Genomic DNA, 55,561 nt, shown 5'->3' with positions numbered 1-55,561 from the left:
CCAGCGGCTCCGTCTCCATCACCGGCGGGACCGTCACCGCGAACGGCGGCAACTACGGCCCCGGCATCGGTGCGGCCTGGCACGGCACGCTCGTCTCGGTGTCGATCATGGGCGGCATCGTGTCGGCGACCGGCGGCGACCGCGCCAACGGCATCGGCGGCGCCACCGGCACGGCGGGAGTCCCCGTCACGATCGGCGCGGGAGCGGCGGTGACGGCAGCCGGCGCGAGCTTCGAGGTCGTGAACGGCGTGCGCGTGCCGTACAGCGCCGTCGGCGGCGACCCGACGCTGGCCTTCGGCTCCCTCTCGGTCGCGGGCACCCTCACCATCCCGGCCGGAGCGTCGCTCGTCGTGCCGGCCGTCGCCACCGTCTCCGTCGACGCGGCGGGCGCGATCGTCAACAACGGCACCATCGACCTCACGGGTGCGATCAGCGGGGCCGTGGCGAACCACGGCGTGATCTTCGTCCGCACGGGCGGGGTCGTCGACCCGGCCGCGGTCTCCGACCACAACTACGCCGTCGTGTTCGATCCGGCGGACGGGTCGGAGACGACCGCGATGCGGCTGTACGCCTCCACCTTCACGGCGGGCGGTCTCTCCGCACCCGGCACGCCCAGCCGCGACGGCTACACCTTCGCCGGGTGGTACCCGGTCGCGACCGGCGGCACCGCGTGGACCGTGAACACCAGCCTCAGCGCCGACACCACGCTCACCGCGCGCTGGAACCGCATCATCCAGCCCTTCACGACGCCGGTCTCCGCCGTGATCACCGGCCCCGCCGTCGTCGGATCGACTCTGACCGCCACGGTGACGGCCGACTCCGCTCCCGCCGCGGAATCGTACGAGTACCAGTGGCTGGCCGGCGGAGACCCGATCGACGGCGCGACCGCAGCGACCTACGTGCCGACCGCCGCCGACCTCGAGCGGCAGATCAGCGTCGTCGTCTCCCCGGTGACCGACGGCTACGACAGCGCCACCGGGGCCACGGAGACCGATCCCACCGCCCCCGTCGGGGCGGGCTCGTTCACCTCGAACCCGACGGTCGAGATCGTGGGGACCGCGGTCGCGGGCGGGGAGCTGGTCGCGCAGATCGTCGACGAGGCCGTGCCGACCCCGACCGGGTACACCTTCCGCTGGTACGCCGACGACCTGGAGATCGAGGACGGGACGGGCCAGGCCTTCACCCCGACCCGCTTCCTCATCGGCACCCGGATCTCCGTCAAGGCCTACCCGCTGCTGGACGGCTACACCCCCTCCACCGGCGTCGCGTCCTCCGCGGCCACCGTGCCCGTCGCCGGACAGTCGTTCGGCGGCTTCATCGGCGTGAAGGTCGTCGGCACGCCGCAGGTCGGGCGCACCGTGACAGCGCAGGTGCAGGACGGCCTCGAGCCGTTCGCCGAGTCGTTCAGCTATGCCTGGAAGGCGAACGGCGTGCTCCTGCAGGTCGGGCCCAGCAGCGAGCTGGCGCTCGACCGCGTGCAGGCGGGTGCGGCCCTGACCGTGACGGTCACCGCCTCCACGCCCGGCTACGAGCCGGTCGAGGTCGCCTCCCAGCCGGTCACGGTCGTCTCGGCGCCGTCGCTGGCGGTCTCCCTCGCGTCCGTTCCCGCCGGGGCATCGGTCACCGTGTCGGGCGAGCACTTCGTCGCCGACCCGGAGGTGACGCTGGAGCTGCACTCCGACGTCGTCGTAGTCGGCGTCGTGGAGCCGTCGGCCGACGGCACGTTCACGTCGTCGTTCACGGTGGGCGCGGGCGTCGCTCCCGGTGTGCACCACGTCGTCGCCGTCGATGCGGACGGGCGCGAGCTCGCGTCGGTCGAGCTCACGGTGACGCCGGCCACGGCATCGGGCGCTGAGGCATCCGGCGCAGCGCTCGCGAGCACCGGTTCGGAGTCGCCGCTGCCCGCGGCCCTCACCGCAGCGCTGCTCGCCCTCGCCGGGCTGGTGCTCGCCCTGCGCGCGCGTCGTCGAGGCGCCCGCGCCTGATCCCCGACGCTCGAACGAGGCCCCGCGACCAGCCGGTCGCGGGGCCTTCGCGCTATCGTCGCGTCATGAGCGACGTGACGACGAACCCGGCGGGCCCGGAGGACGTGCCGGCGATCGAAGCGCTGGTGCGCGAGGCGTACGAGCCCTACATCGCCCGCATCGGCCGGCCGCCCGGCCCGCTCGGCGATGACTACGCCGCCATCGTCGCGGACGGCCGCGCGCTCGTCGCGCGACGAGACGACCGGGTCGTCGGGCTGCTCGTGACCTCCCTTCACTCCGACCACCTCCTGATCGAGAACGTCGCCGTCGGCGCGAGCGAGCGCGGGAGCGGCCTGGGCGCCGCCCTGCTGGGCATCGCCGAGGAGCGGGCGCGGGAGGCCGGGGTGGGTCAGGTGCGCCTGTACACGCACGAGAAGATGACGGAGAACCTGGCGTACTACCGGCGCCGCGGTTTCGAGGAGACGGGTCGGCGCACCGAGGACGGCTTCAGCCGGGTGTTCTTCGCGAAGAGCGTCTGAGCGGGCTGTTGACGTGACCGGGGACGCGGCGTAGTCTTTAGTCAACCGAGAGGTTGATAAACAAAGTGATTGATAAAACCGCTGGTGAGAGCATCGACGCCGTCCTCGACGCCGCCTTCGCCGCGCTCGCCGATCCGGTCCGCCGGGCGATCGTCGCCCGCCTGAGCCGGGGGCCCGCCACGGTCGGCGACCTCGCCGAGCCGTTCGACATCACCCTGCAGGCGGTGTCGAAGCACATCGGCGTGCTCGAGTCGGCCGGCCTGGTCTGGCGCACACGCGAGGCGCAGCGCCGCCCGGTCCATCTCGACGCCGCAGCGCTGGAGCGCCTCACGTCGTGGATCGACCGCTACCGGTTGGAGGCGGAGGCCCGCTACCGGCGCCTCGACGCCCTGCTCTCACCGGAGACACCACCGCTTTCACCAGATGCACAGAAGGAGAAGGAGTCATGAGCAATCCCGTCGTCATCGACGTCGTCCCGGGCGCGTCGTACGCCGATCTCACCCGCGAGTTCGACGCGCCCGTCGAGGCGGTCTTCCAGGCCCACGCCGACCCCGAGCAGTACGCGCGCTGGATCGGCCCCCGCGCTCTCGAGACCGTCATCACCCACTGGGACTTCCGCACCGGCGGAGGGTACGGATTCGAGCAGACGGACACCGACGGCACCTACGGGTTCCGCGGTGTCATCCACACCGTGGTCGAGAACGAGCTGATCATCCAGACCTTCGAGTTCCTGGGGGCGCCGGGCGAGGTGAGCCTCGACCGCCTGCGGTTCGAGGCGCTCCCCGGCGGCCGGAGCCGTCTCGTCGGCCGCTCCGTGATGACCTCGAAGGAGGCGCTGGACGCGATGATCGCCTCCGGGATGGAGTACGGCGTGCGCGAGGGCTACGAGAAGCTCGACGAGCTGCTCGCGGGGCGGGCGTCATGACCCGCGTCGTCGCCGACATCACGATCTCGCTCGACGGCTTCGTGACGGGCCCGGACGCCGGACCGGAGAACGGGCTGGGCACGGGCGGGCGACCCCTCCACACCTGGGCGTTCTCCGACGATCCCGGGGACCAGCGGTTCCTTCAGCAGGGAATGGAGCGCTCCGGCGCGGTCGTGATGGGGAGGCACCTGTTCGATGTCGTCGACGGCCCAGGAGGCTGGAACGACGAGGTCGGCTACGGGGCGGGGGAGGTCGGCCGGCCGCCGTTCGTCGTCGTCACATCCGAGCCTCCCGCCTCGGTGCGGCTGAGCGAGCTCGACTGGACGTTCGTCACCACGGGCCTCGCCGACGCGATCGCCGTCGCCCGCGATCGGGTCGAGGCGGCCCCCGCGACCGGCCGGGAGCGCGACGTCGTCCTCATGGGCGGCGGCGCGCTCATCGGCTCGGCGCTCGCCGCGGGCCTCGTCGACGAGCTCAGCCTCCACATCGCGCCACTGCTCCTCGGAGCAGGCACTCCGATCTTCGTGGCGGGCCCGCCACGCGCACTCGTCCAGCGCGCGGCCGTCGTGACCTCCACAGCGACCCACCTGACCTACGACGTGCTCTGACCGATCCCGGCGTCGGCGCTCGACCGTCTTCTCTGTCATTAATATTCACGATCTGCAACGATGGATCTCAATCGCCGGATGCGCGTCATCGGCGAACGGGACAGGACGACAGGGAGGCATGACGATGGGGCCGATCTTCTGGTGGAACGTCTGGAACGGTGTCGGAGTCGCCGTGATCGTCGGGGGCGTCGTGACGCTCACCGTGTGGGTTCGACGCCGGAACCGTCGGAGCGACGACTCCGCATCCCGCAAGTGACCGGCCTGCACCGTTTCACGGGGGCTGTCAACCCGGTGCGGTGCCCGGGCGCACGACGTATCGTCGGCCACGGTGTGAAAACGCCACCTAGCAGCGGAAGCCCGGCCTCGCGCCGGGCTTCCGTGTGTCGACGTGGGGACGGGTTCCACCGCTCATCGCTTCCGAGCGCCGCTCGTCGGCAGGTGGACCGTCACTTCCGCGCCCCCGTCCGGCCGATTCGACGCGGTGACCCGGCCGCCGTGCCGATCCACCACCTCGGCGACGAGGGCGAGGCCCAGTCCATAGTGCCGCTGGTGACCGGCGTCGGCACTCGTCCGCGACGACGCGAAGCGGTCGAAGGCGCGCTGTTGGAGGTCGCCGGTGAATCCCTGCCCGTCATCGGCGACGATGAGGACGACCTCGGAGGCCGAGTCCGACACATCGATCCGGATCCGCGCGGACGCATGGTCGAGTGCGTTGTCGACGAGGGCGACGACCATTCGTCGAAGGGACACCGGGTTCCCGTCGACGACGGCGTCTGACGCAGCGGACGTCTCGATCGTGATCCCTCGGTCATGCGCACGTCCATCGGCGGACCGCGCGACCGAGGCGGCCAGCACGCCGATGTCGACCCCCTCCGTGGGCGTGCTCTGCCGAGGGTCCGCGGCGATGAGCAGGTCTTCGACGATTTCGGTGAGCGCCCTGCTGTCGTCCACCACCTCGTCGAGTCCAGCCCGCAATTCGCCGTCGTCCGTCATCCCGCCGGCGGCGGAGAGCCGCCGGCGCAGGAGCTGAGCCCGCGTGCTGAGCAGAGTGAGCGGAGTGCGGAGCTCGTGGCCGGCGTCCGCGACGAACTGCCGTTGGAGGGTCAGCGCCTCCGCCATCGGCCGCATCGACCTCCGGGCGAGCAGGAATCCGAGGCCGGTGGCGGCCACTGCGGCGATCGCGCCGGACACGACGAGCGCGACGAGCAGCCGATCCAGTTCCTCTTCCTGCTCTCCGAGACCGTAGGAGACCTGCACGACCTTTCCCCGTCGCACGTTCGTGACGGTGAGGTAGTTCTGACCGCCCGCCGCGAGGGTCTCCGTCCGCGAGCCGCCGTTCTGCGCGATCGCGTCGAGCGCGGCCTGGTCGGGCAGGCCTTTCGGCAGGTCCGGCGAGCTGTCGTGCCCATCCGGCGTCACCACCGTCACGAGGAGGTCGCGCGGGGCGTCGTGCACCGAATCGACCATCGACGCGTCGGAGAGTGCCCGGTGGGCCGCCTCGTTCTGTCCCGCCGCCACCACCGCATAGACGACGACACCGAGAAGCGCGAACAGCGCGACGATGACGAGCGCGAACTGGATCGCGAGACGCCGGGAGGCCGAGCGGAGTTCGCGCTGATCGGCGTCCCTCACCGGAGCCCGCCCATCCGGTATCCGACCCCGCGCACGGTCTCGATCAGCGCGCGTCCGAACTTGCGTCGCAGGTGGTGGACGTAGGTGTCGACGACGCCGGGATCGTCCGCGGCAGCGAACACCTGGTCGAGGAGCACCGGCCGCGAGAAGACCTGGTCGGGGCGGCGCGCGAGGAGCTCCAGGAGGCTCGCCTCGCGGTCCGAGAGCACCGTCCGCGTCCCATCCACGAGGATGACCGTGCGGCCGTTCACGTCGAGGTGCCCGCCGGCGAACCGCACGATCGGGACACTCGAGGACGCCCTCCGGATCAGAGCACGTACACGTGCCAGCAGCTCATCGATGTCGAACGGTTTGGAGAGATAGTCCTCCGCTCCGGCGTTCAGGCCGTCCACTCGGTCGGGCGCGGTACCGAGTGCGGACAGGATGAGGATCGGCGTCGTCACACCGCCCTGGCGGAGTGCGCGGAGGACTCCGAGCCCGTCGACCGCTGGGAGGCCGCGGTCGAGGATGATCGCGTCGTACGTCTCGGTGAGGCCACGATGGAGCGCTCGCTGTCCGTCGTGCGCGATCTGCACGTCATAGCCTTCGGTGAGGAGCAACGTGCCGAGCATGTCCGCAAGCCGGCCGTCGTCCTCGGCCACGAGCACGCGCAGTCCCTCGCTCATGTCCGCAGTATAGGAGCCGTGTCCGGAGGCCTCCGGAATCATCGGAGGCGGCCCGCGGACGCGGACGCGGACGAGGACGCGAACACGAGTTCTCCTGCGCCGAGGAGGCTGCCGTCCGTTCCCGCCACGAGGACGCCCCGTGCGCCGTGGGAGACCGCCCAGGCGGCACCTGACGGCCCGAGGGCGAAGACGGCGGTCGCGAGCAGATCGGCGGTCGTGAGGTCATCGGCGACGACGGTCGCGCTGGTGAGGGAGTCGGCCGCGACGCCCGTGCGGCCGTCGACGATGTGGGCTCCGCGTTCGTAGGCGCCGGAGGTCGCTACGGCTCCCCCCGTCACGGACAGCACAGCCAGTACCTCGGCCGCGGAGTCGGGCGATCGCACGGCGACGTTCCAGGGCCGCCCCTCGCCAGGGCTTCCCGAGACCGCGACATCGCCACCGGCGTTCAGGCAGTAGTCCGCCAAGCCGCATGCGGTCAGCTCCCGTGCGGCCCGGTCGGCCGCCCACCCCTTGACGACACCGTCCAGATCCCAGGTGCCGTCGGGCAGGCGGATGCGGAAGGCGCCGCCCGACGCCTCGGCGGTCGCCGACCCGAGGGCCACGACCTCTCGGAACTCCTCGCTCGCCGCGGTCAGGTCGCCGCCGGAAGCGTTGATCCGGCTGAGCTCGCTGTCGCTCCGGTAAGCGCTGAATCGGCGGTCGGCTTCGCCCAGGATCCGGAACGCGCGCCGGGCCGCGATCGACGATTCGGCCCGGTCGCGCACGTCGATGGACATCGGGATCCCCATCACGGTCTCGAGGTATCTCATCGCTGATCGATCGCCGACTGCACCGACTGGATGTAGCCCTCCGAGGTGTACGTCGCCCCCGAGACCGTATCGATCTTCGCCGACTGCGACGCGAGCACCTCGGACTGCAGCAGAGGGAGCGCTTGCTGGTTGATCTCGATGTCGCGGCCGTCGCGGTTCGGCGATTGGAGGGTGTCCACAGCCGTGATGCGTGAGCCCGCGAACGTGACCTTCACTTGCACGACGCCGTAGCGGGTCTGAACGGCCGAACCCGTGACGACCGATGCCGTGGCGTCCGTCGTCGTCGTCGGCGACGTCGGGGTCGGGGTCGGGGTCGCGGTGGGCTGGGAGCCGGCCGCCGTCGCGGGCGTCGTCGACTCCTCGCCGACCCCGTACAGCTTCACACCGACGGTCGCCCCCATGACGACGAGGATCACGGTGAAGAGGATCGTTCCACGCCAGCTTCTGCTGTTCATGACATGCTCAGTTCTTCTCGGTGGATGAATCGACGCGGCATCCGGAGCTCCCGCAGCGAGGATTCGACCTGCTCGGCCATCGCCTCGGGACCGCAGATGAACGCCTCCCACTCGGCGAGATCGGGGACGATGCGTGCGAGGGAGCCCGCGCCGAGCGGGTCGTAGCCCAATTCGGTGCGTCGCCCGACGAGGGGGAAGACCGTGACGCCCGGCAACGCCGTGAGCTCGTCCATCAGGGCCAGCTGCTCGACGGAGCTCACCCGGTAGAGGACGACCGGCCGTGCCCCTCGCAGGGCGAGCTCTTCGGCCAGGGCGCGAATCGGCCCAATGCCGGCTCCGCCCGCGACGAGCAGGATCCTGGAACGGCTCGCGCGGTCGGCGGTGAAGTGCCCGAACGGGCCCTCGGCGAACACGAGCGTGCCCGTCCTGAGAGCGGGCAGCTTCCGAGAATGGTCGCCCAGCGTTCCGACCGTGATCCGCAGGTGCCCGTTCGCGGGGACGGCCGACACCGAGTAGGGGTGCGCGGTGCCCAGGTGGCCCCACGAGATGAAGCGGACGAGCAAGAAGTTCCCGGCCCGCACCCCGAGCCGATCCAGGTTCGGCCCGCGCAGCCAGACGCTGTTCATCCCGGGGCTCTCCGCCACTACGGCGACGACGCGCATCCGGCCACGCCAGGCGTCCGTGGCCGGCAGGATGAAGCGCCACGTCAGGACCGCTGCCGCCGTCCCCAGATAGAGGAGGATCCACGCGATGCGATTGATCGGGTAGGCGACGAAATGTGCGCCGCCGCTCAGCTGGTGGAAGAACGTCAGGAAGATCGCGGCGTACGTGGTGACGTGCAGCCAGTACCAGACCTCGTACGACAGCCGCGTGCGGATGAGTCGTGCGCTGCTGAGACCGACCGCGAGGAAGGCGATCGTGCCGATGAGCGCTGTCAGCATGTCGGGATACGACTGCAGCACCGAGACGAGCTCATCCCACGGCGGGTTCCGGCTCGTCAGCTCGCCGCCCAGCACGATGAAGACGACGTGGGCGACGACCAGGAGGATCACCGACGTGCCGAGCGAGCGGTGCCACGAGACGAGCTTGTCCAGCCCCACGGCGTTCTCGAACCACGGGACCCGCGCGATCAGCAGCACCTGTGCGCAGACCAGCACCGCGCCGAGCATGCCGCTCAGCTCGCCGATGGAGGTGAGGGCGTTCGCGGGCGTCGCGACGAACGCTGCCGGGACGCTGGCCCACCACATGGCGAGCACGGCGACCAGGCTCGCCGCCAGCGCGAATCGCACCACTCGCGATCCGCGACGCTGACGCCCGGCCTCCGTGCGCCGGGCTCGCGGCCGCCGCGCCGGCGCCGCGGCGGTCGCTGCCCATGTCTCAACCATGACTCTCACAGTGACGCCCGATTCTTTCCGCATTCTTACGCAGGCCGTGAGGAGCCTCCACGACTCCTATCGATCGCGCCTGAGCAGCCTTCCCGCACGACATAGTCTGAGTGCATGGCGACGACGGCATACTTCCTCCCGACCGGTGAGCGCACCTTCACCCCGACCGCCGAAGCCGGGGGAGCCTGGGCCGACGATGAGATCCACTTCAGCCCGCTGGGCGGCCTAATCGCCCACGTGATCCTGCGGCACGCGGCCGAACGGCCCGGACCGCCGTTGCAGCTCGGGAGGATCAGCTTCGACATCCTGGGCTTCCTGGCCCTCGAGCCCGTCGAGATCCAGGTCGAGACCATCCGCCCTGGCCGGACCATCGAACTCGTCGAGGCGACCGCAGTCATCCGGGGCCGTGCCGCGGTCAAGGCGCGGGCCTGGCTGCTGTCCGCGTTCGACACGTCCGAAGTGGCGGGCGGCGCACCGGAGGCTCTTCCCGCTCCCGAGACTGCCCCGCGCTGGCCCATGAGCGACGTGTGGCGCGGCGGCTACGTCGCCTCCCTCGACGTCCGCGCGATCCGCCCGCCCGAGCCCGGTCGCGCGACCGTCTGGCTCTCGACCGACCGTGCGCTGATCGCCGGGGAGGAGGTCGACCCGGTGGCGTCCTGGCTGATGCTCGTCGACACCGCCAACGGGGTCGCCGTGCGGCGGCACCCCACCGAGTGGATGTTCCCCAACGTCGACCTGACCGTGCACCTGCACCGCCCGCCGCGCGGCCGGTGGCTCGGGCTGGACACCGAGGTGGTGTTCGGGGCGACCGGTCTCGGCGTCACCCGCTCCGTGCTCCACGATGAGGGAGGCGCGGTCGGTTTCGCCGAGCAGTCGCTGACGATCCGCCGCCTCTGACCGGGCGTGACGGGACCGCGGGCGGTCCGCTCAGGCCATCCGTGTATGCTGGGCCACGTCCGCACAGCGATGTGCCCCACCTGGCAGTACCTCGAGCCGAGCGGCTCGACCGTTCGACCAGCGGTGCCGGCGAATCGCGCCGAATCCCGCCTTCCTCTCGCTGACTCTCCCGAAGCAGCCCCTCATTCCTCTCCCCGACGTGACGCAGCCCCTCTTCTGATCCCGGCCGTCACCCCACGAACACACCGCGCCCCTCGGGCGCCGAAGGACGATCATCACAAGCATTCTCGAACACGCGACACCGTTCGCGACCACCTGGCGACAGGCAGACGACGACGTCTGGGCCGCCACCCGTGCCGGGGAATACGCCGGCATGGCCTACCGGATCCCGACAGGATTCGCCGTCCTCGACGACCAGTCGCGGCCGATCGGCACCGCCCCCTCCGTCGAGGAGGCGCAACTGCTGCTGTCGGCGTCCACCATCCCGTGCTCGCTCCAGAGCACCCACACACGCCCACGTCACATTCGGCGCGGGGGACGGAACCGTTCGCACGGTTCCCCATCACGAAAGAGAGAGACGATGGCTACAGGCACCGTCAAATGGTTCAACTCGGAAAAGGGCTTCGGCTTCATCGCCCCGGATGACGGCAGTGCCGACGTCTTCGCCCACTACAGTGCGATCGCCTCCAGCGGTTACCGCAACCTCGACGAGAACCAGAAGGTCGAGTACGACGTCGAGCAGGGCGCCAAGGGCCCGCAGGCGTCGAACATCCGACCCGCGTAACCGGTCGAAGGCGCCTCGTGGAACACGGGGCGCCTTCGCCGCCAACGCACAGCAACACCGCGTAGCCTCAACACATCTAGGGCGTTCCGTCCACACCTCGGCTGGGAAGTCGCATCGACAGCAGCGGAGGCACACGATGACCGTACCTACCCTCGGGCCCGTGCAGCGCACGCGCAAGCGCACCGAAGGCCGCCCGGCCGTGACGAGCACGTACAACGAACTGCTCGGACAGGTCCGCTCCCAGGGGCTGCTCGAACGCCGGCGGGGCTTCTACATCACCGTCTTCGCCCTGCTGACCGTCGGGCTCGGCGGCGCCGTCGCCGGCTTCGTCCTGCTGGGCGACTCCTGGTTCCAGCTGCTGATCGCGGGAGCGCTCGGCATCATCTTCACGCAGTTCGCGTTCCTCGCGCACGAGGCCTCGCACCGCCAGATCTTCGCGTCCGGCCCGGTCAACGACCGCGTCGGCCGGTTCCTCGCCACGTGGATGGTCGGCATGAGCTACCAGTGGTGGATGACGAAGCACACCCGCCACCACGCCAACCCGAACACCGTCGGCAAAGACCCCGACATCGAGTTCGACACCATCTCGTTCACCGAGGAGGACGCCGCCAAGCAGAAGGGCCTCATGGCCGCGATGACGCGGCGCCAGGGCTACTTCTTCTTCCCGCTGCTGATGCTCGAGGGCGTGAACCTCCACGTGCTGTCGGTCCGCTCGCTCCTGGAGCGCCGCCCCACCGTCGGCCGCTCGACGGAGCTGACCGCCATCGCCATCCGCCTGAGCGTCTACATCGCCCTGGTCTTCCTCTTCCTCCCGCTCGGCATGGCGTTCGCGTTCCTCGGCGTGCAGCTCGCCGTCTTCGGCGTCTACATGGGGGCGTCGTTCGCCCCCAACCACAAGGGCATGCCGCTGCTGCCGACCGGCTCCCGCGTCGACTTCCTCAGCAAGCAGGTCCTCACCTCCCGCAACATCAAGGGCGGCTGGTGGATGAACGCTCTGATGGGCGGCCTCAACCACCAGGTGGAGCACCACCTGTTCCCGTCGATGCCGCGGCCGTCGCTGGCTCGGGCACGGGAGCTGACCCGGGCGCACTGCGCGACCCACGGCATCCCCTACACGGAGACCACGCTGGTCCGGTCGTACGCCATCGTCATCGAGTACCTGAACCGGGTGGGCCTCGCCGCCCGCGACCCCTTCGACTGCCCGGCGGCAGCCGACATGCGACGACGCTGATCCGCTGACCGCGACCCGCTGACTGCGATTCGCTGACCCCTCTTCCCCGAGAACCTCGGGGAGGCCTATCCTGCGGCCATCGAGGGAGTGGGTCACGATATGAGCGGGTACCCCCTGATCGCCGATCACGGTCTGATCGGTGATCTCCAGACCTCGGCGCTCGTCTCGACGGACGGGACCATCGATTGGTTCTGCAGCCCGAGATTCGACTCGCCGAGCATCTTCGGCTCTCTGCTCGACCGGGAGCGCGGAGGTCATTTCAGTGCCCGGCCGAGAGTCGACGCCTTCGACGTGAGGCAGCTCTACTTCCCCGACACAGCCATCCTCGTCACGCGGTTCCTCACCGAGGCGGGGGTCGGGGAGCTGGTCGACTTCATGCCGACGACCAGTGGCGGGCCGCACGAGTCGCATCGCCTGGTGCGACTGGTCCGGTGCGTGCGCGGCGCGATCGAGTTCGACATCGAGATCAGCCCGCGCTTCGACTACGGGCGCGCGCCCCATCGCCTCACCCTGACCGACGACGGCGCGATCTTCGACGCGGGGACCACGGCCCTCACCATGAGCCTGATCCGCGATCCGGGCGACGAACGCCTGGCACGCGCCGAGCAGACGGAGCACGGCGACGTCCGCGCCACGATCCCCCTCGTGCAGGGGCAGGTGCGCGGTGTCGTCCTCGAGACGGGGACGGGCGCGACCCCGCACGCCGTAGGCACCGCGGATGCACGCCGGATGTTCGACGACACCGCCCGGTTCTGGCAGGACTGGATCTCCCAGTCCGGCTACACCGGCCGGTGGCGGGAGGAGCTGCACCGGTCCGCGATCACACTGAAGCTCATGACGTACGCACCGACCGGGGGACTGGTCGCGGCGCCGACGGCCGGGCTGCCGGAGCAGATCGGCGGCGAACGCAACTGGGACTACCGGTACACCTGGGTCCGGGACGCCTCCTTCTCGGTGAGCACCCTGATCCGGCTGGGCTTCCGCGACGAGGCCGTCGCCTTCGGGGTGTGGCTGCGCGACCGCGTCGACGAGCAGCAGGACAGCCCGACCGGGCCGCTCAACATCATGTACCGCATCGACGGGGATCCCCACCTGTCCGAAGAGGTCGTCGAGGGGTGGGAGGGCTACCGCGGATCCGCCCCGGTGCGGGTCGGCAACGGCGCGGCGGGCCAGCTGCAGCTCGACATCTACGGCGAGGCCCTGGACGCGATCTATCACGCGGACCTCGCTGGCATCGAGATCGGTCAGCAGGGCTGGCTCGCGATCTGCCGGATGCTCGACTGGCTCGTCGACAACTGGGACCAGCCCGAGGAGGGGATCTGGGAGACGCGGGGAGGCCGTAAGGACTTCACCTACGGGCGACTGATGTGCTGGGTGGCCTTCGACCGCGCCATCCGGCTCGCGGCCAGACTCGGCCGTCCCGCCGCGGTCGAGCGCTGGACGGCGGAGCGCGATGCGATCTATGAGCAGATCATGGAGCGGGGCTGGAACAGCGAGCGCCGGGCGTTCGTGCAGCAGTACGGCGAGCCCATCCTCGACGCCTCGCTGCTGAAGATGGTGCAGGTCGGCTTCATCGCACCGCACGACCCGCTGTGGCAGGACACGATGGCGGCGATCCGGTCCGACCTCGTCTCCGACAGCCTCGTCTACCGGTACGACCCGGCGGCCTCCCCGGACGGCCTCCGGGGATCCGAGGGGACGTTCTCGCTCTGCACCTTCCTCTACGTCGACGCGCTCGCCCGCGCGGGACGCCTGGACGAAGCCCGGCTCACGTTCGAGCAGATGCTCACCTACGCCAACCACCTGGGGCTGTTCGCGGAGGAGATCGCGCCCACCGGCGAGCAGCTCGGCAACTTCCCGCAGGCGTTCACACATCTCGCGCTCATCGACGCGGCCATGGCCCTCGATGAACGCCTCGACGACGCGGCGCGACGCCCGCGGCCATCGTCGGCCCCATCGCGATGACCTCCGACGGCGCTCGCGCGACGTCCCCTCGTGCGACATCCCCTCGTGTGACATCCCCTCGTGCGGAGGCGGAGTCCCCTCGCGCGGAGAGCGCGGGCATCGTGGCCGGGGCGAGCGCCGCGGTCCTCGCCGGTCTGATCGCCCTCGCCGTGTTCTGGGGCGGTTCCCTGCCGATCGCCGGCCCGGGTTCGGTCTCGCAATCCGGCGCGATCGCCGCCGGGGTCGTCGCGATCGTCGCCTACCTCGCCGGGCGGCTCTGGGCGCGCGGCGGGATGACGCCCTTCGGCGGGCGACGGGCGCCCGCGACGCGCACTCCTCGAGCCGATGTGTTCGACACCGTCGTCATCGCCCTCGCGCACGGGGTGATCGCACTGCTCGGCTGGCTCGCCCTCGGGGCCGTCCTCGCCGACGGATTCCAGGGGGCGGCGGTGTACTTCCTCTCGGCGGCGGCGCTGGTCGGGGCGCTCTGCGGGATCACGGCGTACGTCGCCCTCCTGTCGGCGGTGGGGATGGACCTCCTGCGGCTGTCGACGGTGCTCGGCGTCTTCGCGGCCGTCGGCGTGCTCACCTCGATGCTGTGCGCCCCGGATCCGGACTGGTGGGAGCTCCACCTGAGCGCGTTGGGGATGACGCGGAGCATCTCGTCGCTGACTTTCAACCTGACACTGATCGTCGCGGGTGTCATCATCACCGCGATCGCGCGGTTCGCGACCGACGCCGGGGCGGCCACCGACCCGGGTGTGCGGCACCGGCTGGTGCGTCTGCGCGTGTGCCTGCTCTGCCTGGGCGTGCTGCTCGCCGGCGTCGGCGTCTTCCCGCTGAACGTCTCCGCGGTCCTCCACAACGTCTCGGCGGTGGGGATGGTCGTGGTCTTCGCGCTGCTGGTCTTCTGGGTGCGGGCGGCCATCCCCCAGGCTCCTGCCGCATTCTTCGTGCTCGGCTACTGCCTGTTCGGCGTCGTCGTGGTCGCCCTGGTCTTCTTCATCGTCGGGTACTACGTGCTCACGGCGGCCGAACTGGTCGCCGGCGGCATCGTCTTCGCCTGGCTGATCGTGTTCCTGCGGGTGAACGGGGCTGTGCGCGCACAGCACTGACGGACGACCGTGCCGGATGCTATCGTCCGTATCACGGATCGTATACAGTGCCGTCGCGAGCCGAGTGAGGTGCCCCCATGCTCAGCAGATCTGTCCCGCGTACCGGCGAGAGCCGTGTCTCGACCTCGGTCGCCCATACCTTCGGCGAGTTCCGGACCGCCGTGTCGGAGTCGTTCGTGCCGCTGCAGGTGACCAGCGCGCGCCCCGAGCCCTTCTGGGGCAGGATCCGCTCCGCCGAGGCGGACGAGGTGCACGTGGCCGAGGTGAGCGCGGCCGAGCACGTCGTCGAGCGCACGCCCGAGCTGATCGCGCGGGGCGACCGCCACTACTTCAAGCTGAGCCTGCAGCTGGCGGGCACGGGGCTGCTCATCCAGGACGACCGCGAGGCCGTGCTCCAGCCCGGCGACCTGGCCGTGTACGACACCCACCGCCCGTACACGCTCGTGTTCGACGACGACTTCCGCACGATGGTGGTGATGTTCCCGAAGCGTCTGATCGACCTCCCCACCGACGTCGTCGGGCAACTGACCGCGGTGCCGATGAGCGGGAAGGCCGGGGTCGGGAGCATCATCGTCCCGTTCCTCGCCCAGCTGGTGGGCAACCTCGAGCAGCTCTCCGGCCCGACCGGGGCCCGGCTCGCCCACAGCGCACTCGACCTGGTGACGACCCTGTTCGCGAACGAGCTCGACGTGAGCCGGGGAGCCGTGAACCCGCACCACGCGCTGATGCAGCGCGTCCGCGGGTACATCGACAGCAACCTCGCCTCGCCCGACCTCGATCCCGGCCGGATCGCCGCCGCGCACTTCATCTCGACCCGGCACCTGCACGGCATTTTCCGCGAGGAGGGCACGACGGTGTCGTCGTGGATCCGGACGCGGCGCCTGGAGCGGTGCCGACGCGACCTGCTCGACCCGCTGTACGCGGATCGGCCCGTCGCGGCCGTCGCGGCCCGCTGGGGGTTCGTCGACGCGGCCCACTTCAGCCGCGTCTTCAAGGCGGCCTATGCCGAGTCGCCGAGCGAGGTCCGGGCGTCCGTCCGCCGCTGACGTCGCGTTGTCGGCCAGCGAACGGCGGTTGACGGGCGGCGTACGAAGCGGCCGTGGAGATTGAGGGCGCCCACGGCCGACGCGACGATGGGGCTGTCCCGTGCGACGCGGCACGGACGCGAGCAGGAAGCCTTCGATGTCCGTCATTGCACCAGATCTTCCGCGCACCTCCCGCCAGGTCGTCTTCACGTCGCGAGGGGTGATCGAGACCGCCGAGCAGCCCCTCCCCGTGCTGGGGGAGGACGACCTCCTCCTGCGCGTCGCGCTCGTCGGCGTCTGCGCGACCGACCTGCACCTGCTGGCCGGACACATCGGCGACCCGTTCCCGCTCGTCCCCGGCCACGAGTTCGTGGGGGTCGTCGCCGCGCTCGGTGAGCAGGCCGCCCGCCGGCGCGGCCTCGCCGTCGGCGACCGCATCGCGGTCGAGATGCTGCTGCCGTGCCGCAGCTGCGCCCGGTGCCGGGAGGGGCGCTACAACCTGTGCGAAGCGGACGACCCGGCGAATGGGGCACCGCACGGGCGCCAGCTCGGTGTGAACATCCCGCGCACGGTCGCGCCCGGGCTCTGGGGAGGCTACGCGGAGCACCTCTTCGTGCCGCGCGAGGCCATCGTCCACCGGCTTCCCGCGGAGCTGCCGTGGGAGCGGGCCGTGCTCGTCGAGCCGCTCGCGGTCGCGCACCGTGCGATCGGCCGCGCCCGGATCGCCTCCGGCGAGGCCGTCGTGGTGATCGGCCCCGGCCCCGTCGGCCTCCTGACCGCCGCCGCCGCACGTGCCGCGGGCGCGGGGCGTGTCGTCGTCATCGGTACGCGGGCGTCCCGGCTCGAGCTCGCCCGCCGGTTCGGCGCGGACATCACGATCGACGCGCGAGCGACCGACGCGGTGGACGCGGTGCGGGACGCCTTGGGCGGCCTCGCCGACGCCGTCATCGAGGTCGCGGGCGTCACCGCGGCCCAGCAGCAAGCGGTCCGGCTCGTCCGACGCGGGGGCCGCGTGGTGCTCGCCGGCGCCTGCGGTGCGAACGCCCCGGTCTCCTTCCTGGCGGACGAGGAGCTGCTCACGCGCGAGATCGACCTGCTGCCGTCGTTCCTGTCAGCCGGTGGATTCGAGCCCGCCATCCGCCTCCTCGAACGCGGCGGGTTCCCGTTCGAGGAGCTCGTCACCCACCGCTTCGGGCTCGACGAGGTCGAGTCCGCCTTCCGCGTGATCGGCGACCGCGAGGACGACATCGTCAAGGCCGTCATCGACCCGAATGTCGCCCGCGCGACCCACTCCCGCATCCGCACCACCAGCCGCTGAGACGACCTCCACGATCGAAAGGATCACCATGACCGACACCGCCGGCCACGCCTCCGCCCCGGCAGCCGACCCCGCGACCGACGAATGGCGCACGTACGACGAGTTCGCCGCCGGGATCGACACGTACCGCCTTCCGAACGTCGATCTCGACGGCCGGTCGCTGGTGCTCACCCTCGACGACGGGTCGACCCTCGCGCTCGCATTCGGGACCGGCACGGTCCGCTGGAGTGCCACGGGGTCGCTGACCGCTCCCGCCGGCGCCGAGGACCCGTACGACGCGGTCGCCGTGCGCGACGACGTCGTCTTCGTCAACCTCCCGCTCGTGTCGGTCGAGAGGGAGGCGATCACGGTCGTCTACTCGACGACGACGCACCGCGCACTCGTCGCCCACTCCGTGATCGGCGCGGAGGAGGTCGAGGGCACGCCCCGGGTCACGCAGCGCTTCTGGTCCGCGGTCACCGACGGCGGCGAGCCGACCGGCGAGGCCCCCGGCCCGTCGCGCGACCTGATCGGCAAGCGCAACGTCTACCGCTACAGCCCGCATCACCTCTACGAGCACGTGTACGTCTCGTCGCAGCGCTACGCCTGGCAGTGCCTGGAGGGAGTGCAGCGCGGTCACGGCGACATGGACCTGTCGACGGTGTGGAAGTTCGCCGACGGGCTGTACCTGTTCTGCTTCCGCGAGTTCCGCATCGCCGTCGCCAGCGTCTGGCTGCACGACCTCGGCTACGCCCTGATGACCACGGGCATCTTCCTCGGCCTGAACGGCGAGGGCGAGTCCGAGCACTCCCGGGCCGGCGGCCACATCTACCCGCTGGGGGCCGTCAGCTACCCCGACGCCCAACCCGTCTGACGCGTCACGCACCTGAGAGGATCCCCATGTCCAGCAATCGCGACATCATCGCCGAGCACTACCGCGCCTCCGACCGCGGCGACCTGGCGGGGATGCTTGCCCCGCTCGCCGACGACGTGGAATGGACCGAGATGGCGGGCATCCCCTACGCGGGGACGTACCGGGGACCGGCGGCCGTCCGCACGAACGTGTTCGAGCGGATCGCCGCCGAATGGGACGGCTACGTCGCCGCCATCACCGAGCTGATCGACGGGGGCGACACCATCGTCGGGATCGGGACGTACAGCGGCACCTACCGCGCGACCGGACGCTACTTCGTGGCCAGGGTCGCCCACGTCTGGCGGTTGGAGGGCGGCCGGGTGGTGCGGTTCGAGCAGTTCACCGACACCGCGCTCGTCCGCGACGCGCTCGGCTGACGCCAGGCCGGCCCGAGCCTTCCCCCAGCGACAACCAGCGTGCGGCGACAGACAACAGCCGTCGACGCACCACGCATAGCGTCATCACAACGAATCACGAGAACCACCCGTTCGCCCGTCAGGACCGCGAGCGGCGTACCGCCACGACGAAGTGGTCGTGGCGCAACCCGAGAGGCAGGGAAGCGCATGAAGAGGAACGTTCTCTACGCAGCCGCGGCGGTCGCGGCATCCACAGCACTGGTGCTGAGCGGCTGCAGCGGCGGCGGGGGAGGCGGCGACGGCGCGAGCTCGATCGTCGTCGGTTCGGTCAACACCAAGAGCGGTGCGGCCACCTTTCCGGAGGCGTCGCAGGCAGCGGCGGCCGTCTTCGCCGACCAGAACGCGAAGGGCGGCATCAACGGGCACACGATCGACTACAAGAGCCTCGACGACAAGGGCGACCCGGCCACGGCGTCGGCCAACGCGCGCGAGATCGTCGGCAGCGACGAGGCCGTGGCGATGGTCGGATCCGCCAGCCTCATCGAGTGCGAGATCAACGCAAAGTACTACGAGCAGCAGAAGATCCTGTCGGTGCCCGGCGTGGGCGTCGACACCGGCTGCTTCGACAGCGCCAACATCTCGCCGGCCAACGTCGGCCCGTTCAACGACCTGACCCTGACCCTCTACTACGGCTCCGAGGTCGCCAAGCTCGACAACATCTGCGTGCTGCTGGAGATCGCGGGCAGCACCCGCCCGGCCTACCAGAAGGCCATCGACAAGTGGACGGCGATCACGGGCAAGAAGCCGCTCTACATCGACGACACCGTGCCGTACGGGGCCAGCGACTACACGCCCTACATCGTGAAGGCCAAGGACGCCGGCTGCAAGGCGCTCGCGATCAACCCGGTCGAGCCGGACGCGATCGCCCAGGTCAAGGCGGCCAACGCGCAGGGCTGGAACGACGTGAAGTGGCTCTACCTGACCAGCGTCTACAGCGACAACTTCGCCAAGGCGGTCAGCGACGCCGGAGGCGGCATCTACGTGCCGGCCGAGTTCTACCCGTTCACCGACGCCTCCAGCGACATCAACAAGGACTGGCGCGACCTGATGGAGAAGAACAAGATCCCGCTCACCTCCTTCTCGCAGGGCGGCTACCTGGCGGCCAAGTACTTCATCGAGGTCGCCCAGACGATCAAGGGCGACATCACCCGGGAGTCCGTGACGAAGGCCTTCCACGACATGAAGGCGATCGACAATCCGATGGTCGGAACGCCGTACACGTTCGGCACGGCGAAGGTCCACGACCAGAACACCGCCGGCTGGCCGATCAAGCTCACCTCGGGCACCAACGCCTGGGAGCTGAACGGGGACGACTGGATCCGCATCCCGAAGAGCTAGCACCGTCATCCGGGCGGGCCCGCACCCGTGGGCCCGCCCGGCCACCTCCCGAAAGGCATTCCACTGTGACGAAGCGAAACGGAGCACCCCGATGCTGCAGGGTGCGCTAGCAGGACTGGCCGCGGGCGGCCTCTACGCGGTGCTCGCCGTGTGCCTGACCCTCATGTCGCGCCTGGTGCGCGTGGTCAACTTCTCCCAGGCCGCCACCGGCATGTTCGGCGGGTTCGTCGCGGTCTGGCTGGTGAGCCAGGCGGGCTGGCCCATCTGGGTGGCGTCGATCGTGGGCATCCTCATCGGCGCGGGGCTGAGCGCCCTCATCGGCCTGATCATCGCGACCTGGCTGTCGGAGGCCGACATCACCACGCGTTCCGCGGTGACGGTCGGACCGCTCCTGCTGCTGATCTCGCTCTCGTTCATCCTCTTCGGCAACAAGCCGCAGCCGTTCAGCCCGATCATCGCGGGCCCGGCGTTCAGCATCGGCGGTGTGGTGATCAGCCAGGTCACCGTCGCGACCGTCACGCTCGCGATCGTCGTGGCGATCGCCTGCCGGATCGTGCTCACCCGCACCTCCATCGGGACGAAGCTGCGTGCACTGTCGGAGCGCCCGACCACGGCTGAGCTGATCGGCATCCCGTCGAAGCCCCTGAGCGTCGCGGTCTGGGCCGTGACCGGCGTGATCAGCGCGCTCGTCATCATCATCGTCGCGCCGTCGCAGTCCAACGACGCGACCAGCCTGTCGATGCTCATCGTGCCGGCCTCCGCGGCGGCCCTGCTCGGCGCGTTCCGCCGGCTCGACCTCGCGGTCGTCGGCGGCCTGGCGCTCGGCCTGCTCAGCGGACTGGTCGCGCAGATCGACCAGGTGTCGCTCATCCGCAACTTCCTGCCCTTCCTGTTCATCGTCGGATTCCTGCTGTGGATGCAGCGCAAGGAGGTGTGGGATGCGGCGCGTTAGCAGCAACCCGGCGGCACGGATCGCCTTCCCGCTGGTCGTCGGAGCCGTCGGGATCCTCGCCGGCTACCTCCTGAGCGTCACGCTGTCGGGCTACTTCGTGTTCCTGGCCGTGAGCGCCGTCGTGGCGGCCATCTCGATCCTGGGGCTCGGAATCGTGACCGGCAGCGCCGGGATGATCGCGCTCTGCCAGTTGACCTTCGCCGCCGTCGGAGCCTGGATCGTCTCGCTCCTCAACACGCTGGACGCACCGGGAGGGTTCATCCTCTGGCTGATCCTCGGCGGCATCGCCGCCGGCGTCGTCGGGGTGCTGGTCGGGCTGCCCGCCCTGCGGCTGCGCGGGGTCAACCTGGCGGTCGTCACCCTCGGATTCGCGGCCGCGGCCGACGTGACCCTGGTGCAGATCCAGTTCCCCGGCTCGACGGACGGCATCGCGGTCCTGCGCCCCGACGCGTTCAGCGACGACCGCTCCTACTTCTTCTTCAGCGTCGTCGTGCTGGCCGTCTGCGGTGTCGTCGTCTACTTCCTGCAGAGCGGCCGCTGGGGGAGCAGCTGGAAGTCCGTCGCCTTCTCGGAGCGCGGGACCGCCTCCGTCGGCGCCAGCGTCCGCAGCTCCAAGCTGACGGCGTTCGCGGTGAGCGCGACCCTCGGCGGGATCAGCGGCGGGCTCATCGCCGGTCAGGTGGGGCTGCCGTTCGCCAGCAGTTTCACGCCCATCCAGTCGCTCGCCCTGTACGTGCTCGCCGTGATGTCGGGCGCCTACCTGATCGACATGGCGATCTTCGGCGGGATCGTCTGGGTCGCCGTCCCGGAACTGCTCAAGCGCTGGGGCATCCCGCAGGACTGGGCGTTCGTGATCTTCGGCGTGCTCGGGGTGCAGGCGCTGACCAGCGGGTCGAACCTCGGCCAGGGCATCCGGAACGCCTGGTGGAAGCGGCAGGCCGCGCGCACCCCGATGGTCGCGGCCGCGGTCGACGCCCCGGAACCGCCCGACACTCCACCTGCGTCGACGACGACACCGCTGCCGGCCGCGGATCGGCGCCCGGTGCTCGTCGTCGACGACCTCGGCGTGGCGTTCGGCCAGGTGAAGGCGCTCGACGGCGTCAGCCTGGTGGTCCCCGAGAACACCGTCCTGGGGCTGATCGGGCCGAACGGCGCCGGCAAGTCGACCTTCGTCGACGCGGTCACCGGTTTCCTCCCGCAGCACACCGGCACGGTGAGCCTCGACGGCCGCGTGCTGAACGGGCTGTCGGCCACGCGTCGCGCCCGGCTCGGGCTGCGGCGCACCTTCCAGCAGGATCGCGTCCCGCCGACGCTCACCGTCGAGGCGTACGTGCGCTTCGTTGCACGTCGGCGGCTGACGATCGCCGAGATCGACGAGACGCTCGCCTTCTTCGGCTGCCCCGCCGCCCGGACGCGGATGCAGAGCGTGGACGTCGGCACCCGCCGCATCGTCGAGGTGGCGGCCAACGTCCTCTCGCGGCCGCGCATCCTGATCCTCGACGAACCCGCCGCCGGGCTGTCGCACGAGGAGCACCTCGCGCTCGGCCGGCGACTGCTGGAGACACCGGCCCGGTTCGGGATGTCCATCGTGCTGATCGAGCACGACCTCGACCTGGTGCGGTCGGTGTGCTCCGAGCTGACCGTACTCGACTTCGGTCAGGTGCTGGCGAGCGGCCCGCAGGCCGAGGTCCTCGCCGATCGTGCCGTGATGAAGGCCTACATGGGTGAGACGGAGATGCTGTGAACGCGCTCGAACTTCAGAACGTGACCGTGAGCCGCGGTGCCGGGCCCGTCATCAGCGACGTCAGCCTCCGCGTCGAGCCCGGACGGGTCACCGCCCTGGTCGGGCCGAACGGTGCAGGCAAGACCAGTCTGCTCGAAGCCGTGTCGGGCGTCGTCGCGGCCAGCGGCGGCAGCATCCTGGTCGACGGCGAGCCGATCGGCCGGCTGTCGCGCGTGCAGCGTGCACGCCGCGGGATCGTGCACATCGAGCAAGGCCGCGCGATCTTCCCGTCGCTGACCGTGCAGGAGAACATTCGGCTCACGGCCGGATCGGCGCAGGGGGTGGACGAGGCCCTCGCCCGGTTCCCCGAGCTCGAGAAGCGCCGCAGCAGTGCGTCGGGCCTGCTCTCGGGCGGCGAGCAGCAGATGGTGGTGCTCGCCCGCGCGTTCGCCTCGCAGCCGCGGTTCCTGCTGATCGACGAGATGTCGCTCGGGCTGGCGCCGGTGGTCTTCATGCGGCTCCTGCCCATGATCACCCAGTTCGCGGAGTCGGGCGTCGGCGTGCTGCTGGTGGAGCAGTTCACCCATCTGGCGCTCGGCGTGGCGACGGATGCGCTCGTCGTCGCGGGAGGCCGCGTCACCTTCCAGGGCGACGCCGCGACGCTGCAGGCCTCACCCGACGTGCTGCACCACGCGTACCTGGGCGGTTAGAGGCCCGCGCGTGCCAGGGGGATGGTCGGCACGTCCACGATGTGCGCTCCGCCGTCCACCACGATCGTCGCCCCGGTGATGTACGAGGACTCCGCGGAGCCGAGGAAGCGGATCACCGACGCGATCTCCTCCGGCTGCGCGGGCCGACCGAGCGGGACGTCCGCGGTCACCATACCGTAGCCCTCGTCGATGCCGTCGAGACCGGCGTGGCGGGCGAACTCCTCCATCTCGGCGTCGGCCATCGGGGTCCGCACCCAGCCCGGGCAGACCGCGTTGACCCGCACGCCGTCGCGACCGTAGTCGCGGGCGAGGGAGCGCGTGAGCCCGATCAGGGCGTGCTTGCCGACGGTGTATCCCGCGACCGACGGTCCCGCGAACAGCCCGGCCAACGACGACACGATCACGACCTGGCCGTGCGACGCGATCAGCTGCGGCAGCGCGGCGCGGGCGAGCACGAACGCGGTGGTCACGTTGGTGCGGAACGACAGCTCCCAGGCCGCGTCGTCGGTGTCGCCCACGGTCGCGAGGCCGTGGCCGCCGGCGTTGGCCACCACCACGTCGATGCGGCCGTGCTCGGTCACCACCCGCTGGATCGCCGCCTCCGCCTCGGCACGCACGCTCGCATCCGCGACCACCGCGAGCGCGCCGATCTCCGCGGCGAGTGCCTCGAGCGGCCCGCGGCGGCGGCCGATCACGACCACGCGCGCTCCGTCCGAGGCGTAGCGGCGGGCGGTCGCGGCGCCGATGCCGGTGCCGCCTCCGGTGATGACGACGACCGGGCCGTCGATGGATGCTGCGGTGGGGGAGGATGCTGCGGTAGGGGACACGGGTCCTGCCTTCTCTCGGGGTGGGGTCACGCGGGGAACGAGGAGCGGGCCAGGTAGCCGAAGTCGGAGACGAGCGCGTGCCCGTTGACCGGACGCGAGGCCGGTGACACGAGGTAGACGACGTGCCTGGCCACGTCGTCCGGGGACTGAACGGGGAATCCGGCGTCGCCCCAGCCTTCGGGCCCGATGCCGAGGTCGGCGCGGGCCATCGGGGTGTCGACGACGGAGGGGCAGACGCAGTTGACGCGGAAGCCGTTCTCCGCGAGATCGACCGAGAGCGCACGCGTGAGCTGCAGCAGCGCTCCCTTCGAGGCGTTGTACGGGACCATGCCCGGTGCGGCGACGAAGCTGGAGTCCGAGGCGAGCAGGACGACGGCCGGCGCGGCCGACGACCGCAGATGGCGGACGGCGTGCTTGACCGTGAGGAAGGCGCCGGTCACGTTCACGGCCAGCACGGTGCCGAAGTCCGCGACCGAGATCTCCTCGACGCGCTGCCCGAACGGGCCGGAGATCCCGGCGCAGCAGACGACGGCATCCACTCGGCCGAATCGCTCGGCCACGGCGTCGACCGCGTCGCGCAGCGCGTCCTCGTCGGTGACGTCGGCGGCGACGAAGACCGCTGCGGGTCCCAGCTCGCGGGCGAGCCCGTCGCCGGCGGCACGGTCACGATCGATCAGCCCGACCCGCGAACCCTCGGCCACTAGCGCCCGGGCGCACGCCCGGCCGATGCCCGACGCCGCGCCGGTGACGATCGTGACGGCGGAGGCGAGCCCGAGGTCCATCGGAGGCCGCTCCCGTCACTCGCCGGCGAGGATGAAGGCGGCCGCCTTCTCGCCGATCAGCACCGAGGGGGCGTTCGTGTTCCCCGTCGTGATCGTCGGCATGATCGAGGCGTCGGCGACCCGCAGCCCCGCCACCCCGTGGACCTTCAGCCGAGGGGAGACGACGGCGCGGGCGTCCACGCCCATCGCGCAGGTGCCGACCTGGTGGTGGTAGGTCACCACCACCGATCGCACGTAGGCCTCCAGCTGGGAGTCGTCGACCTCCGGGCCCGGGTAGAGCTCCGTGGCGCCCCAGGCCGTGAGAGCCGGGCGGGCGCCGATCCTGCGGCACTGACGCACCGAGGCGACCAGGGAGGCCACATCGCTGTCGTGGCCGAGGGCGTCGAGATCGATGAGTAGGGGGTCGTGCGCACCCGGGCCCGAGAGCGTCACACTGCCGCGTGCTCGGGGTGTGACGATCCCGGCCATCAGCGAGAAGCCGTCGGCCGGCCCCTCCATCCCCTCCTGGTACATCGGGACGCTGAAGTGGATCGGCTGGGTGTCCGGACGGTCGAGAGCGTCGTCGCTGCGCCAGAACAGGTGCGACTGCGTGACGGAGACCCCTTCGCGCGGGGTGCCGATCTCCGTCTCGGTGGTGAAGATGACGGGGGCGAGCAGGTGGTCGTGGAGGTTCTTGCCCACGCCCGGAAGATCCACCACCGATTCGATGCCGAGCGCCGCCAGCTCGTCGGCCGGCCCGATGCCGGAGCGGAGCAGGATGCGCGGCGAGTCCAGCGCGCCGGCGCAGAGGATCACCTGGTCGGCGAGCAGCCGCTGGAGCTCGCCGTCCTGCTCGAACTCCACACCGACCACGCGCGGGCCGTCGTCGCCCGGCTTGATCAGCAGGCGATGCACCCAGCAGCCGACACGCACGTCGACGCGGTCGCGGACCGGTTTGAGGTACGCGAGATAGGTGTTCAGCCGGTGTCCGTCGCGCAGCGTGATCTGCTCCTGCGACACCCCGTCGAGATGGTCGCCGTTATAGTCCGGGTTGCGTTCGAGCCCCTCTTCGACGGCCGCCGCGACGATCGCCTCCTGGATCGGGTCGAGCGCGTAGTCGTCCGTCACGTCCAGCAGTCCGTCGCCGCCGTGCAGCTCGGACGCGCCGCCCGAGAACCGCTCGATCGCCCGATACACCGGGAGCACGTCGTCCCACGCCCAGCCGTCGTTGCCGAGGGCCGCCCAGTCGTCGTAGTCGGCGGGCGCGCAGCGCACCCAGATCATCGCGTTGAGCGAGTGGGAGCCACCGAGCACCTTGCCCCGCGGCAGGTGGAGGCGGCGATCGTCCGCGTGCTTCTGCGGGACGGTGAAGTAGTCCCAGTCGTCCGGGCTGTGCCACAGCTCGCCCATCCGGCTCGGGTCGTGGATCGCGGGGTTGACGTCCTCGCCGCCGGCCTCGAGGACGGTCACATCGTGACCGGCGTCCGAGAGCCTCCGTGCGACGACCGAGCCGGCCGAGCCGGCGCCGATCACGATCGTGCGGGGCGCGTTCGATCCATCCATCGTGATTCCTCTCACTGCCCACTCCATCGGGGTCCTCCGAGCGTCGCATGCGCACCCGTGGCCCGGAACGGCGGCGGCGCGACCCTTCCCGCACGGTCAAGAGACGTGCCGCAGCCGTCAAGCGTCGACCAGGTGGTCGTGGCGGAGCGTGTTTGCAACATAACCGATTATCGATTATGTTTGGGTCCGGCGACACGGTGGTCGTGCGCACGGAGAGGATCGAAGATGATCAGCAGGCGAACCATGATCGCGGTCGGCGCCCTCGCGGCTGCCGCCCTGGGGCTGAGCGGATGCGCGGCCGGCGGCACAGCGGAGAGCGGCGGCAAGCAGACCGTCAGCCTCCTCGTCAACGTCACCCCGAACCTCACGGAGGACTGGTGGAACGAGCTCGTGAAGCCGTTCGAGAAGGCCAACCCCGACATCGACGTGAAGATCCAGAACCCGGGCGCCGAGGGTGTCGCGGCCGCGGTCCCGCGCCTGCTGGCCGCAGGCGAGGCCCCTGACGTCGTCGAGTCGCTGCCGCCCTCGACGGAACTCGCTCCCGAGCTGGTGGACCTCTCGACCTACAAGTGGGCCACCGACGGCCCGTTGGCCGAGCAGTACACGATCGACGGCAAGTACTACATGGCGGGCATCGGGATGCAGCTGCAGAGCCTCTGGTTCTACAACAAGGACGCCTTCGCCGCGGCCGGCATCGCCGAGACGCCGGCGACGGTCGAGGAGCTCTCCGACGACCTGGCGAAGCTGAAGAAGGCGGGCTGGACCGGCATCCAGACCGGAGGCGACTGGATGTCGAGCTACGCGCTGCAGACGGTCGGGCTCCCGACCGTCGTGGCCGAGCATCCTGACTGGTACCAGAAGATGAGCGCGGGCAAGCTCACCTTCAGCAAGACCTACGGCGCATCGGTCGACGAGTACGCCGACTGGATCAAGAAGGGCTACGTCAACGACGACGCCCTGGGCATCAAGTACGCCGACGCCGAGCAGAACTTCCTCGCCGGCAAGTCGGCGCTCTACCCGATGGGCAGCTGGTTCGTGGCGAGCGAGGCTGCGGCCACGTCCCCGGCGAACATCGGCGTCTTCCGCGCCCCCGCCGTCGACGGAGTGAAGCAGCCCGCGATGGGCGCCAACATCGCCAGCCCCTACGTGATCATGAAGGAGTCCAAGCACGTCGACGCCGCCGCCAAGCTGGTCGAGTGGCTGGTGACGGACAAGGCGGCCATCCTCGACCAGCTGAAGGTCGACGGCAACTACCGTGCGGGCTACGAGTACGACACGACCGCACTCGGCACGGACCTCGCGAAGATCGTCGCCGACACCCCGGACGACGCGTACACACCGACCGGTCAGGGCTACGGTGAGCGCACCCTCCCGAGCGGCTACTCGACCGAGATCAACGCACAGACGCAGGCGCTTCTCGGAGGCACCGCGCCCGGCGACGTGAACAAGGCGATGGACGACTGGTTCAGCGCCAACCTCAAGTGAGCGCCGCGCCCATGACGACCGAGACCGTCGCACCCGGACCGCGCCCACGCGCGCGGTCCGGCGACGCGGGGAGCCGCCGTCGCCCCCGCGGGAACTGGGGCGACCGGCTCGCCGGCCTCGTGATGGCCGGACCCGCCGTGCTGGTGTTCCTCGCGATGTTCATCGTCCCGATGATCCTGGCGTTCGTGCTCAGCCTCACCGACTGGAACGGCTACAGCCTCCGGTTCGACTTCATCGGGCTGGAGAACTACCAGTACGCGTTCCGCAACCCGCGCACGATCGACGCCGCGGTGTTCACGGGGACGGTCGCCGTGGCGGGAACCGTCCTCTGCAACGGCTTCGGCCTCCTGCTCGCCGCCCTCATCTCGGGGCCGGGCCGGGCGAACACGGTGCTGCGGACGATCTTCTTCTACCCCTACATCATCAGCGCGCTCATCATCGGCTTCCTGTGGTCGGCACTGCTGGCCCCGCACGGCGCGGTCAACGAGCTGCTCGGGGCCGTCGGGATCGGGCCGGTGCCGTTCCTCACCGATCCGACGTTCGCGAAGACGACGGTCATCCTGACCATCGTGTGGGCGCACTTCGGGTTCAACATGATCCTCTACATCGCCGGCATCAAATCGGTGCCGACGGAGTTCTACGAGGCCGCGACCGTCGACGGGGCGACCAGATGGCAGCAGTTCCGCAGCGTGACGGTGCCGATGATCGCGCCGGTCGTGACGGTGAACCTGGTGCTCACGCTCGTCGGCCTCCTCAAGGTCTACGACGTGGTCCTGGCGCTGACCGACGGAGGCCCGGCGGCCTCCACGCAGACGATCGTCTACCAGATCCTCAAGGACTCGTTCGCCCAGTCACGGCTCGGACTCGGCGCCGCCCAGTCGGTGGTGCTGCTGATCATCACGGCGGCGATCGGCCTCGCCGTGACGTTCGCCCGCCGCGGCGCGGAGAAGAAGGTGACCGACTGATGACGACACCCCTGCAGGACACGCCCAACCTGGGAGCGGAGCTGCTGCTCGCCGAACCGGAGGAGGAGGCGCGCTCCGGCCGCCGATCGCCGCGACGGCCGGGGCCGCAGCGGCGACGCGCGCGCGGACCGGCGAGCGCCCAGCGCTCGCCCGTCGCCTTCGTCGTGCGCTGGATCGCCCTCGGCGCGACCGCGCTGGTGATGCTCGTGCCGCTCTACGTGCTGGTGATCAGCGCGTTCAAACCGCAGCAGGAGATCATCCAGCACCCCCTCGAGATCTCGCCCACCTCGTTCACCCTCGAGTTCCTGTGGAACGCGATCACCAGCACCAAGTTCAACGTGATCGCCGCGTACGGCATCACCCTGCTGTTCGTCGCGCTGGTGAACCTGTTCTGCATCCTGCTGTCGGCGCCGGTCGCCTATGTGATCGCGCGCGGCCGCAAGAAGTGGCACATGGCGCTTCTGCTGCTCTTCGTCTCCGGGCTGTTCATCCCGGGCCAGGTGACGCTGATCCCCGTGGTGTTCGTGCTGCGGGTGCTGGGGCTGATCAACACCATCCCCGGCTTCATCCTGTTCGAGACGGCCGCGACCCTGCCGGTGACGATCTTCCTGTTCAGCGCCTACCTGCGCACGGTCCCGCGCGACATCGACGAGGCGGCGGCGCTCGACGGTGCGGGGCGCATCCGCATCTTCTGGTCGTGCGTCTTCCCGATCATGCGGCCGGTCGTCGCCACCGTCGTGGTGCTCAACTCCATCGGCGTCTGGAACGACTTCGTGAGCCCGCAGATCATCCTGGGCCCGAGCTCGGGGATCTACACCGTCACGACCGGCGTGTACGCGGCGGTGGGGGAGTTCTCGACCGACTACACGGTGGTCTTCCCGACCCTGCTGCTGGCGATCGCCCCGATCGTCGTGTTCTTCATCATCATGCAGCGGCACATCATCGGCGGCCTGGTCGCCGGAGCGACGAAAGGCTGAGGTTTGCTGACCATCACCGGGATCCCCCTGGACGCGATCCCCGCCTGGGCGGTGCTCCAGCGCCGGCTCTTCCACGACATCGAGGAGGCGTGGCGGCTGTTCGAGAGTCGCTACACCGGACCGGACGGCGGCATCCTCTTCCCTGCCGAGTTCACCGACCGCGACGGGGTCGACGACGTCTACGAGCCGTTCTTCAACTGGCCCGCGTTCTACCTGCTCGGCGGCAGCGACGAGGTGCTCGCCGCGGCGAAGCGCCAGTGGGAGGGGGTGACCGCGCAGCTGACCGCGGCGGGGATGCTGACCGACGAGTACGAGAACGGCTACGACTGGTTCCACCAGGGGGAGTCGCTCCTCTTCTTCTACGGGCTGTGTGCGGCCGACCCCGGCGACGAGGCGTTCGCTGGGCGCGCCCGCCGCTTCGCCGAGCTCTACACCGACCCGGCGCACGGTAATTACGACGCCGAGCGGAACATCATCCGGGCGCCGCACAACGGCGCGCTCGGGCCGCGCCCGGGTCTCAACGACACGATCGAGCCGTACTCCGCCTCCTTCACCGAGATGGAGCGGTACGGGCTGCCGCTCGAGTCCGTGCCCGGCGTCGAGCGCTGGGGCGATCTCGCCGATCCGGCCGCGGCGCTGGCGATGGGGGAGGCGATGCAGCGCGCCGCCGCCGGCGACGTCGTCGTGAACCTCGCCGCAACGGGGCTGGTCGCCAACCGCTGGCTGCGGGACGGCGACCCCGCCGCGGCCGCGTGGATCGAGCGGTACGTCGACGGCTGGAGCGAGCGAGCACGAGCGAACGGCGGACTGGTCCCCGACAGCGTCGCGCCCGACGGCGCGGTCGGCGGCTTGCACGACGGCCGGTGGTTCGGCGGGCACTACGGCTGGACCTGGCCGCACGGCCTCCCGTCGGTCGGCATGGCCACCGTCGTCGGCGGTCTGAGCGCCGCACTCGTGACGGGCGACGACCGGCACCTGGACACCGCCCGCACCGTGCTCGACACCGTGCTGGAGCAGGCCGTGGTCGCCTCCGTCTCCGAGACCCCGTACAGTCTGCGCGGCAGCTGGCTGGCCCGGCTCGGCGACGCCGCCGACGCGCCGGCGCTCCTCGTGCCGCACCGCCACGGCCGCCGCGGCTGGTTCGACTTCGCGCCGATGCCGCTCGAGCTGCCCACCTGGCTGTGGTGGTGGACGCACGACCCCGCGGACCGCGCCCGGCTCGACCGGGTCAGGGAGGGACTCCCCGCGACGCCCGACCCGGTCATGGCGTTCCGCGACAAGGCCGAGGCGGGTCACGAGGCGCCGTGGCTCGACTACCTCGCCGGCCGGCTGCCCGACTATCCGGAGCGCGCGCTGTCGATGGCACTGGGGCAGGTGGCGCGTCGCGTCGCGCTCATCCTCGCCGACGACAGCGACCCGGCGACCGTCCATCTGCACTTCTGGCAGCGCGTGAACCCCGTCGTCACCGAGGTGCTGACGCAGCTCGCCGGCGGGGCTCCGCAGGTGCTCTACAACGGCGGCCTCCCGTTCACCGCGGTCGCCTACGAGGACGCGGACCGGGAGCGGCCCGGGTTGCCGTCCGACGTGGCGGCGCTCGTCACCGCGCTCGAGCGCGACCGTGTCGACCTCGAGCTCGTCAACGTCTCGCCGACGCGGACGCGCCGTGTGATCGTCCGCCCGGCCCATCCGGCCTCGCCGCGCCTGGTCGCGGTGGAGACGGTCGTCGAGGACGACCTCGACTTCCCCGGGCCGAGCACCGCCTATGCCGCGCGTCGCGGCACCCCGCGTCGCACGCGCATCGAGGCGGACGGCGACCGAGTGGTGGTCGTGCTGCCGCCCGCCCACCGCGCCGAGCTGACGCTCCACACCGCGCCTGCTGACCGCACCGCTCTCACCGACCGAGCCGACACCACGAAGGAACGACCATGACAGAGACCCCGGGCACGCTCCCGCATCCCGACTTCACCCTTCCCGTGCGCGGCGGCGCGTACCGACGCCCCGACGCGGACACCCTCGCCGGGTTCGACACCATCACCTCCGCCACCGCCTGCGCCAAGCTGCACGGGATGGGCATCTCGCGTTCGTACGTGGACGGCCCGGTGCCGCTGAGCCCCGGCCAGCGCGTCGTCGGCTCGGCGATCACCCTGCAGTTCATGCCGCAGCGCGAGGACCTCGCGTCCGGTCTGGGCCAGGAGTACGTGGAGCGGCACACCGCCCTCTGGCACGTGCTCGAGCAGGTGCAGCCCGGGGATGTGCTCGTGATCCAGGCGTACGGCAGCCGGTTCTCCGGGTGCATCGGCGACATCCTCGCCCGCTACTTCCTCCGCAAGGGCGGCGCCGGCATCGTGGTCGACGGCCGCATCCGCGACGCCGCACGCATCCGCGAGCTCGGGCTGCCGGTGTGGTCGACGGGCACCACCCCGCACTACGCGTCGCAGACGGAGCTGTTCCCGTGGGCGTACGACGTGCCGGTGGCCGTCGGCGGGGCCCTGTGCATGCCGGGCGACGTGGTGCTGGCCGACGACGACGGTCCGGTGATCGTGCCGCAGGCGATGTCCGGCCAGGTCGTCGAGGCCGCGCGCGACCATGAGGAGTGGGAGACGTTCAGCCGCACCCGCCTCGACGACGGCGCGCGGCTCAGTGACTACTACCCGCTCACCCCCGACACCCGAGAGGAGTACGAGGAGTGGCGTTCCGCCCAGGCGTTCGCCCTCTGACGGCGACCTCCGGCGCGTCGCAGACCTTCGGTCTCGGCTGCGCGCCGATCGGAAATCTGTACCGCGAGGTGGCGGAGGCTGACGCCGAGGCGACCGTGCACGCTGCGCTCGCCGACGGCATCCGCTTCTTCGACACCGCGCCGCACTACGGCGCGGGCGCGAGCGAGCAGCGGCTCGGGACTGCGCTCCGCGGGGTGGATCGCGACACCGTCTCGATCGCCACCAAGGTCGGGCGCCGCGTCATCGATGCGGCGGGGTCGACGGTGCCGGTGGGTGGCGTGGGCGCGGACACGGTCGGCGACCTGAGTGCGGACGGCGTGCTCCGCAGCGTCGAGGGCAGCCTCCGCCGGCTCGGCACCGACCGCATCGACCTCCTCTACCTGCACGATCCCGCCGACGTGGACGAGGCGCTGCGGGACGCGATTCCCGCCCTGCTCCGGCTGCGCGAGGAGGGCGTCGTGCGCGCGATCGGCGTCGGGATGGTGTGGCCCGACCCGCTGACCCGCTTCGTGCGCGAGGCCGACATCGACGTCGTGATGATCGCGGGACGGGTGACCCTGCTCGACCGCACCGCGGAGTCCGGGCTGCTGCCCGCCGCGGCGGACCGCGGGGTCGGCGTCATCGCGGCCGGCGTCTACAACTCGGGCATCCTGGCCGACCCGGCGGGCAGCCCGTACTTCGACTACCGGGAGGCGAGTCCGGAGCTGCGGCGCCGGGCACGGGCCCTCCGCGACCTGTGCGCCGCTCAGGGCGTGGACCTGCCGCACGCCGCAGCGCGGTATCCGCTCGACCGCCGGGGCGTGGATGCGGTGGTCGTCGGGGCACGCACGCCCGCCGAGGTGGCGGCGTTCGTCGCCGCCGCGACCGTGACCATCCCGCCCGTACTCTGGCCCGAGCTGGAGGCGGTGTGACGGGAGGCGGTGCGATGGGAGCCGCTGTGTCGGGCGACGACGCCGTCGACGCCCACGTGCACCTGTGGGATCTGGGCCGGGTGGAGCTGTCGTGGTTCCGCCCGGACCTCGGCCTCCCGCGCGTGGCGAGCGGGCGCGATCTCGCGGGAGCCGCGGACGCGGCGAGGACCCCGCTCGGACCGGTGGGCGCGGTCGTCGCCGTGCAGGCCGCCGACACTCCGGAGGAGGCGCGCTGGCTGATCGGTCTGAGCGACCCGCTGCTCGCCGGGGTGGTGCTGCAGTACGCCCCGGGCGACCCGGCCGGGGCCGCGCAGGGCGCCGTCGGTGCGCGCGTGCGCGGCGTCCGGGTCGCGGTGCCCGGCCGCCGGGCCGACCTGACGGACGTGCCCGGGCTCGACGCCCTGTGCGAGCAGGTCGCGGCGGCCGGCGGCGTCGTGGAGTTCCTGGTGCGGAGCGAGCAGCTGCCCGCCGTTGCCGCCGTGGCCGCGCGGCATCCCTCGACCAGCATCGTCGTGTGCCATCTGGGTCTGGGCGGCGCCGCACCCGACGCCGCCTGGGAGGCGGGACTGCGGGCGGTCGCAGCACATCCCGCCGTCGCCGCCAAGGCGTCCGGTCTGGTCGCGGCGGAGGACCCGGGCGACGCCCGGCTGCGGCGCGCGCTCGCCGTGGCGGTGGACGCGCTCGGCGCGCACCGGCTCCTCTTCGGAAGCGACTGGCCCCTGTCGGCCCGCATCGCGCCCTACGGCGAGGTCGTCGCCCGAACGGCCGCTGCGCTGCCGTCGCTGGGAGCGGCCGGCGATTCCGCCTTCTGGGGCGGAACCGCCCGCGCGCTCTACCGGCTCTGATCCGTTCGTGGATCCTCCAGCAGCGTGCCGGCGGCGTGCGCGCGGAACAGCGCGGACGCGGCTGCGGGGTCGTCCCCGTCGAGCAGGTCGAGCAGGCTGCGGTGCCACTCGGCGACCTCGTGCCAGTCGCCCTCGAAGTCCGGGTCGCCGAGCACGTGCATGGAGCGCAGGCCCGGCTCGATGATGTCCCACATCTTCGGCAGGTAGCTGTTGCCGCTCGCCTCGACCACGCCGCGATGGAAGGTGAAGTCGAGCTCGCGGAAGGCGTCCAGGTCGCCGGCGTCGGCGGCCGCGTGCATCTGAGCGATCAGATCGTCCAGATGCTCCCGAGCGGCGGGGGAAAGGGTGCCGCAGGCGAGCCGGCCCGCGATCGCCTCGAGCTCCGCCCGGGCGGCGCGAGCCTGCACGAACTCCTCCTCGGAGTAGCTGGCCACGAAGTTGCCGAGGTGGCGCACGTGCGAGACGAGGCCCTCGTGGGCGAGCTGCTTGAGCGCGTCGCGCACCGGCGCCTGGCTCACCTGCATGCGCTTGGCGAGCTGCGACTCGACGAGCTGCTCCCCGGGGGCGAGCGCGCCCTCCTTGATCATCGTCTTCATCAGCTCGTAGATCTGGTCGGAGAGCAGTCCGCGCTTGAGCCCGGCGAGGGAGGTGAAGGGATCGGTCATCGGGCACCCGCCTCCACGCCGGTGTACGCCGCAAGCCACGCGTCGGCGATCAACCGGGAGCCGGCCGGGGTGGGATGGACGCCGTCGGGCGCGATGGCCGCGACTCCGTGCTCCGCGGCCGCACGCGAGAAGGCCTCCTGAAGCGGTACGAGCACGGCCCCCGTCTCCTCCGCGAGGCGGGCGACCACGGCGCGCTTCTCGTCGAGGTCGGCCGGCCACTCCGTCTGGTCGGCGTGGACGGGGACGAAGTACGGCTCGACCAGGATCACGCGGTCGGCATCCGTCGCGGCGAGCAGCCTCCGATAGGTCGCCTCGAACTCCTGCGCGCTCGTCGGGTCGTCGCTGTCGAACCGACGCCACATGTCGTTGACGCCGACGTAGACGGTCAGCACGTCGGGCCGCTGTGCCCGCACATCCGCCTCCCACCGCCCCTCGAGGTCGACCGCGCGATCCCCCGAGACCCCCCGGTTCACGACGACGACATCGGCCCCCTGCGCCGGCAGCTCGTCGGCGAGCAGCGCCACGTATCCGTCGCCGTACGAGCCGTCGTCGGCGCGGTCGCGGCCTGCGTCGGTGATGGAGTCGCCCGCGAAGACCAGACGCTGCGTCATGATTCCCCTTCGATCGCATCGCACGGCGTGCGACATCCCTCCCAGCATAATCGATAATCGCTGGGATGACCGGCTCTCGGCTGAACCGCAAGCGGGGGCCGTGCGTCCGCACGACCCCCGCCTTCGAGTGGCTGCGTCAGCTCCCCGCCCCCGCCGTCCACGGCGCCGCCCCGTACTGGAACGCGCCGAGGCTGGGCGTCGCGTCCGTCGAGCCGTCGTTCACGCCCGGCAGCGGGATCGCCGCGTTGCGCGCAGGCGAGCCCGCCTGCAACCGGTAGTCGTGCGCGGCCGGGTCCACGTAGAGCGGGTCGCCGTCGACCAGGTTGTTCGACAGCACGAGGCCGCCATCGGTCGCGCCGGCAAGGCCGGTGATCGGGCCGATGTTGTTGTAGATCTTCGTGCCCGTGGACTGGCCGGCCTCCTTCACGTAGAAGAGCGTCATCCCGCCCGTGTTGTTGTAGACGAGGTTGTCGTGCGATCCGGTCCCGAGGCCGTTCAGCTCGACGGTGCCCTCATGGTTGCCCCAGCCGAGGTTGTTGTCGATCTGGAGGTCGCTCATCCCGTTGTCCGCATAGATGCCGGAGATGCCGAACGGGTACACGCCGCCGGGGCGCGGTGTCGGGTCGTGCAGCACGTTGTGGTCGATCCGCGTGCCCTCCATATACGCCGAGCAGCAGGAGTAGATCGCCGCGGTGTCGACGCTGAGGGAGGCGTGCCCGGAGATGTCGTTGTAGGCGATCCGGTCGGCGCCGGCCGTCGTGCCGGCCACGCCGTTCCACTGCAGGTTGATGCCGCTGCGGCCGACGCGCGCCATCGTGTTGTGGGTGACGGTCTGGCTGTGCCCCTGCACGGCGACGGCGGCCGCGTAGGTCCCGGCGTAGTCGACGTCGCTGATCGTGTTTCCGTCCGCGGTGTTGCCGTATCCGCCGAGGGAGACGCCGTTGCCGGCGCTGTACTGCAGGTGGCTGTCGCGGATGCTGTTGCCGGTGCCCTTCAGCACGATGCCGCTGGTCGCGACGCCGCGGGTCACGTTCGAGCCGCAGTCGGTCGCGCCCTGTGTGACGTCCCAGTAGTGGCTCAGGTACGTCCCGTCGATCCCCTCGAGCTGGACGCCGGTGCTGGTGTCGCCGGTGCGGATGGTGGAGGCGAACAAGCCGATCCCGTCCACGTGCACGTTGCTCGCGTTCGTCAGATCGAAGCCGAGGTCGCGCTTCTTCGCCTCGATGCGGTGGCCGTTCGGATCGTCGTCGCTGTAGAGGTAGAGCCGCTTCGCCGTCGCGTCGTAGAAGTACGATCCGGGATGCGACAGCTCGCCGATCTTGCCGGAGAGCCGGAACCAGGTGTCGGTCGGCACGACCTTGTGCACGCACGGGGGAGCGGTCGTCAGGGTCACGGATCCCACTGCGGAGCTCGCGACGGTGCCGGTGGCCGTCACGTACCAGTACGACGTGAGCACGCGCGCGCCGTCCCAGTACCCGGCGGGGCGGGTCAGGGTGGAGTCGACGATGGTCGCGTCCGCGGTGCCTGCGTCGGCGCGCTCGACGGCCGGGTTCAGGAGGTCGGTGCCGGGGAACGGGTACGACGCCTCGATGTCCATCGTCCCGTCGGTGAAGATCTGCGCCTCGGCGGCCGCGGTGCCCAGATCGACCCCGACGCTGTAGACCTTGCCGTCGGCGACGGCCTGGCTGAACGGCGTGTTCGCCACGAACGGGTCGGCGGCCACCACCTGCGCGAGCTCGGTCGGCCCGACCGCGGTGAAGCCGGTGACCTCGTCCGCACCGCTGATCACGGGATGCGCGCCGGGCGCTGCGGTGAATGTGATCGGGGCTGCGGCGGTGCCCGAGTGCGCCGGGGTCACCGTCTCGTCGTAGGTGCCGTCCTGGATCACGCAGGTGTCGCCCGGCTGGGCGATGTCGGCGCAGTCCTGCACCGACGCGAAGGCGGTGTGCACGGTCCGGCCGTTCGCGGCCTTCCCGGGATGCTGGCCCACGTAGTAGGTCGTGCCGCCGGGGTGGTGCCCGGGCGGTGGTGCCGCGGCCGCGGAGGTCGCGGTAGCGGTGAGGAGGACTCCCGCGGCGAGGAACCCGCCGGTCAGGAGGAGGCCGCGTCGGCGGCGTGCACGTCGGAACCCGAGCATCATTGCTCCAATCGATAGTGAGTAATCGATAATCTATGATCCGACGCCGACCCCGTCAAGAGGGGCCGTGCGCCTCAGGCCGGCAGGCAGACCCACAAGGGGAGGGTGCTCACGGCGCCGTCCGGCCACGTCACCTCGGCCGTCGCCGTCCCGTCCGCCGAGCGGAGCACGGCCAGCGCCGGATGCCCCTCCGGGACCGGTGCGCGGCCGACCGTGATCGCCACGCCGATCACGTCGTCGACGGCGATCCCGCCGAACTCCGCCCACTCCACCGTCGTGCGGCCGAGCGGAGAGGAGGCCTCCTCGGTGTGCGTGCTCAACGTCGCGTCGCCGAGCAGGGGGATGAGCCGTGCGACGGCGGGCGTCGCCTCGGAGACGGGCCACCCGCTCACCCGCAGGCGCACGCGCGCGTCCCCGCCCTCGTCGGCGACGCGTCGGACGACCCGCACCTCCCACGCGCCGCGGACGAGCGAGCCGGTGACGAGGGTCGGCCCCTCGGTGATGCGCCCGGTGCGACCGGAGCCGTGGTCGGGACCGTCGTCGGCGCCGTCCACCCAGTGGATGCGCGCGGTGGAGGTCGCGAACGCGGCGATGCCGTCGTCCCCGATGACCCCGCGTTCGAATCCCGAGCGGTTCGTCGAGCGCCCCGCGGCGTCCACGGCGCCGACCGTGTTGTCGACGGGCGCCGTCACCGTCCCGCCGACGAGCGGAGGGAGCGTGGTCGACGAGTAGCCGAGCCGGGCGTAGAGCGGGGAGTCGGCAGTCAGGTCGCCGGTACACCCGTGGTCGGCCCCGTGATTGATCACACGCACGACCCCGTCGGCTGCCGTGCCGCTGACGATCCACCCCGCTGCCCGGACGACGCGGCGCACATCAGCGCGCTCGACGGGCAGCGGCTCCTCGACCGCCGTCCACACCTCGTGGCCGGCGGGGAGCGCGAGCCCGAGGAACCCCTTGGCCGCCCAGTACGGCGATCCGGACCCGGAGTACGACTGCGCCATCGCCGGCCACTCGCCGAGCAGGCCGACCGAGAGCAGGCCGCGCTCGTCGATCGCTCCACGGTCCAGGAACGCCCGCAGCATCCCCGAGGCGCCGCGCCGCAGCGTGCCCATCGGGACCCGCGTCGCACCTGTGATCGCGCCCATCCAGAGCGGCGCCGCCACCGCGAACCGGTAGATCAGGCTCCGACCCTGCAGCACCGGCAGGCCGTCGGCGCCGATCAGTGCGGCGTAGTCGTCGAGGAACTCGGTGACCCGCGCCCGGAACACCGGCTCCAGCGCGCCGGCCCCGAAGGCGTCGGCGCCGGTGGATGCGGTCCACAGCAGCGGGTAGAGGTGCATGGCCCAGCCGCAGTAGTAGTCGAACGCCCGCGTGGGACCATCGGCGTACCAGCCGTCCGCGCGGTAGTACGACTCGATGGTCGCGAGATCGGCGGCGATCCGCGCGGGATCGTGCGGACCGCCGACCGAGGCGAGGAACGTCTCCACCGTGATGCGGAACCACAGCCAGTTGTTGTCCGGGTACCAGCCCGCGGGCGCGTCGGCCAGCCACGCGACGACGTTCTGCTGCTCCACCGCGTCGAGCGTGTCCCAGAGCCACGCGCGCGTGAGCTGCAGGCCGAGCGCGATCGAGGCCGCCTCCACCTTCGCCTGCCCGACGGCGCTCGGGAGCGGCCACCGCTCGGGGTTCGCCGGGTCGGTCCCGGCCACGAGCCCGTCGCGGTACCACGGCGTGAAGCCGAGGGGATCGCCGCCGCCCTCGCCGCGCATCCGGAAGGCGTAGAGCATGAACGAGCGGGCGAACCCCTCGAGTCCGTCGCTGTCCTTGCCGTGGGAGCTCACGAGGCCGGGCAGCTGCACCCGGCTCCGCGTCGACGAGAAGTGCGGTCGCAGCGAGAGGAGGAGGTGGTCGGCGACCGCCGCCCAGTGGTCGCGCGTCCATCCGGTGATCGGCGAGAGCGTGCGGTCCTCCGGCGGCAGCTCGATGCGTGCGGGATCGAAGGCCCGCGCCGGGTCGGCGGCTGCAGAATGGGCGGTGGTCATGGGGTCTCGTCTCCTTCGTCGAGCGGTGCGGCGGGGGTGATCGACGTGGGCAGCGTCGACTGGCGGATGTGGAGCTCCGGGCTCAGCTTCACGCGGTAGGCGGGCCGGCCCTCGCCGGCCTCGAGCCGCGCGATCAGCAGGTTCACGGCCTCGCGCCCCACGAACTCCTTGGGCGGCCGGACCGCGGTGATGGCGGGGTCGCCGAACCGGGCGACGTCGTCGTCGTACGCGACGATGGCGAGGTCGTGCGGCACCCGCACGCCGCGGTCGAGAGCGTGCTGCTCCAGCGCGATGGCCTGCGGATCGGGGAGCACGATGACGGCGGTGGTCCCGGTCGCCCGGCACAGGTCGAGCGCCGCGTCCATCGCCTCCTCCCGGCCGGGGGCGTCGAAGCGGATGCCGTGCAGCATCGCGACGTCCGTGGGGAGGCCGAGCGAGGCGAGGGCGGACTGCCAGCCGCGGCGCACGTAGCGGCCGGTCGGGCTCTCGCTCTCGATGAAGAGCCCGATGCGCGTGTGGCCGACCTCGTGCAGATGGTGCACGGCGAGGGAGGCGCCGGCCGTGTGGTCGGAGACGACGGAGTCCAGGCGGCGGGCCGCTGCGGCGGTGCGCACCCGCCGCTCGGCCAGCACGACCGGCACGGGCAGGGAGTCCAGCCAGCGCACCGTCTCGATCGCGTCGTCGCCCAGGGTGTCCGGCGCCACGATGAGCCCGTGCAGTCCGGGGACCTTGAGCAGCGCCTCCACCTGGCGGCGGTTGTCGCGCGAGTCGTAGGTCGAGGCGCGCAGCAGCAGGGACGCGCGCAGCTGTGCCGCCTGCGCGCGGGCGCCGTGCACGATCGGCGGCCAGTAGTACTCGAGCGACGGCACGACCATCCCGATCGTGTACTTGGTCGCCATCGGGGCGCCGGACGCCCGCGGGCCGGGGTCGAGAGAGCTGCGGAGGGTCGCACCGCCGTGCACACGCGTGACCAGCCCCTGCTGGGCGAGGGTGTTGATGTCGCGCCGAACGGTCAGCTCGCTGACGCCCAGCTCCACCGCCAGTACGCTGACGCTCACGGCGCCGCGCTCGCGCAGCTGGTCCATGATGCGCTCGCGCCGCTGCACGGAGTACAGCGGCTCCCTGCTCGTCACCGGACCTCCTCGATCGTCATGGTCAGGCTCCCGGTGGCGTCGCTCAGGGGATAGGAGAGCCGGGTGAGGCGCTCGCCCCACACTCCGGAGAGCTCCGGATCGTCGAGCACCCACTCCTCCAACTCCGGCGCGAGGCCCGCGGCATCGATGACGATCGCGCGCCCGTCGGCCGAGACGACGACGCGGTCGGCCACCCGGCGCACCTCGCCGGCGGCGATGAGGTGCAGGACGGCGATCGGGCCGTCGCCGTCCACCGCCGCGTCGGCCCGCAGCCGCCACTCGTCGCGGATCTCGATGCGCGAGGAGGAGACGAGGGTGGCACGTCGCAGCCAGTGCTCGCCGGCGGCCAGCGGGTACGCGGCGGTGAGATCCAGCTCCAGCGAGATCGGGAGGGTGCCGGAAGCCGCCGGGCCGGGACCGGCATCGGGCTCCCCGTCGGGCGCCGTGACGACCGTCGCCTCGAACGCCGGACCTTCCCCCTGCTCGAGTCCGTGCGGCGCGGGCGCGTTGTGCCAGCCGCTTTGCATCGCGCGGATGCCGTAGCGCTCGGCGCTGAACGTCTCGCGCCGGTACGTCGGCTTGCCGATGTCGACCAGCAGGGGGCGTCCGTCCGCCGCCACGATGACGGAGCCGAGGTCCTTGTGGTTGTGGTTCTCGTCGTTCGTGCCGCCTTTCGCGGCCAGCGCCAGGCCCGCGGTGCTCCCGGCCTCCGAGCGGCAGACCAGCACCTGCACCGACGGCAGCCACACCGACTGCGGGAGCGGCGGTGCGACGGGCACGGCGTCCCGCCACCGCGGATCGGCCGCCGCGCGCACGAACCGGGGCAGGCCGCCCTTCGCTGGGGCGATCGGCCGCCCGGGCTGCCGGGCGCCGCGGGCCCAGTCCACGACCCGGTCGTCGCCGAGGCGGAGGCCCCAGCGGAACGGGAGGTGCCACGGCTCCTCGTGCCGGCTGCGCGCCCAGCCGTCGGCCACATTGACGTACCAGTCCGCGCCGAGCTGCATCCGCATCGGGAAGCGCAGCACCTCGGCGACGACGGGGACCCGGCCCGCATCGAGTCCTCCGTCGGTGAGCTGGGCCACGAGCTCCAGCAGTTCCAGCATCCGCCCGGCGCCGTTCCACCAGTACGCGACACCTTCGTCGATCGCGCCGTCGGCGGGCAAAGTCGCCACGTAGCGGTCGAGGCTGTCCAGTGCGCGTGCGGTCATCGCGGCGACCCGCGCAGGATCGTCGAGCAGCAGGGCCGCGGACAACAGCACGTTGCCGAGGATCCACGGGTTCCAGTTGTTGACGTCCCGCCAGTAGCCGAGCCACCAGAGGTCGTCGCGGGTCTCGAACGGGGTGAAGACTCGCGCCTCCACCTCGTGCCGGATGCGCTCGCGGACGCCGGGCCAGGCGGCATCCCAGTCGGCGCCGAGCACCCGGTCGGCGACCGCGAGCTGGGCGGCGATCTCGCCGGCGACGAGGTCGAGGTAGGGGGAGGCGGCATCCGGCACCACGAAGCCGCGGCGGGCTCCGGCGTCGTCGTGGGCGGAGAGCGACCACGTGCTCTGCTCGCACAGCACGATCGCGCCGTCGGCGGCGTCGTCGATCCACTCGGCGCCGCGCGTCGCCGCAGCGAGGAGGACGGCACGGGTGAGCCGCTGCTGACGGTCGTCGACGGCGGACTCGTAGCCGCGCCGGTCGCCGTCGCGTGCATAGCGCGCGAAGAGCGACGCCGGGACGCCGGGCCACGGGCAGCCGCGCTCGGCCTCGGCCTCGGCGCGCAGCCCGTCGAGAGTGGTCGGGTCCAGGTCGTCCCACACGGTCCGGTCGGACGCGGCGGGAATCCCCGTGCGGTCCTGGATGCGTTCCGTCCCCGCCTCGAGGAGCAGCGCGCGCAGCGCTGGCTCACGCATCCCGTCGCCCCAGTGGGCGAACAACGGACCCTCGAACGGCTCCGCGGCCGCCCGCGTGCCGGCGGGCGGTGCCGTGTGGGCGCTCACGCGGGAGAACGCGTCGTCGTCGGCTGACGCCGCAGCCCCGGCGTCGTTGGTCGTCGTCGGGTTCGAGAGGTGCGGCACCGGTGCCTCCTGAGTTGCGATGATGTGTGTTCGTGTTCGATCGTGAATGATTGGTTTGTTTGTGACGGGTCTGAGTATGTACTGAGTCACGCGACGACGCAATGACCCGCGATCGCCGCTGGACGGAAAGGCTGGGCCTGGCGGCGATGACCGAGATCAACTCCCCCGAAGCGCTCGTGGTGATGGACCGCGACGTGTTCGAGCGTCAGTTCGACGCGCCCCGACTGGCGCGCCTCCACCGGTTGGCACGCGTCTCCGACCCGGTGCTCGCCGACGACCTGGACGACCCGGCGCTGGCGGAGCGGCTCGCGACCGTGGAGGTGCTGCTCACCGGATGGGGAGCGCCCCGGCTCGACGCCGCGCGGCTCGACCGCATGCCGCGGCTGCGGGCGATGCTCCACTGCGCGGGCACGGTGCGGCCGCAGGTGACGCCCGAGTTCTGGGAGCGCGGCCTCCGCGCCACCTCCGTCGCCGAAGCCAACGCGGTCCCCGTCGCCGAGTACACGCTCGCGGCGATCATCCTCGCAGGCAAGAAGGCGCCGTTCATCGCCGCCGACCCGCAGGTGCGCCGCGACCACGGCCTCCAGATCCACCGGTTCGGCGAGCTGTCGAACCTGGGGCGGACCATCGGCGTCGTCGGCTTCAGCCGCGTCGGCCGTCGCGTGGTCGACCTCGTGCAGCAGCTCCAGGACGTCGTCTGCCTGGTCGCCGACCCGTACGCCGACCCGGTCGACATCCTCGCCGCCGGGGGAGTGCCGACGAGTCTCGACGACCTCCTGCCGCGCGTCGACGTCCTGTCGCTGCACGCTCCCGCCCTGCCGTCGACCCGGCACATGATCGCGGCGCCGCAGCTGGCCGCACTGCCCGATCACGCCACGCTCATCAACACCGCGCGGGGGAGCCTGGTCGACACTGCGGCCCTGGAGCGCGAGTGCGCCTCCGGGCGGCTCAACGCCATCCTCGACGTCACCGACCCGGAGCCGCTGCCCGAGGACTCCCTGCTCTACCGCCTCCCGAACGTGATGGTCACCCCGCACCTCGCGGGCTCCCTCGGCTCGGAGATCCACCGCATGACCGACGCCGCGCTCGACGAGCTGGAGCGCTACGCCGCCGGCGCGCCGCTGCTCGACGAAGTGACGAGCGAGGCGCTCCGCCTGAGCGCCTGACCACGAAAGCATTCCCCTCCCCCCTTCACCGATGACAAAGGAGTTGTTCCGCATGAAGAGATCCCTGATCGCCGTCGGCGCCGCCGCCGCGGCGCTCGCCCTGGGCCTCGCCGGGTGCGCCGGCACGGGCTCGACCGGATCGGGCTCGGGCTCGTCCGGGTCGACGACGCTGCGCGTCGCCGTCTGGAACCTGCAGCAGACGCCGGAGTTCGGCGCGCTGTTCAGCGCGTTCGAGAAGGCGAACCCGTCGATCACCATCCAGCCCGTCGACATCCTCGCCGCCAACTACGAGGACAAGATCACCACGATGCTCGCCGGTGGGGACACCACCGACATCATCACGGTGAAGAACCTGACCGACTACGCCGGCTATGCGCAGAAGAAGCAACTGGTCGACGTCTCCGACGTCGTGAAGGGCCTCCCGACCGCCGACATCCCGGCGACCGAGAGCTACACATCGGGCGACGCCACCTATGCCGTGCCGTACCGCCAGGACTTCTCGGTGCTCTACTACAACAAGAAGATGTTCGCCGACGCGGGAGTCGCCGACCCCGAGAACCTCACCTGGGACGAGTTCGCCGCCGACGCCGCGAAGCTCACGAAGGGCGACGGCGCGGACAAGGTCTACGGCGCCTACATTCACACCTGGAACTCCATGGTGCAGGGCTATGCCGCAGCGCAGCAGGACAAGGGCTACGACAAGCCGGACTACTCCTGGATGACCGACCAGTACGAGCTGACCCTGGGCATGCAGAAGGCCGGCACCATCATGGACTGGGCGACGGCCAACAGCCAGCAGGTGCAGTACAAGGACATGTTCGAGAAGGGCAAGGCCGCCATGGTCCCGATGGGCACCTGGCTCATCGCACCGCTGCTGGCCGACACCGAATCCGGAGCCACCGACGTCGACTGGGGCATCGCGCCGGTTCCGCAGCTGAAGTCCGGCACGAAGATCACGACGATGGGCGGCCCGACGGGGTTCGGCATCAACAAGAACTCCAAGAACACCGAGGCGGCCAAGAAGTTCCTGGCCTTCGCCGCCGGCCCGGACGGCGCCAAGGCGGTCGCGGGCGTCGGCATCGTCCCCGCCTACCACAGCGACGAGATCACTCAGCAGTACTTCGGCCTTGCGGGGATGCCCTCCGACGCGCTGTCGAAGAAGGCGTTCGATCCCGACGTGATCCGCCCCGACGGGCCGACCGGCGCGAACGCCGCGGCGATCGGCACCGTCCTGAACCAGGAGCACCAGCTCATCATGACCGGGAGCTCCTCCGTCTCCGATGCGCTCGCAGAGATGGGCTCCCGCGTGAAGTCCGACGTGCTGCACCAGTAACCGCCATGACCAGCATCACGCAACGACGCGAACCCGCCGGGGAGGTGACTCCCCGGCGGGGCTCCGCCGCTCCGAACGGACCCGGTGCCCGTCGCAGCCCGCGGGGGCTCCGCCGCCGGAGCACCCTCATCGGCTGGAGCTTCATCCTCCCGAACTTCCTCGGCTTCGCCCTGTTCACCCTCGTACCCGTGATCGCCGCCTTCGTGCTGGCGTTCATGCACTGGGACTCGTACAACCCGCCCACCTGGGCCGGGATCGACAACTTCCTCCGGCTGTTCCGCGACGACGACTTCCGCATCGCGCTGCAGAACACCGTGCTCTACGCGCTCGGCCACGTGCCGCTCACGCTCGCGCTCTCCCTCGGGCTCGCGCTTCTGCTGAACCAGAAGCTGCGCGGCATCGCCTTCTTCCGTGTCGCGATCTTCTTCCCGTACATCACGTCGCTGGTCGCGATCGCGATCGTCTGGAACATGCTGTTCGACCCGACCAGCGGCCCGATCAACCAGTTCCTCCACGCCATCGGCATCGCGGACGCCCCGGGATGGACGGCGAGCACGACGTGGGCGCTGCCCGCCGTGATCATCACGAGCGTCTGGCGCGACATGGGCTACTACATGGTCCTGTTCCTCGCCGGCCTCCAGGCCATCCCGCGCGAGTACTACGAGGCGGCGCAGATGGACGGAGCCGGCCGCTGGCGTTCGTTCTGGAACGTCACGCTGCCGTCGCTGCGCCCCACGACCTTCCTCGTACTCGTGCTGCTGAGCGTGTCGAGCTTCAAGGTCTTCGACCTGGTCTTCGTGATGACCCAGGGCGGCCCGGGCCGGGCGACGCTCGTGCTCTCGCAGCTCATCTACCAGGACGGCATCCTCAACGGAGAGTTCGGCTACTCGTCGGCGATCTCGCTCGTCCTGTTCCTGATCGTCCTGCTCGTGACGGTCTTCCAATTCCGCATCCAGCAGAGACGGGAGCGCTGATGTCCACCCTCACCTCCGACCTCGCCCAGGAGCTCGAGACGGGCGGACCGTTCCGGCCGGACGCCCCGCTCCCGAGACCGCGCCGCCGCCGCGCCAGGACACGCCTGGGCCAAGCGGGCATGTATGTCCTGCTCGTCGTGCTCCTCGGCATCGTGCTGCTGCCGTTCATCTGGATGCTCTCGTCATCGCTGAAGAACGACGGCGACGTGCTCAGCGTGCCGATCCAGTGGATCCCGAAAGAGTTCGTCTGGAGCAACTACGCGGACATCTGGTCGGCGATCCCGATGGCCGGGTACCTCGCCAATTCGGCGCTGCTCGCCGTCGTCATCACGGTGCTGCAGGTCCTGACTGGCAGCTTCGCCGCCTACGGCTTCTCGAAGGTCCGCTTCCCGGGCCGCGACGCGCTCTTCCTGGCCTACATCGCCACGATCGCGGTGCCCTGGCAGGCGTACATGATCCCGCAGTACATCATGATGCAGCAGGCCGGGCTCACGAACACCTTCACCGCCCTCATCCTCCTGCAGGCCTTCAGCGCGTTCGGCGTCTTCCTGATGCGGCAGTACTACATGACCATCCCGGACGACCTGAACGAGGCGGCGCGCATCGACGGGCTGAGCGACTACGGCATCTGGGCGCGCATCATCCTGCCCCTGTCGAAGCCGGCGCTCGCCTCGCTCGCGCTGCTCACCTTCGTGAACACCTGGAACGACTACATGGGGCCGTTCATCTACCTCTCCAGCAACGAGCTCTGGACGGTGCAGATCGGGTTGCGCTCCTTCATCGGGCAGTACTCGGCGCAGTACGCGATGATCATGACGGGATCGGTCATCTCCATCGTGCCGATCCTGATCATCTTCCTGGCCGGTCAGCGCTACTTCATCGCCGGCATCGCGACCAGTGGGATGAAGGGATGAGCGGGCAGGTGGCCCGCGGCTCTCGCGCCCCGCGCGGGCTCGCCCGGGTGCGGCACGAGACGCTGGACACGGTCTTCGGCTACGTCTACGCGATCCTCATGGTGGACCTGCTGCTCGTCGTCGCGAACCTCCCGCTCGCCGTGATGCTGTTCGCGGCCCGCGACGCCCTGCAGGCGTGGCCGCTCGTCCTGCTGCTCTCGGTGACGGTGTCACCGTCCCTCGCCGGTGCGTTCGAGGTCTACCGCACACTCGGCGACGGGCACCCGCAACCGTTCGCCGCGTTCTGGCGCGGCTACCGGCGTCGCGGGCTCGCCGCAGGACTGATCGGGTCGGCTGCGACCGCCCTCGTCGGTTTCGTGCTCTACGACGCGGCAGTGGTGGCCGGAACCGTGTGGGCCGCGCTGCTCGGCCCGACGCTGCTCGTCGCCGCCGTGATCGGTGTCGCCACCACGATCACCGCCATCACCGGGCTCACCGTGTTCGCGACGGCCTCGCCGCGTGCGATCCTCAAGGCGGCCCTCTACGTCGCGGTGCGCCGCTGGTACGTCAGCGTGCTCGCGCTCGTCCTCGTCGGGCTGAGCGTGCTCGCCGTGCTGATGCAGCCCGTGCTCGGCGCCCTCGCGCCGGGCCTCCTGTTGTACGCGGTGTTCGCGAACGCCCACTACGGCTTCCGGCAGGTGCTGCGGAAGGAGGGGTGAAGCCGCGACGGCCGCCTTCATCGCGGCCTTCTCCTCCGCACTGAATGTGGTTCCGGTCCCCGATCAAGACGCGGCTCTCGCGTTCCACCGCGACGTGCTGGGTTGCGAGGTGCGCTACGACGGACGCGCACGCGTCGTTCGCCCGCGTGCGGGAGGCGGGCGTCGCCCTGCACAACCAGGAACCCATCGAGGAGGGGAGCGAGGAGGGGTGAGCGGGATCTCCTAGCGGGGCGAAGCCAGGAGTGCCTCCGTGTGCTCGACCACTTCACGGGGCCCGTCATGCCGGCGCAGCGCCTCGCCGACGCGTTCGGCTGCCGTCCGGTAGGCGGGGTCGCCGGAGACCCGCCGCCATCCGCGCAGGATCGTGCGGGGCGACGGCGTTCCCGTGCGCAGGTTCACCCCGGCGCCGGCCCAGGCGACCCGGGCTGCGACTTCCGGCTTGTCCAGGTCGCCGCCGGCGATCACCAGAGGCACGCCGTAGTGCAGCGCCGCCAGTACGCCGCCCCACCCGCCGTTGGTCACCATCACGTCGATGCGGGGCAGCAGTCGATCGTACGGAAGCAGGTCGGCGACGCGGGCGTTCGGCGGCGCAGGGAACGGCAACTCGCTGTCCCCCCGCACTCCCGTCGCGACGGCGAGCTGCACCTGTTGACGTCCGAGAGCGGCGAATGCCGGCCGGATGAGGTCGGCAGGATCCACGTTCTGGGTGCCCTGCGTCACGTGCACCACGGAACGTGCGTCGGCGAGCGATTCCGGCCACCACGCGGGCTCCGGGATGCCGGTGCCGGCGTGGTCGGTGAGTTCGCCGACCCAGACGATCCGCCCCGGCCACTGGGGGCGGGGGTACTCCAGTTGCTCGACGCCGCTGGCGCACACCAGATCGCGTGAGTACAGCGCCTCCTGGAAGGTGAGCGCGGTCGGCGGAAGGCCGGCGAGGGCGCGTTGCTCGTGGAACGCGCGCTGGATCGGGCCGGACGCGACCACGGTGGCCGCCCAGAGTGCGCGGTCCCGCAGGCGGCCGAGCACCGACGTCGCCGGTCGCAGGCCCAGACCGGGCGGCGGCGCACCCGGGGAGGGCGTCGCGAGGGGGACGAGCGAGATCGTCACCCGCGGAGTGCCGGTCCGTTCGGCGGCCAGATGCGCGCCGAGCGAGAGACTGTCGGCGACGAGGACATCCCAGGGCCGCGCGTCGAAGGACGCCGTCAGGTCGGCGCACTGCGCTGCTCCCGTTCGGACGAACAGGTCCTCGACGTTCACCATCATCTGGCGGGGACCCTTCCGGCCGCGCAGCCGCGGGAATGTCGCGGACTGATCGTTTTCATCGAAGTCCGGCGCCCTCTCCCACGGCACAAGCTCCGCCCCGTCGGCGCGGAAGGCGTCCGCGTGGGCCGACCCCGTGTACACGCGCACCCGGTGCCCCGCCGCAACGAAGGCGCGCACGACCGCCCGCATGGGCGCGACGTGGCCGGCGAACGGCATGACCGCGAGCATCACCTCTGCCATGTCAGCCATGGTGAGCCATCCCGGCCGGACGGCGCTAGAGCGGTGACGGGTTCACCTCTCGGCAGACACGGTCCATGATGGGCGTGATGGCAGATCGCATCTCTCAGCAGAGGATCCTCGAGCACGTCCAGCGGCTCGGGGACCAGCATCCGCCGATCGCTCTCGACTCGGTCGACCGTGACGTCCGCTCACCGGGCGCGGTCGCCGACCGCTACGGCCACGTCATCGACTATCTGGCGCGGGTGGAGCTCGAAGTCGACCGGAACGTGCTCGAGCTGCTCGTCCTGCTGCCTGACGTGCGCGAAGTCGACCGCATGTTCTACGCCGACGTGTGGCAGCCGCAGGAGATCCAGCACGGACTGATCCTCGACCGCCTGCAGCAGGATCTCGGCCGGCCGGCTGCACAACCCGAACTCGCCGTCTCGTTCAAGATCAAGATCATGGGCGCCCTCGCGCATTTCTCGTCGATCCAGGACATCGCCCGGCTGCTCTACTACCTGACCGGAGCGAGCACCGAACGACAGGCGGTGCTGGCGTACAACGTCCTCCACGACGGGATGCTGGACCTCGGCGAGGCTGCGATCGCCGAGACGATCATCAGCCCGATCCGCAGGCAGGAGCCCGGTCACTTCGCGTTCTACCGGATGAGCGCGACGCAGCTCGTGCAGAGCGGCGAGCTCAAGCCGTGGCAGCTCTACCTGGCGCGTGTTCTGAGAGAGAAGACGTACAGCCTCGTCGGTACGAACGGCCAGGACCGCTACCGCGCCCAGATGGGCGGTGTGGCGAGTGTGCTCGGCTTCGCCGACGATCTCGACAAGTACGCACGCGAGGTCGGCAGGATCGAAGCGCAGCTGCTCTGGGCGGAGCAGAGCGGCATGGAGTTTCCCCCATACGTGCTCAAGGCGCTCAAGGAGAGCATCGACCTCTATCGGGAACGCGGGTTCGACGCCTGAATCGGCCGGTGGAGTCCCCCCAGGACGCCCATGATCCGGGCACGGTCGTCCGGGACAGCGGTGTCCGTCACTCCTGCTCCTGTCCAGGGCGGTGCTCGAGGCCGAGCAGCGGGTTTCCGTAGACGCTCTTCACCTCGGAGATCACGACACGGTATTCGCCGAGCCATTCGCCGTGGCGCCCCTTGGCGACCCGGTGGGTGTCCATGCCGACGAGCTGGTGCAGGGCGTCCAGGTCGGTCCAGTAATAGACCTCCGAGTGCAGGCCGGTCTCGTCGTTGTGCCAGGCCTCCTCGCCGAGGAAGCCGGGGATCGCGCGGGCGCGCTCGGCGATCTCGTCGTTGATGCGGTGGAAGTCGTCGTCGAGGTCGCCGATCTCGAAGATGAACGTCGAGGTGTACTTCGGCAGGGCGGTGGCTTCGAGTCGCGAGTTCACGTTGTCTCCTTCGCTGTTGTGGAGGACGGATCGGCGATGACAGGTGCATCCCGTCTCCCGCCGCGTTGAGCGGCGGCGCCCGCGGCGACCACGATCGCGACGCCGACGATCTGGAGTACTGAGGGTGTCTGCGCGAGGACGAGCAGGCCGATGATGGTGCCGAACGCGGGCTCGATGGACAGCAAGGTGCCGAACGCGGTGTGGGTCATGCGGCGCAACGCCAGCATCTCCAGACCGAACGCGACCACGGGGGTGATCAAGGCGATCCCTGCCGCAGCCGGCAGCACCCACCACGTGAACTCGCCTCCCACGACCTGCGGGAGTCCGATCGGCATCGTGGCGACCGCGGCGACAGGGATCGTGAGCGAAAGGCCGCTGATACCGGTAAAGCGGTCTCCGACGTGTTGGGTGAGCAGGTTGTAGAGGCCCCAGCAGGTCCCGGCCGCCAGAGCGAAACCGACGCCGACGAGATCGATGTCTCCTCGCCACGGTTCCGTGAGCAGGAGGACGCCGGCGAATGCGAGCAGAGGCCACGCCAAGGCTCGCCGCCGCTTGCTCATGACGCCCGCGACAGTGAGCGGGCCCAGGAACTCGATGGCGACGGCTGTTCCGAGCGGGATGCGCTCGACGGCGGAGAGGAAGAACGTCGTCATGAAACCGGTGACCACACCGAGCGCCAGCAACGCGGGAACGTCGGTGCGTCGCAGGGTACGGATCGCAGGCCGGGCGACGAGCCAGAGGAAGACGGTACCGAAGCACATCCGCAGCCATGCCGTGCCGGCGGGGCCGACCTGATCGATGACCGGCACGGACAGGGCGTTGGCGAGCTGAACGGCGAGCATCGCCGCGATCGCCATCGTCCAGGGCGGCACCCCCAGGATGGAGCGACGGCTGTTCACGGCTCCGCCCGGTGCGTCTGTCCCACTCCCGGCTCATAGACGCACAGTGCGAAGCGGGCCGGTATGTCGTTCGGATTCGAGTACGAGTGATCGTGATCGCCGTAGAAGGTCATGGCGTCGCCGACGCACAGAGTATGGGTCTCCCCGCCGGTCTCGACGGTGATCGTCCCTTCCACGACCTGGAGCAGCTCACGCGTGCCCGAGCTGTGAGCTTCGCTCGCGTGGCGGTCCCCCGGAGCCAGCGTCCACTCCCACAGCTCCACGACATCCGGCGGCTCCGTGCCGGCCACGAGCACCCCGCGGCCGCCGTGCTCGCCGGTCCACAGCGCCGCCCCATCGCCTGCACGAGTCACCTTCGCCGTGTTCTGCACAGGCGGCTCGACGAGAGCGGGCAACCCCACGCCGAGCGCGTCGGACAGCCGCAGGAGGGTGCCCACGCTCGGATTGACGGAGCCCTGCTCGACGTTGACCACCATGCGACGGCTCACCTGTGCCTGGGCAGCGAGCTGGTCGAGCGTCCACCCTCGGGCGTTGCGCTCGTGCTTCACGCGGACGCCGATCGCTCGCGCCAGATTCTCCGCACTCTTCTCCATCAGTGCAGCATAGTGCACCGATAGGGCATTGTGTTGTGCCTACGGGACGGCTCTTGTCCTGGCCGGCGCCTCTGTGGAAAACTCGCCCCGTGGTCCTTTAGCAGCGATTCCCCTTCCTCCCCGCGACCGCGGGTGAGTCGATCGATCCTGCCACCGGAGGTCCCATGTCTTCTACGAACCGTACGAACACGCGTCCGTTCACCATCGCCCCGCTCACCGTCCCCGCTGCCCTCGACGACCCCGATGCCGCGGACTTCATCGGCTTCGCGCGGGTGCGGCGGATCGTCGAGGCCGAGCTGAGGGGAGGTGCGGCGGACGGCGGACCGGACTCCGGCACCGACACCGCGCTCGACCGCACCACCGCTGCCGCCCTCCTGCCGGACTGGCGCGACGAGTCCTCGCCGATGGCGGGTCTGGTCGGCACGGTGGAGGGGCGGGTCGTCGCGCGGGGCAGCCTCGCCTTGCCGGTCGGCGCGCGCGAGTGCTGGTGCGCTGTCGGCGTGCTCCCCGCGTACCGCGGCCGGGGCATCGGTTCGGCGCTCTACGGACGTCTCGAGGGTCTGGCGCGCGAGGCCGGACGCACGACTCTTCAGAACCAGACCCCGTTCCCGGCGGGTGTCGAGGGGGAGGCCATCCCGGCACCGACCGGCTACGGGGCCGTCCCGGTCGGGCTGGCGTCCACGCGCTTCCTGCGCAGACAGGGGTTCTCCGTCGAACAGGTGGGCCGCCTCAGCGGGCTCTCCCTGCCGATGCAGGAGGGGGTCTTCGCCGGCCACCTCGCAGAGGCCTTCTCAGCGGCCGCCGGCTACCGGACCGTGACCTGGCAGGGGCGCACTCCGGAGCAGTGGCAGGACGGCATGGCTCTCCTGCGCACCCGCATGAGCACGGACACCCCGAACGCCGGGATCGAGCAGACGGAGGACGTCTGGACCGCCGCGCGCGTGCGTTCCGTCGACGACCTCCGGGCGCAGAGTCCGCATGTCGTCCTCACCACGATCGCCGTCCACGACGCCACCGGCCGGGTCGCGGGCTACACCGAGATCGAGGTCGTGCCGGAAGCCGATGCGCCGGCAGACCAGCTGGACACGCTGGTGCTCGCCGAGCATCGCGGCCACCGGGTGGGGATGCTGCTGAAGCTCGCGAACCTCCGGCAGCTGGGAGAGCGGTTCCCGCAGAGCGCCACGGTGGAGACGATGAACGCCGAGGACAACCGTCACATGCTCGACGTGAACGAGTCCCTGGGCTTCGTTCCGCTCTCGTACGCGGCGCGGTGGCGGAAGGCGCTGGTCTAGGCGGTCGTCTCAGCGCCCGGCCGCGGTCCGGAGGATCGCGGCGACGCGCTTCTGGTCGGCGTCGTCCAGCTTGGCGACCGCGAAACCGACCGGCCAGACATCGCCGTCGTCGAGCTTCGCCGGCGGCTGGAACTCGATCGTCGCGTAGCGCATCTTGAACTTCGACCCCGGTTTGAAGGCGACGACCGTCTTGCCGTCCGCGTCGGCGTACGCGGGCATCCCGTACCAGGTCTTCGCCGCCAGGTCGGTGTTCTCGGCGACCAGGCGGTGGAAGGTCTCGGCGAGCTCCTTGTCCGTACCGGTCAGCGCGGCGATCGCCTCCTCGCACGCGGCGGCCGCCTCGGCACCCGCCAGTGCGGCCTTCTTCTCCGCCGCGGCCGCCTTCATCGCGGCCTTCTCCTCAGCACTGAACGTCGTTGCCATGATGTCTCCTTCGTCGAACGATCCGGGATCAATCTACGTTCGCACGTGGGCGGATGCTTCTCGAAAACTGCTCGGCTTGCCGGTCAGCGCCGCGCGGGGTCGCGGTTGAGGCTGGTGCCTGGCGCCGCTCCCTCGACGGTCCTATGCTTCGGGTATCGAGCGGATGGGGGCATCATGATCGAGATGCGCGAAGACGGGGACGGCGTCTTCCGCGCCGACGGGCCGGATCGGCCGCTGCCGTACGGACTGCCGGACGACCCTCAGGAACCGTTCGTGGCCATCGTGGCTCCGAACATCGACAAGGTCTCCGCGCTGTCGTTCGATCGCCGTACGGTGGCGGGCCGCCGCACCCGACGCGGTGTGATCGCCTTCGCGGCGTCGGTGGCGGGTGGCGTCGTGGTGATCGGCATCGTGGTCGCGGTTCAATCCGTGATGGGCGCCCTCGGTCTCGAGTAGGACGCCTTTACGATCCACTCGCAGTGGGCTGCGAAGGGTCCTACTGTCATTGCCGCGGCCGTCGTCATCGCCGGCAACACGCCGGACGCGTCCGCCGAGTTCGCACCGGTCCTCCCGCCGTCTACGTCGTGCAGCGACTGTTCAGCCTGGCATCTGAGCAGTATCGACGAATCGGAATCTACGGCACGTCCGCGATGACGCGGTCGATCCACTCGCGTCGATCCAGGGTTGCGATCCGTTCTCGTTCGAACCAGCCCAGCTCCACGAGCTCCTCCATGTCCGGGGCTGCTGGGCTGAGCAGTTCGCATTCGTACGCGATCGTGACGTAGCCGACGCGATCGCCGTTCGGGTACTCGCCCTCCATCTGCTCGCCACCGTAGGCGCCGATCAGTCCCGTGATGCGAATCTCTGCGCCGGTCTCCTCGCGCACCTCGCGGACGAGCGCATCGGCCGGCTCCTCGCCCGGCTCGATGCCGCCACCGATGAGGCTCCACCGCTCACTGATGGCGTGCCGTGCAAGCAGCAGCCTGTCGCCGTCTCGGATCACGGCCGTGACACCCGGGAGAAGGAGGAAGTCGTTTCCGATCCGGCTGCGGATGGACTGCACGTACTCGGACATCGGCATGCGTGGAGCCTATCCGGCGTTGCGAGCCGCGGAGAGGTTCAGTCGCGCTCGAGCTCAGCGTCCGGGTCTGTGGCGTCGGTGGCGTCCGTCTGAAATGCTCGGTCTGAAAGTCCGGGGTTCGTACGGGATCAGCGATCGTTGAAAGAGAAAAACCCCCGGCTGACCGGGGGTTTTCTCTGGTGGCTCCGACCGGCATCGATCCGGTGACCTTTCGATTTTCAGTTGAACGGAATGGTACGATTGTACTTGCGAAGCTGCGAAATGTGCATA

At 70.7% G+C, this 55,561-nt stretch carries 54 protein-coding genes (1 of these 54 cut by a window edge); 34 read left to right on the top strand and 20 right to left on the bottom strand.

Annotation, left to right across the window (positions count from 1 at the left end; translation table 11 throughout):
• From ACFVU2_RS17590 to ACFVU2_RS17565, 6 genes are all read left to right on the top strand, one after another.
• Positions 1 to 1,985: the 3' portion of an InlB B-repeat-containing protein gene (locus ACFVU2_RS17590; protein ID WP_387876978.1), read on the top strand. 646 nt of this gene lie to the left of the window's left edge; the window shows 1,985 of its 2,631 coding nt (coding positions 647-2,631); its start codon lies beyond the left edge, outside the window; the stop codon is at positions 1,983 to 1,985.
• Positions 1,986 to 2,050: 65 nt separating this feature from the next.
• Positions 2,051 to 2,503, top strand: a complete 453-nt coding sequence (locus tag ACFVU2_RS17585; protein ID WP_387876976.1) for a GNAT family N-acetyltransferase — start codon at positions 2,051 to 2,053, stop codon at positions 2,501 to 2,503.
• A 65-nt stretch (positions 2,504 to 2,568) separates the two neighbouring features.
• Positions 2,569 to 2,952, top strand: a complete 384-nt coding sequence (locus ACFVU2_RS17580) for an ArsR/SmtB family transcription factor (RefSeq protein ID WP_387876973.1) — start codon at positions 2,569 to 2,571, stop codon at positions 2,950 to 2,952.
• Complete coding sequence (locus ACFVU2_RS17575; RefSeq protein WP_387876972.1) at positions 2,949 to 3,428, top strand: SRPBCC family protein; 480 nt, start codon at positions 2,949 to 2,951, stop codon at positions 3,426 to 3,428. Before ACFVU2_RS17580 ends, ACFVU2_RS17575 begins: the two co-directional genes overlap by 4 nt.
• Entirely contained in the window at positions 3,425 to 4,036 is a 612-nt protein-coding gene (locus ACFVU2_RS17570) for a dihydrofolate reductase family protein (protein ID WP_387876969.1), read from the top strand. The genes ACFVU2_RS17575 and ACFVU2_RS17570 overlap by 4 nt, the downstream gene beginning before the upstream one ends.
• Positions 4,037 to 4,154: 118 nt before the next feature.
• Entirely contained in the window at positions 4,155 to 4,292 is a 138-nt protein-coding gene (locus ACFVU2_RS17565; RefSeq protein ID WP_387876967.1) for a hypothetical protein, read from the top strand.
• A gap of 152 nt (positions 4,293 to 4,444) precedes the next feature.
• Here the strand turns inward: ACFVU2_RS17565 and ACFVU2_RS17560 are convergent, their stop codons facing one another.
• From ACFVU2_RS17560 to ACFVU2_RS17540, 5 genes are read right to left on the bottom strand one after another with little or no spacing between them, the layout of a single operon-like run.
• Positions 4,445 to 5,668: a sensor histidine kinase gene (locus ACFVU2_RS17560; protein ID WP_387876965.1), complete on the bottom strand. Its 1,224-nt coding sequence runs from the start codon at positions 5,666 to 5,668 to the stop codon at positions 4,445 to 4,447.
• On the bottom strand, positions 5,665 to 6,333 hold the full coding sequence (locus tag ACFVU2_RS17555) for a response regulator transcription factor (protein WP_387876963.1): 669 nt from the start codon (positions 6,331 to 6,333) through the stop codon (positions 5,665 to 5,667). Before ACFVU2_RS17555 ends, ACFVU2_RS17560 begins: the two co-directional genes overlap by 4 nt.
• 38 nt (positions 6,334 to 6,371) lie before the next feature.
• Positions 6,372 to 7,142, bottom strand: coding sequence for an FAD:protein FMN transferase (locus tag ACFVU2_RS17550; RefSeq protein WP_387876961.1), 771 nt, complete (start codon positions 7,140 to 7,142; stop codon positions 6,372 to 6,374).
• The gene (locus ACFVU2_RS17545; protein ID WP_387876959.1) at positions 7,139 to 7,597 is read right to left on the bottom strand and encodes an FMN-binding protein; all 459 of its coding nucleotides are present in this window, start codon (positions 7,595 to 7,597) and stop codon (positions 7,139 to 7,141) included. Before ACFVU2_RS17545 ends, ACFVU2_RS17550 begins: the two co-directional genes overlap by 4 nt.
• Positions 7,594 to 8,982: a ferric reductase-like transmembrane domain-containing protein gene (locus tag ACFVU2_RS17540; protein WP_387876956.1), complete on the bottom strand. Its 1,389-nt coding sequence runs from the start codon at positions 8,980 to 8,982 to the stop codon at positions 7,594 to 7,596. Before ACFVU2_RS17540 ends, ACFVU2_RS17545 begins: the two co-directional genes overlap by 4 nt.
• A 114-nt stretch (positions 8,983 to 9,096) precedes the next feature.
• On the opposite strand from ACFVU2_RS17540, the gene ACFVU2_RS17535 reads away from it, so the two are divergent.
• From ACFVU2_RS17535 to ACFVU2_RS17475, 13 genes are all read left to right on the top strand, one after another.
• Complete coding sequence (locus tag ACFVU2_RS17535) at positions 9,097 to 9,879, top strand: thioesterase family protein (protein WP_387876954.1); 783 nt, start codon at positions 9,097 to 9,099, stop codon at positions 9,877 to 9,879.
• A 580-nt stretch (positions 9,880 to 10,459) separates the two neighbouring features.
• Positions 10,460 to 10,663, top strand: coding sequence for a cold-shock protein (locus ACFVU2_RS17530; protein WP_387876952.1), 204 nt, complete (start codon positions 10,460 to 10,462; stop codon positions 10,661 to 10,663).
• A gap of 136 nt (positions 10,664 to 10,799) precedes the next feature.
• A complete protein-coding gene (locus ACFVU2_RS17525) occupies positions 10,800 to 11,894 on the top strand; it encodes a fatty acid desaturase family protein (protein ID WP_387876950.1) in 1,095 nt (364 codons plus the stop codon).
• Positions 11,895 to 11,993: 99 nt separating this feature from the next.
• Positions 11,994 to 13,859: a glycoside hydrolase family 15 protein gene (locus ACFVU2_RS17520; RefSeq protein WP_387876948.1), complete on the top strand. Its 1,866-nt coding sequence runs from the start codon at positions 11,994 to 11,996 to the stop codon at positions 13,857 to 13,859.
• Between the two features lie 47 nt (positions 13,860 to 13,906).
• On the top strand, positions 13,907 to 14,953 hold the full coding sequence (locus ACFVU2_RS17515; RefSeq protein WP_387876945.1) for a DUF998 domain-containing protein: 1,047 nt from the start codon (positions 13,907 to 13,909) through the stop codon (positions 14,951 to 14,953).
• 77 nt (positions 14,954 to 15,030) lie between these two features.
• The gene (locus tag ACFVU2_RS17510) at positions 15,031 to 15,999 is read left to right on the top strand and encodes a helix-turn-helix domain-containing protein (protein ID WP_387876942.1); all 969 of its coding nucleotides are present in this window, start codon (positions 15,031 to 15,033) and stop codon (positions 15,997 to 15,999) included.
• A 136-nt stretch (positions 16,000 to 16,135) separates the two neighbouring features.
• A complete protein-coding gene (locus ACFVU2_RS17505) occupies positions 16,136 to 17,296 on the top strand; it encodes a zinc-binding dehydrogenase (RefSeq protein ID WP_387876939.1) in 1,161 nt (386 codons plus the stop codon).
• 28 nt (positions 17,297 to 17,324) lie between these two features.
• The gene (locus ACFVU2_RS17500; RefSeq protein ID WP_387876936.1) at positions 17,325 to 18,149 is read left to right on the top strand and encodes a MoaF C-terminal domain-containing protein; all 825 of its coding nucleotides are present in this window, start codon (positions 17,325 to 17,327) and stop codon (positions 18,147 to 18,149) included.
• A 26-nt stretch (positions 18,150 to 18,175) separates the two neighbouring features.
• The gene (locus ACFVU2_RS17495; RefSeq protein WP_387876934.1) at positions 18,176 to 18,565 is read left to right on the top strand and encodes a nuclear transport factor 2 family protein; all 390 of its coding nucleotides are present in this window, start codon (positions 18,176 to 18,178) and stop codon (positions 18,563 to 18,565) included.
• A 186-nt stretch (positions 18,566 to 18,751) separates the two neighbouring features.
• Complete coding sequence (locus tag ACFVU2_RS17490; protein WP_387876932.1) at positions 18,752 to 19,942, top strand: ABC transporter substrate-binding protein; 1,191 nt, start codon at positions 18,752 to 18,754, stop codon at positions 19,940 to 19,942.
• A gap of 91 nt (positions 19,943 to 20,033) precedes the next feature.
• Complete coding sequence (locus tag ACFVU2_RS17485) at positions 20,034 to 20,894, top strand: branched-chain amino acid ABC transporter permease (protein ID WP_387876930.1); 861 nt, start codon at positions 20,034 to 20,036, stop codon at positions 20,892 to 20,894.
• Entirely contained in the window at positions 20,881 to 22,638 is a 1,758-nt protein-coding gene (locus ACFVU2_RS17480) for an ATP-binding cassette domain-containing protein (RefSeq protein WP_387876928.1), read from the top strand. Before ACFVU2_RS17485 ends, ACFVU2_RS17480 begins: the two co-directional genes overlap by 14 nt.
• Positions 22,635 to 23,327, top strand: a complete 693-nt coding sequence (locus tag ACFVU2_RS17475) for an ABC transporter ATP-binding protein (RefSeq protein WP_387876926.1) — start codon at positions 22,635 to 22,637, stop codon at positions 23,325 to 23,327. Before ACFVU2_RS17480 ends, ACFVU2_RS17475 begins: the two co-directional genes overlap by 4 nt.
• Here the strand turns inward: ACFVU2_RS17475 and ACFVU2_RS17470 are convergent.
• Genes ACFVU2_RS17470 through ACFVU2_RS17460 form a run of 3 tightly spaced genes read right to left on the bottom strand, consistent with a single transcriptional unit; the run spans position 23,324 to position 26,478 of the window.
• A complete protein-coding gene (locus ACFVU2_RS17470; protein WP_387876924.1) occupies positions 23,324 to 24,154 on the bottom strand; it encodes an SDR family NAD(P)-dependent oxidoreductase in 831 nt (276 codons plus the stop codon). The two genes, ACFVU2_RS17475 and ACFVU2_RS17470, sit on opposite strands and share 4 nt — an antisense overlap.
• A 26-nt stretch (positions 24,155 to 24,180) precedes the next feature.
• Positions 24,181 to 24,936 carry an SDR family NAD(P)-dependent oxidoreductase gene (locus ACFVU2_RS17465; protein WP_387876922.1) on the bottom strand — a complete coding sequence of 252 codons (756 nt, stop codon included), beginning with the start codon at positions 24,934 to 24,936 and terminating at the stop codon, positions 24,181 to 24,183.
• A gap of 15 nt (positions 24,937 to 24,951) precedes the next feature.
• Positions 24,952 to 26,478: a GMC family oxidoreductase gene (locus ACFVU2_RS17460; RefSeq protein WP_387876920.1), complete on the bottom strand. Its 1,527-nt coding sequence runs from the start codon at positions 26,476 to 26,478 to the stop codon at positions 24,952 to 24,954.
• Between the two features lie 225 nt (positions 26,479 to 26,703).
• On the opposite strand from ACFVU2_RS17460, the gene ACFVU2_RS17455 reads away from it, so the two are divergent.
• Genes ACFVU2_RS17455 through ACFVU2_RS17425 form a run of 7 tightly spaced genes read left to right on the top strand, consistent with a single transcriptional unit; the run spans position 26,704 to position 34,378 of the window.
• The gene (locus ACFVU2_RS17455) at positions 26,704 to 27,963 is read left to right on the top strand and encodes an ABC transporter substrate-binding protein (protein ID WP_387876918.1); all 1,260 of its coding nucleotides are present in this window, start codon (positions 26,704 to 26,706) and stop codon (positions 27,961 to 27,963) included.
• An 11-nt stretch (positions 27,964 to 27,974) separates the two neighbouring features.
• Positions 27,975 to 28,928, top strand: coding sequence for a carbohydrate ABC transporter permease (locus ACFVU2_RS17450; protein WP_387876916.1), 954 nt, complete (start codon positions 27,975 to 27,977; stop codon positions 28,926 to 28,928).
• Positions 28,928 to 29,905 (top strand): carbohydrate ABC transporter permease, encoded by a 978-nt coding sequence (locus ACFVU2_RS17445; RefSeq protein WP_387876914.1) that lies wholly within the window; start codon positions 28,928 to 28,930, stop codon positions 29,903 to 29,905. Before ACFVU2_RS17450 ends, ACFVU2_RS17445 begins: the two co-directional genes overlap by 1 nt.
• Before the next feature lie 3 nt (positions 29,906 to 29,908).
• Entirely contained in the window at positions 29,909 to 31,834 is a 1,926-nt protein-coding gene (locus tag ACFVU2_RS17440; protein WP_387876911.1) for a hypothetical protein, read from the top strand.
• Positions 31,831 to 32,622, top strand: coding sequence for a ribonuclease activity regulator RraA (locus tag ACFVU2_RS17435; RefSeq protein ID WP_387876908.1), 792 nt, complete (start codon positions 31,831 to 31,833; stop codon positions 32,620 to 32,622). The genes ACFVU2_RS17440 and ACFVU2_RS17435 overlap by 4 nt, the downstream gene beginning before the upstream one ends.
• Positions 32,592 to 33,533 (top strand): aldo/keto reductase, encoded by a 942-nt coding sequence (locus ACFVU2_RS17430; RefSeq protein ID WP_387876905.1) that lies wholly within the window; start codon positions 32,592 to 32,594, stop codon positions 33,531 to 33,533. Before ACFVU2_RS17435 ends, ACFVU2_RS17430 begins: the two co-directional genes overlap by 31 nt.
• Before the next feature lie 14 nt (positions 33,534 to 33,547).
• Complete coding sequence (locus ACFVU2_RS17425) at positions 33,548 to 34,378, top strand: amidohydrolase family protein (RefSeq protein WP_387876903.1); 831 nt, start codon at positions 33,548 to 33,550, stop codon at positions 34,376 to 34,378.
• Here ACFVU2_RS17425 and ACFVU2_RS17420 read toward each other — a convergent pair.
• The 6 genes from ACFVU2_RS17420 to ACFVU2_RS17395 all read right to left on the bottom strand — a co-directional run bounded on the left by ACFVU2_RS17420 (position 34,366) and on the right by ACFVU2_RS17395 (position 43,029).
• A complete protein-coding gene (locus ACFVU2_RS17420) occupies positions 34,366 to 35,043 on the bottom strand; it encodes a GntR family transcriptional regulator (protein ID WP_387876900.1) in 678 nt (225 codons plus the stop codon). The two genes, ACFVU2_RS17425 and ACFVU2_RS17420, sit on opposite strands and share 13 nt — an antisense overlap.
• Positions 35,040 to 35,654, bottom strand: a complete 615-nt coding sequence (locus ACFVU2_RS17415; RefSeq protein ID WP_387876899.1) for an SGNH/GDSL hydrolase family protein — start codon at positions 35,652 to 35,654, stop codon at positions 35,040 to 35,042. Before ACFVU2_RS17415 ends, ACFVU2_RS17420 begins: the two co-directional genes overlap by 4 nt.
• Positions 35,655 to 35,790: 136 nt before the next feature.
• Positions 35,791 to 37,791 (bottom strand): right-handed parallel beta-helix repeat-containing protein, encoded by a 2,001-nt coding sequence (locus ACFVU2_RS17410; RefSeq protein ID WP_387876896.1) that lies wholly within the window; start codon positions 37,789 to 37,791, stop codon positions 35,791 to 35,793.
• 74 nt (positions 37,792 to 37,865) lie between these two features.
• Positions 37,866 to 39,833, bottom strand: coding sequence for a DUF2264 domain-containing protein (locus tag ACFVU2_RS17405; RefSeq protein ID WP_387876893.1), 1,968 nt, complete (start codon positions 39,831 to 39,833; stop codon positions 37,866 to 37,868).
• Complete coding sequence (locus ACFVU2_RS17400; protein WP_387876890.1) at positions 39,830 to 40,966, bottom strand: substrate-binding domain-containing protein; 1,137 nt, start codon at positions 40,964 to 40,966, stop codon at positions 39,830 to 39,832. Before ACFVU2_RS17400 ends, ACFVU2_RS17405 begins: the two co-directional genes overlap by 4 nt.
• Positions 40,963 to 43,029 carry a hypothetical protein gene (locus ACFVU2_RS17395; RefSeq protein ID WP_387876888.1) on the bottom strand — a complete coding sequence of 689 codons (2,067 nt, stop codon included), beginning with the start codon at positions 43,027 to 43,029 and terminating at the stop codon, positions 40,963 to 40,965. Before ACFVU2_RS17395 ends, ACFVU2_RS17400 begins: the two co-directional genes overlap by 4 nt.
• 146 nt (positions 43,030 to 43,175) lie before the next feature.
• On the opposite strand from ACFVU2_RS17395, the gene ACFVU2_RS17390 reads away from it, so the two are divergent.
• Genes ACFVU2_RS17390 through ACFVU2_RS17370 form a run of 5 tightly spaced genes read left to right on the top strand, consistent with a single transcriptional unit; the run spans position 43,176 to position 48,114 of the window.
• Positions 43,176 to 44,195 (top strand): hydroxyacid dehydrogenase, encoded by a 1,020-nt coding sequence (locus tag ACFVU2_RS17390; RefSeq protein WP_387876886.1) that lies wholly within the window; start codon positions 43,176 to 43,178, stop codon positions 44,193 to 44,195.
• Positions 44,196 to 44,247: 52 nt separating this feature from the next.
• On the top strand, positions 44,248 to 45,528 hold the full coding sequence (locus ACFVU2_RS17385) for an extracellular solute-binding protein (protein WP_387876885.1): 1,281 nt from the start codon (positions 44,248 to 44,250) through the stop codon (positions 45,526 to 45,528).
• 5 nt (positions 45,529 to 45,533) lie between these two features.
• Positions 45,534 to 46,502, top strand: a complete 969-nt coding sequence (locus ACFVU2_RS17380; RefSeq protein WP_387876883.1) for a carbohydrate ABC transporter permease — start codon at positions 45,534 to 45,536, stop codon at positions 46,500 to 46,502.
• On the top strand, positions 46,502 to 47,416 hold the full coding sequence (locus ACFVU2_RS17375; protein ID WP_387876882.1) for a carbohydrate ABC transporter permease: 915 nt from the start codon (positions 46,502 to 46,504) through the stop codon (positions 47,414 to 47,416). The genes ACFVU2_RS17380 and ACFVU2_RS17375 overlap by 1 nt, the downstream gene beginning before the upstream one ends.
• Complete coding sequence (locus tag ACFVU2_RS17370; protein ID WP_387876880.1) at positions 47,413 to 48,114, top strand: hypothetical protein; 702 nt, start codon at positions 47,413 to 47,415, stop codon at positions 48,112 to 48,114. The genes ACFVU2_RS17375 and ACFVU2_RS17370 overlap by 4 nt, the downstream gene beginning before the upstream one ends.
• Before the next feature lie 222 nt (positions 48,115 to 48,336).
• On the opposite strand, the gene ACFVU2_RS17365 is transcribed toward ACFVU2_RS17370, so the two are convergent.
• The gene (locus ACFVU2_RS17365) at positions 48,337 to 49,626 is read right to left on the bottom strand and encodes a glycosyltransferase (RefSeq protein ID WP_387876878.1); all 1,290 of its coding nucleotides are present in this window, start codon (positions 49,624 to 49,626) and stop codon (positions 48,337 to 48,339) included.
• Between the two features lie 77 nt (positions 49,627 to 49,703).
• Here ACFVU2_RS17365 and ACFVU2_RS17360 point away from each other — a divergent pair, with 77 nt between their 5' ends.
• Complete coding sequence (locus ACFVU2_RS17360) at positions 49,704 to 50,570, top strand: GTP-binding protein LepA (protein WP_387876876.1); 867 nt, start codon at positions 49,704 to 49,706, stop codon at positions 50,568 to 50,570.
• Positions 50,571 to 50,637: 67 nt separating this feature from the next.
• Here ACFVU2_RS17360 and ACFVU2_RS17355 read toward each other — a convergent pair whose 3' ends face one another.
• Genes ACFVU2_RS17355 through ACFVU2_RS17345 form a run of 3 tightly spaced genes read right to left on the bottom strand, consistent with a single transcriptional unit; the run spans position 50,638 to position 52,495 of the window.
• Positions 50,638 to 51,003, bottom strand: coding sequence for an antibiotic biosynthesis monooxygenase family protein (locus ACFVU2_RS17355; protein ID WP_387876874.1), 366 nt, complete (start codon positions 51,001 to 51,003; stop codon positions 50,638 to 50,640).
• Positions 51,000 to 51,860, bottom strand: a complete 861-nt coding sequence (locus ACFVU2_RS17350; RefSeq protein ID WP_387877582.1) for a DMT family transporter — start codon at positions 51,858 to 51,860, stop codon at positions 51,000 to 51,002. The genes ACFVU2_RS17355 and ACFVU2_RS17350 overlap by 4 nt, the downstream gene beginning before the upstream one ends.
• Before the next feature lie 38 nt (positions 51,861 to 51,898).
• The gene (locus ACFVU2_RS17345) at positions 51,899 to 52,495 is read right to left on the bottom strand and encodes a helix-turn-helix domain-containing protein (protein ID WP_387876871.1); all 597 of its coding nucleotides are present in this window, start codon (positions 52,493 to 52,495) and stop codon (positions 51,899 to 51,901) included.
• 164 nt (positions 52,496 to 52,659) lie between these two features.
• Here ACFVU2_RS17345 and ACFVU2_RS17340 point away from each other — a divergent pair, with 164 nt between their 5' ends.
• Entirely contained in the window at positions 52,660 to 53,787 is a 1,128-nt protein-coding gene (locus ACFVU2_RS17340; RefSeq protein WP_387876869.1) for a GNAT family N-acetyltransferase, read from the top strand.
• 9 nt (positions 53,788 to 53,796) lie between these two features.
• On the opposite strand, the gene ACFVU2_RS17335 is transcribed toward ACFVU2_RS17340, so the two are convergent.
• Positions 53,797 to 54,210, bottom strand: a complete 414-nt coding sequence (locus ACFVU2_RS17335; RefSeq protein WP_387876866.1) for a hypothetical protein — start codon at positions 54,208 to 54,210, stop codon at positions 53,797 to 53,799.
• A gap of 174 nt (positions 54,211 to 54,384) precedes the next feature.
• On the opposite strand from ACFVU2_RS17335, the gene ACFVU2_RS17330 reads away from it, so the two are divergent.
• A complete protein-coding gene (locus tag ACFVU2_RS17330) occupies positions 54,385 to 54,666 on the top strand; it encodes a hypothetical protein (protein WP_387876865.1) in 282 nt (93 codons plus the stop codon).
• Between the two features lie 178 nt (positions 54,667 to 54,844).
• Here ACFVU2_RS17330 and ACFVU2_RS17325 read toward each other — a convergent pair whose 3' ends face one another.
• Positions 54,845 to 55,291 (bottom strand): NUDIX domain-containing protein, encoded by a 447-nt coding sequence (locus ACFVU2_RS17325; RefSeq protein ID WP_387876862.1) that lies wholly within the window; start codon positions 55,289 to 55,291, stop codon positions 54,845 to 54,847.
• Between the last annotated feature and the right edge of the window lie 270 nt (positions 55,292 to 55,561).

Origin of the sequence: Leifsonia sp. NPDC058194 (genome assembly GCF_042883605.1) — a bacterium.
Taxonomy (GTDB): domain Bacteria; phylum Actinomycetota; class Actinomycetes; order Actinomycetales; family Microbacteriaceae; genus Leifsonia.
This window is presented reverse-complemented; position numbering and strand designations above follow the sequence as displayed.

Excerpts from the sequence above, each read along its gene's own strand:
- ACFVU2_RS17585 (WP_387876976.1), top strand. The coding sequence starts at position 2,051 with ATGAGCGACGTGACGACGAACCCGGCGGGCCCGGAGGACGTGCCGGCG.
- ACFVU2_RS17575 (WP_387876972.1), top strand. The coding sequence starts at position 2,949 with ATGAGCAATCCCGTCGTCATCGACGTCGTCCCGGGCGCGTCGTACGCC.
- ACFVU2_RS17570 (WP_387876969.1), top strand. The coding sequence starts at position 3,425 with ATGACCCGCGTCGTCGCCGACATCACGATCTCGCTCGACGGCTTCGTG.
- ACFVU2_RS17565 (WP_387876967.1), top strand. The coding sequence starts at position 4,155 with ATGACGATGGGGCCGATCTTCTGGTGGAACGTCTGGAACGGTGTCGGA.
- ACFVU2_RS17555 (WP_387876963.1), bottom strand. The coding sequence starts at position 6,333 with ATGAGCGAGGGACTGCGCGTGCTCGTGGCCGAGGACGACGGCCGGCTT.
- ACFVU2_RS17550 (WP_387876961.1), bottom strand. The coding sequence starts at position 7,142 with ATGAGATACCTCGAGACCGTGATGGGGATCCCGATGTCCATCGACGTG.
- ACFVU2_RS17545 (WP_387876959.1), bottom strand. The coding sequence starts at position 7,597 with ATGAACAGCAGAAGCTGGCGTGGAACGATCCTCTTCACCGTGATCCTC.
- ACFVU2_RS17540 (WP_387876956.1), bottom strand. The coding sequence starts at position 8,982 with ATGGTTGAGACATGGGCAGCGACCGCCGCGGCGCCGGCGCGGCGGCCG.
- ACFVU2_RS17535 (WP_387876954.1), top strand. The coding sequence starts at position 9,097 with ATGGCGACGACGGCATACTTCCTCCCGACCGGTGAGCGCACCTTCACC.
- ACFVU2_RS17530 (WP_387876952.1), top strand. The coding sequence starts at position 10,460 with ATGGCTACAGGCACCGTCAAATGGTTCAACTCGGAAAAGGGCTTCGGC.
- ACFVU2_RS17525 (WP_387876950.1), top strand. The coding sequence starts at position 10,800 with ATGACCGTACCTACCCTCGGGCCCGTGCAGCGCACGCGCAAGCGCACC.
- ACFVU2_RS17520 (WP_387876948.1), top strand. The coding sequence starts at position 11,994 with ATGAGCGGGTACCCCCTGATCGCCGATCACGGTCTGATCGGTGATCTC.
- ACFVU2_RS17510 (WP_387876942.1), top strand. The coding sequence starts at position 15,031 with ATGCTCAGCAGATCTGTCCCGCGTACCGGCGAGAGCCGTGTCTCGACC.
- ACFVU2_RS17505 (WP_387876939.1), top strand. The coding sequence starts at position 16,136 with ATGTCCGTCATTGCACCAGATCTTCCGCGCACCTCCCGCCAGGTCGTC.
- ACFVU2_RS17500 (WP_387876936.1), top strand. The coding sequence starts at position 17,325 with ATGACCGACACCGCCGGCCACGCCTCCGCCCCGGCAGCCGACCCCGCG.
- ACFVU2_RS17495 (WP_387876934.1), top strand. The coding sequence starts at position 18,176 with ATGTCCAGCAATCGCGACATCATCGCCGAGCACTACCGCGCCTCCGAC.
- ACFVU2_RS17490 (WP_387876932.1), top strand. The coding sequence starts at position 18,752 with ATGAAGAGGAACGTTCTCTACGCAGCCGCGGCGGTCGCGGCATCCACA.
- ACFVU2_RS17485 (WP_387876930.1), top strand. The coding sequence starts at position 20,034 with ATGCTGCAGGGTGCGCTAGCAGGACTGGCCGCGGGCGGCCTCTACGCG.
- ACFVU2_RS17480 (WP_387876928.1), top strand. The coding sequence starts at position 20,881 with ATGCGGCGCGTTAGCAGCAACCCGGCGGCACGGATCGCCTTCCCGCTG.
- ACFVU2_RS17465 (WP_387876922.1), bottom strand. The coding sequence starts at position 24,936 with ATGGACCTCGGGCTCGCCTCCGCCGTCACGATCGTCACCGGCGCGGCG.
- ACFVU2_RS17460 (WP_387876920.1), bottom strand. The coding sequence starts at position 26,478 with ATGGATGGATCGAACGCGCCCCGCACGATCGTGATCGGCGCCGGCTCG.
- ACFVU2_RS17455 (WP_387876918.1), top strand. The coding sequence starts at position 26,704 with ATGATCAGCAGGCGAACCATGATCGCGGTCGGCGCCCTCGCGGCTGCC.
- ACFVU2_RS17450 (WP_387876916.1), top strand. The coding sequence starts at position 27,975 with ATGACGACCGAGACCGTCGCACCCGGACCGCGCCCACGCGCGCGGTCC.
- ACFVU2_RS17445 (WP_387876914.1), top strand. The coding sequence starts at position 28,928 with ATGACGACACCCCTGCAGGACACGCCCAACCTGGGAGCGGAGCTGCTG.
- ACFVU2_RS17435 (WP_387876908.1), top strand. The coding sequence starts at position 31,831 with ATGACAGAGACCCCGGGCACGCTCCCGCATCCCGACTTCACCCTTCCC.
- ACFVU2_RS17425 (WP_387876903.1), top strand. The coding sequence starts at position 33,548 with ATGGGAGCCGCTGTGTCGGGCGACGACGCCGTCGACGCCCACGTGCAC.
- ACFVU2_RS17420 (WP_387876900.1), bottom strand. The coding sequence starts at position 35,043 with ATGACCGATCCCTTCACCTCCCTCGCCGGGCTCAAGCGCGGACTGCTC.
- ACFVU2_RS17415 (WP_387876899.1), bottom strand. The coding sequence starts at position 35,654 with ATGACGCAGCGTCTGGTCTTCGCGGGCGACTCCATCACCGACGCAGGC.
- ACFVU2_RS17410 (WP_387876896.1), bottom strand. The coding sequence starts at position 37,791 with ATGCTCGGGTTCCGACGTGCACGCCGCCGACGCGGCCTCCTCCTGACC.
- ACFVU2_RS17405 (WP_387876893.1), bottom strand. The coding sequence starts at position 39,833 with ATGACCACCGCCCATTCTGCAGCCGCCGACCCGGCGCGGGCCTTCGAT.
- ACFVU2_RS17390 (WP_387876886.1), top strand. The coding sequence starts at position 43,176 with ATGACCGAGATCAACTCCCCCGAAGCGCTCGTGGTGATGGACCGCGAC.
- ACFVU2_RS17385 (WP_387876885.1), top strand. The coding sequence starts at position 44,248 with ATGAAGAGATCCCTGATCGCCGTCGGCGCCGCCGCCGCGGCGCTCGCC.
- ACFVU2_RS17380 (WP_387876883.1), top strand. The coding sequence starts at position 45,534 with ATGACCAGCATCACGCAACGACGCGAACCCGCCGGGGAGGTGACTCCC.
- ACFVU2_RS17375 (WP_387876882.1), top strand. The coding sequence starts at position 46,502 with ATGTCCACCCTCACCTCCGACCTCGCCCAGGAGCTCGAGACGGGCGGA.
- ACFVU2_RS17370 (WP_387876880.1), top strand. The coding sequence starts at position 47,413 with ATGAGCGGGCAGGTGGCCCGCGGCTCTCGCGCCCCGCGCGGGCTCGCC.
- ACFVU2_RS17365 (WP_387876878.1), bottom strand. The coding sequence starts at position 49,626 with ATGGCTGACATGGCAGAGGTGATGCTCGCGGTCATGCCGTTCGCCGGC.
- ACFVU2_RS17360 (WP_387876876.1), top strand. The coding sequence starts at position 49,704 with ATGGCAGATCGCATCTCTCAGCAGAGGATCCTCGAGCACGTCCAGCGG.
- ACFVU2_RS17350 (WP_387877582.1), bottom strand. The coding sequence starts at position 51,860 with ATGGCGATCGCGGCGATGCTCGCCGTTCAGCTCGCCAACGCCCTGTCC.
- ACFVU2_RS17345 (WP_387876871.1), bottom strand. The coding sequence starts at position 52,495 with ATGGAGAAGAGTGCGGAGAATCTGGCGCGAGCGATCGGCGTCCGCGTG.
- ACFVU2_RS17340 (WP_387876869.1), top strand. The coding sequence starts at position 52,660 with ATGTCTTCTACGAACCGTACGAACACGCGTCCGTTCACCATCGCCCCG.
- ACFVU2_RS17335 (WP_387876866.1), bottom strand. The coding sequence starts at position 54,210 with ATGGCAACGACGTTCAGTGCTGAGGAGAAGGCCGCGATGAAGGCGGCC.
- ACFVU2_RS17330 (WP_387876865.1), top strand. The coding sequence starts at position 54,385 with ATGATCGAGATGCGCGAAGACGGGGACGGCGTCTTCCGCGCCGACGGG.
- ACFVU2_RS17325 (WP_387876862.1), bottom strand. The coding sequence starts at position 55,291 with ATGCCGATGTCCGAGTACGTGCAGTCCATCCGCAGCCGGATCGGAAAC.